We start from the raw sequence: 45,352 nt of genomic DNA, 5'->3' as shown, positions 1-45,352 counted from the left end.
ACCGAATGTTTTACGCATAAGATGTGCTTGGTCTTCTGTTGGATACAAACGGAATTTATATGCTTTATTCTGCTTTGTCATATCATTTCACCTCACTTTTCACTTTGATTTTCAATATATGTTTTTATTACGTCTATTGGCGAACCACCAGTAGTTAGCAAGCAAAAGCTTCTTGACCAAAACATCTCTTTCCAAAGTTTCTTTTTCACTTGTGGAAAGTCTCTTTTAATAAGTCGAGAACTTGCACTTTTATAAGCATTGATGAATTTTGTCATTTCTGTATTAGGGTGTGCTTTGAACAAAATATGAACATGGTCTACATCATGATTCCATTCAACTAATGTGATGTTATAGTTTTCAGATAGTCGAACAAACATATCTTTTGCATAGTCTGACATATCATCATCAAACACATTTCTTCTGTATTTCACGACCAACACAAGGTGATAATACAACAAGAATACTGAATGGTTATTACTATCTAATTTCATTTATATACCAGCCTTTATAATTTATAAGACTGATTATATCAGAGGCAAAATAAAAAGGAAAACCTTTTGGCTACGCCAAACCGAAATTCATCTCCCACCTACCGTTGGGCTACGCCCTTCACACGCTTGAGGAAGGAGAATCCTTTCGGAAAATTCGTTAAAATTTAAAATAGAAAGAAGCTGAAAGTTTATGTATCAACAAAATTATGATGAATACTCATATGATTATACAAATAATCCTAGACAACAATCATTTGTAAATTTAGTAGGTCAGTTTCATATTCTTCCTCAGTCTGTTATTTTACCTAATGGTCAACAACTTCAAGCAGGAACGCGTGTTTTTATTTTTAGAGTAGCTTTTAATCAAATGGGGAACGAAGTGGTTACAATTGTATTCCCTAATGTAGTTGGTGGAAATGTTAGTCTTGGATTAGCGCCAGTTGCAGCTTCTCAACTTTCACCTGGTGGTGGGGTCATGTTCCCCCAAGTTGCCCCTATGCAACCTGGATTTGGTGGTAGATAAAAAAATTTAACAAATAATTTATTTCAGTATATAAAATTAATTAAGTATAGAAAAAACTACACTTAATATAGAAATGGGCCAGATTTTAAAAAAAAAGATCCTTTTTCAGTATCAATAACGAATTTCACGTCAACTAGCACCTCTTACGAGGCGCTAGTTGTTATTTTTGTTGTATATATATTAGAAGCATACGTTGGCCGCAAACTAAAAAGGAATAAGTTGATCAAAACGGCCATCTTATGCTTCTTGTTACAGTTTTAAACATAGAGTATACAAATTATTACACTTACTTTTCTTCACCGCTTGCTTGCATGGAATTAAACGCCCAATGTAATTTCAACGCATCTCCCCTGAAATACATTTTGGTCTTCACCGCTATCTACGAATGTGAACATTACATAAAATGTATCATCATCACCTGGAGTAAATCCATTTCCTTCTCGATCTACAATACCTTTCTTTACAAGGTCAGGAATACTTCCATTTTGCGTAGCTACCTTTAATTCAGATAATGTAGAATAGTACGTTTTTACTTTACTCGTTGTACTCTTTATACTTTTAATAATTATTGGATGCAGTTGCTTCTGCTAAAATACTAAGGGAAAAGACACTCTTATTTGGGTGTCTTTTCTTTATTTCTCAATATAAGAGCTATAAAAATATGCTATGATTTTAATAGAAATTCCCTTGTGTGCAATGAGATAGTAATACCCAACAAAAACCCACCTATTTCCGTAGGTGGGCCTTATCTTTATTACACAATCCAAATTATACTCTGATTTTTCCATCAACTTTATGTAATTATACATATCTACAAAAATTACACCAAATAAATATTATATATAGTAAAATAATAAACGTGGATACATTCTATAAAGCAGATTCTTTTGAAAGGCGTAACATACCAATCATTATGGAAGGTGTCGCGTCACTCTAATACTGATCTCAAATCTCTTGTACTTTGTAAACTAACAATCTGGTGTATATAGACGATTCTGTTTTATAGGGTGTGTTTACACGTATAACAAAGGGATAATACGGATAAGTTTATACTAAATGAACGTGGTTCAAGTCGGAGGAAGGCACCTTAGGGTGTCTTTTTTTGTACATAATAAAAGCCTCACCATCCTATGGAAACGGTAATTCCTTTAAAACAAATATTAATTGTAAATATATTAATTTTACATTACATTAAAAGTTAGAGAAAGCTCTTATACTAATACAGTGCTAAATAGTAGGTGAAAAAATGGAATTTAACGATTTGGGTATTACCATTAAAGAACTTAGAATAAAAAAAAACATATCACAATCCGAATTGTGTCATGGAATTTGTTCACAAAGTCAAATTAGCAAGATCGAAAAAGGTGTGATTTATCCATCTAGCATATTGTTATATCAATTATCAGAAAGACTTGGCATTGATCCGAATCATATATTTGCACTAACTCAAAACAAAAGATTAAAATATACAGAAAATGTAAAATACGTAATAAAAGATTGCTTAAAGCAAAAACAATATAAAGAACTTTATGAAATAGTAAAAAAAGAGAAAAACTTAAATAATTTTCAAACAAAAGAAGAGAAACAATTTCTAATATGGCATGAAGCAATCGCTATTTTTGAGGTAAATAGATCAACAAAAACTGCTTTAACTCTTTTAAATCATGCATTAAAACTAACTTTAACCAATTCTGATTTTTTATCAGAAAGAGAAATACATATTATGCAGACAATGGCTATATTTCATGGAGAAAACAAAGAATATGAAAAAAGTATTACGATATTAAAAAGATGTTTAACTAATTTTAATAAGTTAGATCTTCCTAGAGATAAAGAAATTAAATTAAAAATCATTTTCAATTTGGCAAAATGTTTAGACTTCACATATCAACATGAAGAGGCAATAAAATACATTGATAGGGGCATCAAATTAGCAATTAATCTAAATACTTTATACTTATTAGGTGAACTATTCTATTTAAAAGGTCAGTGTTTATTAAAGATTAAACAACACAATGTAGAAGATGTTGTTTATAACTGGAAAAAAGCATTATTTATATTTGAACTAACAGAAAAAGAATATTATATAAAAATGGTACAAGATGAACTTATTGAAATACAAAATAAAAAACACTCATAATTTCGTAAAAACTACTTAAAAAACCCACAGGAAAAGTTTCCGTAGGTTTTACATTTATAAACATCTTATTTTTTTTATAAACTTAATTTTTAAACATTATTACTTAATGTGAATTTTCGAATAAAAGTTTACTTAACGTATTTTTTATTTTGAAATTTGCATCCCTATTAATACTTTATACTTCTTTTCACTTGAACCATCTTAATTTTAAGATGGTTCAAGTGAGAGGATGGCACCTTAGGGTGTCTTTTCTTTATGGATAAAAAAGTATCATCATTCGTATACTATACGTCTCAAACATATAGTATGCAAATTACTACGCTTACTTTTCTTCACCGCTTGCTTGCATGGAATTAAACGTCCAATTTAATTTCAATGCATCTCCCTGGAATACATTTTGGTCTTCACCGCTATCTACGAATGTAAACATTACATAAAATGTATCATCATCACCAGGAGCAAGTCCATTTCCTTCTCGGTCTACCACACCTTTTTGTACAAGATCCGGAATACTTCCATTTTGCGTAGCTACCTTTAATTCAGATAATGTAGTAGACCAAATTGGAACCTCATTTTTATCCAAATTCCACAAGAAATCAACACGGATATGATCACCAAAATCAGCATTTCCATTATCCCCTTTCGCATCGATTACACTGTAATCTGTCAGGAGTTTCACATCTCCTATTGCTAAGGTTCCTTTGTTAACTAATTGAAAACCGCGCTCCATTTCATCGCCTGGTTTCAAATTGTCGACATTAATAACAACTTCAGGATTCACACTCAAATCTAAAGTACCCGCTGCAAACGTATTTTGTGATACTTCCTTATCACTAAAATATGCATATGTTCCCCCGCCAATTAAGGATAAGCCAAGCGCTGCAGTTATAACACCCATACCAAGTTTTTTCTTCATACTCATTTCACAAGTCCCCCTATTTTTAAAGGTCAAATTACAAAACTTATTTCCATCCCACAAACAATACTAATTAAGCAACCACCTTGTCACATAATGAAAGCGAACTCACTTTAAACTAGCTATTTCATGCACCCAAACAATTATTACTTTTAAAATGACCGGTAATGTTACCGTAAATCATTACCGGTCATTTGTTACCCAATCCCATTTCATTTACTATTCATTGTCTGATTACTTTATTTACTCTAGAAGTTTTCCTACTTATTTTTTTGGTTCTAAACCAATAGAGCGTAAAATTTTCTCTAACGTCACTGGCCCTACATTTTCTTTCGGTTTCTGATTTTCTTTAGCATCTGGACCCTTTTTCAAGAAGTTTTTCTCAATAAAACGAATATCAGTTTCGTTTACAACACCATCTTGATTCACGTCACCATCTTTAACAGACACTTTTCCTTTTTCATATGACAGAGCTGCTATTCTAGCATCTTGAATATCTACCATTTTATCGCCGTTTACATCACCTGCAAGGTTATCATCCATGTCAGCTCTAAAGTTTTGTCCCACTAATTCTCCGTCTTGCATTTTCCCTATTTTTGATGTTAATTTACTATTTAAATGACCTGGCATTTCTACGAAAATATCATATTCTTTATCGCTTACTGGGACACTATGAATTTCAAATTGCCCGTTATCACCAATCGTTCCTGTATATTTCTTTCCATCCTTGCCAACTGCGTACACTTTTGCTCCTAGTTTTGTATAGTCTTTCTTACCTAAATACCCCTCTTCATTCAAGAAAGCTTCCGGACCAATATATCCTGTAACCGTTGAATGTTTCGAAACAATAGCAAAAGATTTATCTTTAAACGCAGGAATCTCAATGCCTTCTGATGCACCAGCTTTTGTATAAGAGAACTTATCTACTCCAAATGCAGTTAAATCATTAAAGTATTCATCGTTCGTCATCTCGAATGTAACATCTAAAAATGGTGTATCACCATCTAATCCTTTAAATTCTTTTCCTTCCAATGACGCGCCAACTTTCACCTTGTTTTCCCAAGCTCCTTCTTCATTTACCTTTGGATCTTCTAATTTAAGATTCAGTCCATGTTGTTTTACATATTCCGTAAGTGCTGGATTTGGTTTCACATCTGTAAATTTAAATAGCTGCTTGTAATAAGGAATTTCAAATGTACCTGACATAAGCTGTTTTACATTATTGAGATTCAAAGTTAACGTAATTTTTTCTCCTAATTTGATTTTCTCTTTGTCATAACTTGGAACAGCGTATTCTGTCCCTTCCTTTACAAAGACGTAATCTTTATATCCAGTTGCCATATTCCCTGCAGTTGCAAGATCATATCCAAATAATTTTAGATTTAACGGCTCGTTTATTTCCTCTGGAAGTACTCCAAATTTAAAATCACCATTTGCTTGAATTGTATTCAGCCAACCTGATGGAAAGGCTGAGTTTTGATAATATACAATTTGATTCGCTTTTTGATCATACTGCAAGCCTTTTGCCTTTAATGCATCTACTGTAGAATCATAAATATTACCATGCACCCATAAAGCCCGCTGGCCGTCTTCTTCTTTAAACATAGAATCATTGACTTCGTGTATACCAGGTTGTACATCCTTAAATTTCATTTCAGGTATTATATTATCAATGATAATGCTATCGCCTTTTGTATAAGATTTTCCTTGTTTATCATATCCAACAAAGTTCAATTCGTAATCTCCATCAGGCAACATAACAGGTTTATCCGCAATTGGATGAGCTGGATCTCCTGTAAATGGAAGTACATACCCTCCCATACCAGAAAACATCATATATTCAACATTCGGTGTTAGACTACTTGCATTAAGTGTACCAACGACTCCTAATGCCTTCCCAGTCTTTCGGTCCTTCACAACTGCATCAATGGTTTCAAGAGGACTATTCAATTTAAATGTCAACGGCGAACTTGGTCTTTCCATAAACGGATGGAATTTAGAAGCATCTGTTGCCATTGCATCCCTCAGTAAATCTACAGACGCAATCCCTTTTTCTGTGAATTTAACTGCAAATGGTACTTGATATACTTCTTTTTCATTGTTTTTATTTGTAATATGAATATATCCCTCATATCTACCAAATTCAGCGTTTCCTGGAATGATAATTTCAGGGCTAATTTCCTCTGATGTACCAGGAGCTACTTTAATAGACTCTGGTACGTTTAGCTTCACACCATTCTTCGCTGCATCTTGCACACCTACACTTGTAGGTGAAAACTCTACTTCTAATTTAAACTCTTTCCCATCTGTTTTACTGCTGTTCTTAATTAAGACTTTTCGACTATCTTTAATAGGCCCAGTTTCTAGTTGATTTTTATATCCAAATGCAATAGAACCTGTTTTTTCTTCAATTTCTACTTCTTCATCATCTACAACGTTTGATGTTTTATCGATAACCTCGATAGATGTATCTGCATGAACTGCACGATATGCATCAATTCGTCCTGAGCCCACCTCAAATACAGAACGCTCCTCTTTTAAGTCAACTGCGGTATTCATAAGTGCTTCTTTTACTTCAAACGGACTATAGTTTGGATGTTCTTGTAAAATGAGTGCCGCTACCCCTGCAGTATGAGGAGTTGCCATAGAAGTACCTGACATACGTCCATACGCAACCGGATAATTTTCTCCATCCTTTGGATCATTAATATATTCAGGAACAGTTGAGAAAATAGACACACCTGGTGCTACAATATCTGGCTTAATATCATCTGTTTTAGTTGCAGGACCACGGGAGCTGAAATCAGCTAAGCGATCTCCCTCTGTTTTTATATTACTTAGTTCCCCAAATACTAACGACACATCTCCTTGTACAGCTTTTGCTTGTAATTTCTCACCATCTACTTTTGTTAAGCGGAACGATGGAATAGATGAAGTATTTTCCCCAAGGTAACTTGTAATTTCACCATCTACATTGTTATATACGATTACCGCCTTTGCGCCTGCTTCCTTAGCATTTCTAATTTTTTCATCAAATGTAATCTCACCGCGTTGGATAAGAGCTAACTTCCCTTTTACATCTTTCCCTGTAAAATCACCTGATTTCCCAAGCCCTGCATATACAACTGATACGGATTGACCTTTCAAATCTTCAATCTTATCAGTAAAGCTTTTTCCAAGTAGCATCATCTTATCCACATGTAAATCACCTGCATCTGCAGAAAACGTTGGGATTGTCATTGCAGCGTCACTGGCTCCCACTGTAATTGGAAGTGCCGCTGCACTAGGTGATCCAATGGTACCTTCTTCCGGACCACTATTACCAGCTGCTACTACTGTAACAACACCAGCTAACATCGCATTATTCACTGCGACAGAAGTAGGATATAAAGGATCATTAATAGACGCTCCTAGTGATAAATTGATAACATCCATATCGTCTTTCACTGCTTTATCAATCGCAGCAAGAATACCGCTTGTTTGTCCACTTCCATATGGACCTAATACGCGATAGGAATATAAATCTACATCTGGAGCAACACCCTTCACTGCATAATCCACACTATTCTGTTTATCTGCAGCAATTGTCCCAGCTACATGCGTACCATGGGATGTATAATATGCACTCCCCTCATAAATCTCAGGATATCCTCCAGAATTTTGCCAATCCTTATACGTTGTCTCCATTGGATCAGCATCATTATTAACAAAGTCCCATCCTTTTATTGAGTTCGGATCTATTTTGCTTGGATCCTCACCTTGCTTTGCACGATATCCTTTATATACATCTTTCAAATCCGGGTGGTTGTAATCAATACCGGTGTCTAGTACACCTACCTTAATTCCTTTACCTGTTATTTTTTCATCATGCAGCTTGTCCACACCAATTTGCGGTACACTATCTGCCATTTTTGGTTCAACTGCAGTCTTAGCTGTTTCTTTCGGCAAATCTATTTTAACCTCATGATCTTCCCATACACGCTTAACGATACCGGTACGAACTAAGTCTTCAATCATGTTCCCAGGTAACGAAATCGCTACACCATTAAAAGCATTCTTATATTCTCTTGTTATTTTTGCAGATTTTAAATTTGTCGCTTTCTCTTTATTCTTTTGAAGCTGTTCAAGCTCTGCTTTAAACCCTTTATGTGATGCTTCTACCTTTTGTTCCGCATTTGAAAGAGCTACCTTTTTCCCTTTAGCCGCTTGTTTTAATACCTCGATTTTGCTAGGCGCTTGCTTAAACTCTATAATTACATTCACATTATTAGGACTTGCTGTATTGATACCTGGCGAAATAACAAAACCTGGTTTTGTATCTAACGTTTTTAAGGCATTACGTTGTTCCTTTGTAAGACCTTTCAAGATAGCATTTGCATCATCAATTCCAGTTAAAGTAGATGTATTTACCTCTTCAGCTAAGACGTTATATGGAATTCCTTGAGACAATAGCATTCCAGCTGTTAACGTTCCAATAAGAATCTTTCCAAATTTCCCTCGTTTCATATTGCATCTCCCCATTATTAATATTATTTTTTGAAACAAATTGATTCTTAACTTCCCATGTAGCATTGGAAACTCTATTAATCTTAATCTTGTGTATCATGAAAGATTTCCAACACTACTACCATCCCCATACCTCATGTAACTAATCACTTACTTTTCTCTTTCTATAAGAGCCCCCCATCATTTATTTCCAACAAAGGATTTTCACAAAATGAATTATTAACAAGGTTAAAATGTAATTCTATTTTGATTATTTCACATTTTGATTATTCTGAAAATTGAACAAAAGGAGTATCTTTTCTCTAAGGATTCTATGCCTACATAGTACAAAAGAACTATCTTGTCCTTTATTCCTTGTGATACAGAATAAAGCAACATGATAGTTCTTTGAAAAATCTCTTATTTAATCCAACGGAACCAATTGATTTCGAACTGCATAAATCACTGCTTGCGATCGACTTTTCACATTTAGTTTTTTAAAAATTTTATTGATGTGAATTTTAACGGTTTTATCACTAATATATAGAACTTCAGCAATTTCTTTATTACTAAGTCCTTTTACTAGTTCAAAGAGAATTTCCTTTTCACGTTCCGTCAGTTCATTTTCATTTGATTCTACTTTCATTTTTTGCTGATGATATGTAATTAATTTTTTAGTCATACGTGGATGAATAACGGAATCGCCTCGATATAACATTCGAATTGCTGCCACTACCTGCTCCGATGATGAATCCTTTAATAAATAACCATCAGCACCGGCCTGGAGTGCATCCATTAAATACTCATCATGCTCATACATTGTAAACACAAGTACTCGGCAATTCGGATATTTTTTTTTCACTAACTCTGTAGCTTCAATCCCATTTTTCCCTGGAAGGTTAATATCCATCAAAATACAATCTGGTCCGCATTCTTCTACTTTTCCCAATACTCCATCCCCAGAGCTAGCTTCTCCAACCACTTTCATATCAGATTCATCCTCTAGTATGCTCCGAATTGCATCCCGTAAAAAAGCATGATCATCTACTACTAATATTTTAATCATTTTACGCACCCCTTGTTTGTGAATCTGGAATTAACAGTGTAATTTCTGTCCCTTTCCCTACGGAACTATCAATCTGTAAAGTAGCCCCTAATTGTTCAGCTTGCTCATTCATATGTAATATACCATAATGTGGCTCATTCTTTGTTTTCACCATAGACTCAAACAGTGAAAAACCAACTCCATTATCCTTAACTCTTAAAAGCACGTGCTCACTTTGATAACTGAGTAAAACATCAGCCTTTTTTGCTTGTGCATGTTTTACAATGTTTTGCAAACTCTCTTGCAATGTGTCAAAAATAACTCTTTCTTTGGAAAAGCTCAGCGCACGTGCATGACCTCTTTCATGATATGTAATATCTAGTTCATATTCTTGTTTTAAAGATTTTATTTTACTTGCTATCGCCTGCTTAAGGCCTAATTGTTGTGTCGGATATGGTTTTAAAGCATAAATAGAATAGCGAACTTCTCCTAGGCTTCCTCTTAAATCTTTTATGCTTTTCTCCACTACTTGCTGCATATCTATTGGTTTATCACGGTATTTTTTCTGCGCGGATTCTAGTTGGAATATCACCCCGGCTAATGTTTGCGCAATACCATCGTGAATTTCTCGGGCGATTCTATTTCTTTCTTCTAGAATCATTCTTTTTTCTTGTTCAGAAATCAATATCCTTGTTTTAACTACATTAGCTAATTGGTTAGAAAATGTAGCCAACGACTGTACATCTTCTGGGAAGAAACCCGCATTTCTACTCTTCCCTGCAACAAACATCCCGACTAGTTCATCATTTACAATAAGAGGAAAATATACAAGTGAGCGTATGACACTATCAAATATTTCATCTCCAGGAGCCGTACCAATTTTCCAATCATTAAATACAATATTCTTAGAAAGTTCCTCAAACGCTCGAAAATTTTCTAAATGATCAGAAATATCAGATTGGACTTTTCCATCTTTTAACAGAATATTCCAGTTCCCATCATCTTTTGTCCATATTACATATGCTTGTATACCAAAAAAACCTTTAAGTGCTTGTTTAATATGCTTCAAGTTTCCTCCGGTTAATCCTCGACTAATTTCGGTCGTAATAAGAAATAGCTCATATAATCGTTCCTTCTCCATCCTTATCCGTACAGAAAAAGAACTAATAATGGAAGTTGCTACAAGTGGAAAAAAGAAAAACAGTACTGTAATCTCGTTTACTTCCACACTATATGTACTAATTAATACGTGCATTAGTGCCGCATAAGAGAAACCAAAAGTTTCGCAAAGAAATACCGTTACAGTTTTTTTATACCACTGATAGATTGAATATGGCTGCGGAAGGAGTATCATTAACAAGTCGTAAAAGCGATTGTTGAAAAAACAAAAAATCACGCAAAATAATAACAAAGATATTAAATTCTCATACAGAACTGACATACCTATCTTATTAACTATTAAGGACATACATTTGTCTGAAAACCATTCGGCCAAGAACAAACTAAGTGCATGCTGAGTACTATTAAATAGCATTCTTTGTATCGGTGAACGACGATGCAGGTGAATAATTAGCGTGACGAGTACAATAGCAACAATAGTTATATGGATTCCAAACTGCCAACTCATAGCGTAAATTATCGGAAAGGTAAGCGAGCTAGTTCCTCTCCAAAATCTTACAGGAAAATACTCAGCAATCCCCATAAATAGTAACAACACTATTAGTATTGTTGGATGAGAAGGGATTTTAATTTCAAGTAAAGATATAGTTATAGTAACCAAACCAAGAAAAGAAATAAAATAAAGATAAGAACTAGCAATCTTTTCTCTCATAAAGATAGAATTTACATCTTTCAAAACAACCCCTTCTTTCCTTATAAAAACTTCATTTTCTCTATTATCCAACAAAAAACCGGCACTGGCAAAATGGAAGGACATCCACTAGCCAATCACCGGCTGTGTACTGCACCTATAAAGGCAAGACACAATACTAGTATATAACAGGTTGTAAAGTTTACCCATTAGTCAAATGGTGTAATTGTACATACTTTTAGACTTAGTTCTACTAGTACAAAAGATGTATACAGAATTTTAATTTTGATTTACTAAAACAATTCTAAAAAATAGAAAGGCAACCTTAAAGGGTTAGCGTTATTGCAAATCAAGATAATAAAACCGCATCTCCAATTATTAGATAACTATCTAATCCATTGGAAATGCGGTTTACTTAGGTCATTAATGTTTCAACTATTCTCTTTATTTGAAAATTACATCTACCATACTAATTTAATATTATATTCCTGAAGCCAACTATTAACTTGAAGTAAATAATCTATTATACCTCTTGCATCATTACCTGAAATTACTTCGTCGTTTCCTTCTGCAATAGCACGAACTCTTTCTACATTAATTAATGGCAAAATAGGTGATTCAGGATTGTTCAACACATGTAACATCCAATCACTAATACCTTGTAGATAAGAGGCATCCTTAGTGCTTGGATATGCACTTTTTTTGCGATAACGTACATCTTCTGGAAGTACATTTTCAAAAGCTCTACGTAAAATACCTTTTTCAATATTGTCTATGCTTTTCATTTCGAATGGGACATTCCATAGGTATTCTACAAGTCGGTAATCGCAAAATGGAACTCGTACTTCAAAGCCATTCATCATGCTTGTGCGATCTTTTCGTTCTAGCATAAATGGCAAGAAACGTGTAATAAACATGTAAGACATTTGACGTTGCTTCATTTGCAGATCACTTTCACCTTCTAAAAAGGGAACCTCAGCAACTGCATCTTCAAATTTTTGTTTTTGATATTTTTCAGGACTAATCTTCGCTTTAAAATCCTCTGATAGAATTTCTGTACTATACCATAAATTAACACTCCAAGGGAATATCTCTGCATCTAGAAACTTCTCTTGATGGAACCATGGATATCCTGAGAATACTTCATCTGCGGATTCGCCTGAAAGTGCAACTGTTGCGTCTTTCTTCATTTCCTTAAATAACAAATAAAGAGACGTTTCTAGTTCTCCAACTCCAGGTAGATCACGCGCTCGCATTGGAGTTAATAAATACTCTATTAAACTATCTGATCCTAACTCTATAGAATGATGCTTTGTTCCTACATATTCAGCCACACGTTTCACCCAAGGTTCATCACGATCAAAACGAAGGAAGTCTTGCTCAAAGTCTTTTTCATCATTGATGAAATTCAGGGAATATGTATGAAGACGTTCCCCTTTATTCCCAAATTCTTTTCCTGCTAAACCTGTTAAACCACTGGAATCTAAACCTCCGGAAAGCATAGATACCACTGGTTTATCAGCAATTAACTGACGTTTTACCGTATCTTGTAAAATGGAACGGATTGTCTCAACTGTTGTATCAATATCATCTACATGTTCTTTACTTTCAAGTTTCCAATACTGTGTCGTAGTCGAGCCATTAGGGGTAAACGTCATGTAATGCCCAGCACGCACTTCATGTATATCCTTGAAAATAGCATGACCAGGAGTACGTGTTGGTCCAAGACAAAATATTTCAGAAAGTCCTTCTTTATCTACCTCTGCATCTACAAGCGGATGCGAAAGTAAAACTTTTAACTCTGAACCAAAGAGAATTGCGCTTCCCCTTTGAGCGAAAAATAAAGGCTTCACACCTAGATGATCACGACCAAGCATCAATTTCCCAAATCTTTCATCCCAAATACCAAAAGCAAAAATCCCATTTAAGTGTTGAACACAATCTTCTTGCCACTCTAAGTAAGCATGTAATAATACCTCTGTATCTGACTTGGTCTGAAATTCATGACCTTTCTCCTCAAGTTCTTTACGTAATTCTTGATAGTTATAAATTTCTCCATTGAACGTAAGGCCAATCGTATCATTTCCATCTTTATACAGCATAGGTTGAAGGCCACCTTCAGGATCAATGACGATGAGACGTCGATGACCTAATGCCGCTCGTTTTGAAAACCAATGCCCCTCTGCATCAGGCCCTCGGTGAATGATAGCATCTGTCATTTTTTTTAACGTTTCTTGTTCATGAGACAGGTCTTTAGACCAGTCTATCCACCCTGCAATTCCACACATAGTGTCTACCTTCTCTCAAATAGTATAGAAACCGACTAAAATCAAATATCAGTCGGTTTTCCGTAAAAAAATCCGACTAAAATCATCTTTTAGTCATGTTTATATAATAAAATGAATTGAATAAAAAATCAAATAATTCAATCAAGAAAGAAGTCACTGTCCCCTTTCATTTGAATTCTCATCGTCCGATTATAAAAATTATTACCTCAAACTTTCACCTTTATCCCTAGGTTATAAAGGTGCATTCTATTATAGTTATATACTAGAAATAAAAATGGTGTATGTTATTCTATAAGAAACAAATAGAGGAATTTCTATTAGGAGTTACAAAATTACAAATGAACTGATACAGTATGTAAAGACCGAAAACTTCGCTAAATATATCAAGGATAGGGTGTAGACAATGATCAAATTAGACAAAGAGAATAAAAAGATGAAAATCATTCAATCTGCCACAATACTGTTCTCTACGCGTGGTGTCCGTAACACGACGGTTGATGAAATTGCAAAGACAGCTAAAGTTGGTAAAGGTACTATTTATTATTACTATACAGATAAAACTGAAATATTATGCGACTGCTATATGCGTCATATTCAGCTCAAACGCTCACAATTATTTAATTTATATAAAGAAGAAAAAGATGTTTTACTTCGAATACAAAAAATTCTTCATTATATCAGCCTAGAATATCATCAAGATCCGTTTGTTTCTACACTCTTTCAAGAATATAAAGAGTACCATTCACCTGAAATTACAACTTGTTTTAAACAATCTGAAGAAGAAGCAATTAACATGATAAGTGATTTACTCGAAAAAGGTTATCAGCAAGGAGCTTTGCATAAGGTACCATTACCGCTTACAGCTTTTATGTTAGTACGAATGATTTTTAACTACGAACAGGATTATATAAAAAATGATAAAAGTGATACAGAATTTCTGCAGTTGCTAAAACATATGCTTCTTAAAAACTAGTTTTAACCACATACAAAAAATAAGTGCGGTGCAATTATATGAAGAAGAACGTGAATAATGGCGGTTTGTTATGAGTTCTTTCCACTCTAGACAAACATGCGAAATATCCAACGCTTATGTAGGAATGAATGAAAAAATAGTCCAGTAAAAAGAGCGTGTTTTCATCTATCTAAACACGCTCTTATAAATATTTAACCCCCATATAAATTGCTTATTCCATTCTAATTTTCTTTTAACTCATACATATCTTTTTATATTCGCTTATCATGCCAGAAGTTTATTGGAAAATGATTATTCTCGTCATAAGCTTCAAATTCATACCCTTTTTCTTTTAACCCTTTTATAATTACTGGAACTGCCGCGACAGATTGTGGATGAATATCGTGCATTAAAACAATTTCTTTTGAAGACGTTGCACCTGCTAAGACATTTTGAACAATTTTTGCGGCCGCTACATCCACAGGTAATTTATTGTATTTCCAATCTAAAGAATCAATTGTCCAATCCCATACTTTTAAATCATGTCCGACCATTTCATTTCGAAGTGATTCATTTAAACCAGGCATTGATCCATATGGTGGACGTGTTAATTTCGGTGTGTTTCCAATAACGTTTCTAATTAAAGATTGATCTTCTTTCATTTCCTTAACATATTCCTGATTGCTGTATAGCTTTTTAAAATCATGTGTCATACTATGCATGCCCACATAATGGTTTTCTACATGCTCTCGTTTCACTAAATCTGGGAACCTTTTCACATTATCGCCAATTAAAAAGAATGTTGCTTTCACATCATTTTTCTTTAGTACATCTAATAGATTAGCTGTATATTTTCCTGGTCCATCATCAAAAGTTAAATATGCAACTTTTCTTTCTTTACCATCAAAACGATTAGGTATCGATTTTTTAAATTCATTTTTAGGTAGACTGCTCACTTGTTGAACACTGTTTCCCTCTTCCGCATTTACCAGCTTAGGATTTGTAATAGATTGAAACATGTAATACCCTATTGCTACTAATGTAATAGCCAACAATACACTTATAATTCTTTTTTTCTTAAGCTTAATTTTCATATTATAATCTTCTTTCTATCAAATCATTCCACTTTAAGTCGTTTAGTTTTATTATTCTATTAGCTTATTAAGTTTTTTAACTTAACCAATCTCAATTTTGGACTAATCATTTTAATAATCTATATAGGTGAAAATTAGTGCCCTGCACTAGCGTTCATGGCATTTCCTATAATAGTTAAAACTACCGGAAATAATACTGGTCCTAAGGTAAGGAAAATGTTTAAAAGTATAATAAAATTATATAGTGGGCTATAATTTTTACTATTACTGTTTTCCAATACTAGGATGAATAAAGTTATTACAGTAATTAAATGTAGTAATAAAATTATCAACCAATAATACATCATTATAGTAAGATTCCACTTTCCTAATAGTTGGTATGTTACCCCTATGATTATCCCTAATATAGTAACATTAAAGGAAATAAACAAAGTTCTTTTTAGTATTTTAGGAAATGTTTTGTGATCCACAGTTTTATTATATAAACCGATTAAAATGCCCAAAGATAAATATGCCAGTAATAGCCCTACCCAATTCCAGATCCAATCTTGATCCCCCATTAAATTAAACAAAAGCGAAAGGATCCCTCCTACTGCAAAAATCGAGGAGATCATAATACTATTTAAAGCTGATTTCATACTATTTTCACTTCCTTAAAAATTTTACAATACAGCATTGAAGTCTACTCTTAAGTTGTCCTTTACTTATTAAAATCCTTTTCATTAAAAATCTTGTATGGAAATCCCATCACATAATCCGGTCATCATACCTATTAGCATATACGGAGAATGGGTAGGCCCAGCAAAAATTACATATACATGATCCCATAATTTTCAAACTAAACGAAACTCCACCAAATCCTACTCCACATGGTAGATATACAAATAGAGGATGCGATCCATCAACTTTTATTTGTATATCAATTATTCAGACGAGTAGCAACTACTGCATTACCTTAAAAAACATACTTTGATTTTTCATCGTTAATAAAATAGCACATTTGATTCTTATTAACTTATGTTCCTCATTCTTCTACTGCTTTACTATAACCAGCTGTATATTCAAAAATAGTAGCCCCTTTGTTTCTAAGTAAATCTTTTTCCCACTTTTTCGCAGCTGCTGCCATATGTACATATGATATTTTAAAATTAATCATAATTTATTATAATTAAGTATATATTAACAATATATTAAGTATAAGTAAATAAAATTAATAATAATTTAATTTTATTTACTTATTTAAAGGGGATTACATATATGAACGATATTAATGTTGGTCACAAAATTATGGCATTTAGAAAAGGTGCCGGATTAACCAGTAAGCGTTTAGCAGAGTTAGCTGATATAACACCTTCCATGTTAAGTCAGATTGAAAAAGGAATCACAAATCCATCATTACAAACACTAAAATTAATTTCTGTAGCATTAAATATTCCATTGTTTAATTTTTTCTTAGAGGATACCAATACAGAAGAATTAGTTGTAAGAGCTAATCAAAGGAAAAAAATAACTTTTCCTGAAAGCGGCAATGTTTCGTATGAGCTATTATCTCCTAATTTAGATGGAGCACTAGAATTGGCTTTAATGAATCTGTTACCTCAAACTGCTTCATCTATTGAACCTGTGGCACATAAAGGGGAAGAAATAGCTTTTATTATGGAAGGGCAAGTAAAACTATATCTAAATGATGAGGTTTTACTTCTCAATACAGGTGATAGCGTTAAAATCCCACCTTATGCAAAGCATAAGTGGGAAAACACTTCTTTAAACAAAGTCACTGTTATATTTGGAGTAACTCCACCATCTTTTTAATTTCAAATACTAGCGAAGAAAAGTTAGAGAAAATAATTCTCTAACTTTTCTTGTATACATAACTTTATTTTAAGAAAGTAAAAAACTTGTCTCTCAATTATATGAGATTAAAACTAGTGAAATAGATCTTTTTAATTACATACTTAATTTATTTTTTAATGTCCAATATTTTTCTCCATTAGCTTCAAAAGAGAATTCTACCCATCCATTCGGATCTTCACGATAAATAAAGATGGTTGTTCCAGGAGTTACTGTACCAACTTCATTCTCCTCGACAGCTACATCTGGTCTACTTTTAATTTTCAAATTAAATGGATAAGGTACCTGATAGTAAGTAGCTGATGATACAACATTTGAGCTTGAACCGTCTGCATACATTTTATATGGAATTTCATTAGATAACGCGTCGACATCTAATGTTTCAGGATTCTTTGGTAATTTTTTTGCATATGTATAGTCTTCTACATGAAACGGTTTAATACGTTCCATAATACCCGCAATTTTCTTAGCCCAGCCTTTATCTGATGCATATTTCACATTCATGCCAGTTAATGTTGGGCCGTTATAATACATACCACTTTCTTCTAAATATCTTTCTCGTACATAATTAGCGTTATAAGCAATGCTATCGCCGTAGCTTGGTAAATATTTCGCATATTTAAACGGATCTCCATCATATGCACGTAGACCGAATAGATTATGTTTTTGATATGCAATTTCTGATTTTCCGTATCCAGATTCTAAAATCGCATGCGCTGCTAAATAATGAGCACTCACGCCATATTGATTTTGCGCATTGATAAAATCTTGCCCATGTCCAACTAAAGGACTATCCGAATGATATTTCGCAATAAAGCTATCAATCTCTTGAGCTGTAATTTTCGAAGCCACTGTTAAATTTAAATCTTCATATGAGGTAGCAGTAATAATCTCTTTTTCATCGTTTAAATTTTGTTGTAACATATCTGTTTTTGCAGTAAGTTGAGCAGCTTCAGCACGTGTTATAAATCTATTTGGTTGCCAACCGTTCTCGGTACCATTAGAGATTTTTAAATCTATTAAAATATTGGCATATTTTTCGCCCCAATGCCCTTTTAAATCTTCAAATCTAACCTGATCATTATGATTTGTTGTGCTTTGTAGTTTATATGCATTTACTAGCATCGTAGCCATAGCAGCGCGAGTTACTTTTCCGGATGGATTGAAGATTCCATTACCTTCACCTTTAACAATCCCAGCTTTTTCAGCAGCAGCAATATAAGGAGTAGCCCAGTGGTTTTGTGAATCTGTAAAAGCTGGTTTTGCATTAGGATCAATTTGTATACCTAAAACTTTTGTCATAATTTTTGTAGCCGAAGCTCTGTCTAATGAGTCATTTGAACCAAAAGTTCCATCTGGATAACCATTTAATACCTGTTTATCAACTAAATAATTAACGGATTTATCAGCCCATGTAGGAACATCAGGGAATTTATGAGTATCTGCTAAAATATTAGAAGAATAGGATAATATAGCTCCTGCAAGGATACCTGTTGCAATTAATTTGTGCTTCATTAAAATAAACACCTCTACCATTGTATTTATCAAATTGAGATTTTCTATTTTTATATTTACATGTTTGTCATAATAATGAAATCGTATTAACACGCATTCAATTTGATGTAACGAGTATAGTTACTTATATATACAAGTGTCAATGAATGTCTTTTACAAAAATGTAGAATATTTACATATATTTGAATTTCCCTGATCTTATAATCGACTTATGCATATGGTAGATTTAATAGTTAAATTTCTTTTCAATAGTGTAAGTTTCTTGAATTTAATGCTTTATTTTTTACTCTATTAGAAATAGGGGCATTTTATTAGATTATTTAGGCACCCTCTTCCGAATCCCACACTTCAATAAATTCAAAACCTTTTAATTCACTTTGTTCAATAAGAGCCTTCAACTCGTCTGAAATAAAGACAACTGTCGGATGAATTTTTCCATTTATGTAAACTTTAAAAATCATTTCATTTTGAACTATATTAAAATTAAATGCGAACTTTTCACAACCTACTATAAGGCCTGTAATTAGTTTTTTAAAGATTGCTTTATCTCCATCAATTGCATCTAGTACATTCAACACGTGGACCAAGTAATATACCTCACTAGTTGAATTGCGTAAGAGTGGTAAAAATTCTACATTATCCCCTATTAAAGGTTCAAGTACTTGCTTGGCTTTTTCACTAATCATTGGTGTACCAGTTCCTCCCCAAAATTTAGGGAAATCACTATGATTATCTCCTTCAATACACTCTATATATATTTTTCCCCATGAATTTGTTAAATAAGTTATCGAATTTATTTTTCCATCAATATATTTTTTGTGGTCTTCTTCAAAATTTAATAACTGGAAAGACTCATAGTTATCTAATACACTCTTTAATCCCCATATTTTCATGCTTATTCTCCTTAACTATTCTTTTATCTTCTAAAGTAAAATAGAATATTACGTAACAAAAAATCGGTTACTACTAGTTACTTTGTGATTCTAAAATATATCTTGAATATGAATTACCATCACTTTCTATACTTATTCCTAATAAAAAGCTTATACAAGTACATAAGCTTTTTATTTTTTACTCTATTAGATATGGATTCACATTACTAATCTAATTAAATTAGATTTCTTTACGCACCCTCTTCTGAATCCCACACTTCAGTAAATTGAAAACCTTTTAATTCACTCTCTAAAATTGCATTTTTGAATTGATCTGATACTAAAAGATAGTTAGGATGTACCTTCCCATTTACATTCAATTTAAAAATCGGTTCGTGCTGGACAACATAAGGAATAAATACAAATTTTTTACATCCTATTATTAAACCTGAACTTAACTTATCATAGATTGTTTTATTAGTATCAAGTGCTTCCAACACCCTTAAAACATGCATAGCATAGTATTTTTTGTTTGTTTGTTTGTTTGTTTGTTTGTTTGTTTGTTTGTTTATGAATTAATGGTAAAAATTCAATATTATCTCCTACTATAGGCTCTAAAACATTCTTGGCTTTTTCACTAATTATTTGTACACCAGACTTTCCCCAAAAAATAGGAGAATCGCTTGATTTCCCTTCATCTGTTACCTCAATAAACTTAGGCGTCCATGAATCTGACAAACTCACCATAGAATTAAAACTAGTTTTAAAATATTTTTTATCCTCTTCATAGTTCAATAATTGAAAGGTTTCATAATCATCAGTCGAGCTTTTTAATTGCCAAATCTTCATATATATTCTCCTTTATTATTACCATTTATTTAGTTGTTTCTTGGGTTCATTTAATCGTAAATTACCTTCTGATAAATCTCTTCCTATTCCATGTAACACTGTTTTGTTTCAAATTCCTTATTTAATTCTTGTAAAAAAATAAAAAACAAACTAACCTTTAAAATGTTAGTTCGTTTTTTATAAATTATTAAATTAATATCAGGCATTTAAAAATGAATTTCAAATTATGTTTAACATTAATTATTTTTATCCATTGGTATTGTATTTAGTGCTAAACCAATAGATCCTAATTTTTCAATTTTTTTTTTTGCTTTACCATATGGAGCCCCTTTTACTAATGTAAAAGGAAGATTTTTCGATCCTTTTAATAGTTCCCCTGTTGAAATATCAAGTGCGAGTACACTTTTTATCTTTACTAAATCTTTTAATCCTCCATTAGGAATTTCTATTAACACTATATTACACGTATCAGGGATTTCTTCTTTTATTTTCTGTATTTTTTGATTCAAACAACCCGTATTTACCCACTCAATAAAATCTAATGTAACTACAGTGGCATGATTTGGATTCATATCACCAGAATCAACAGCCCTTACTTCTCGTACATCTGCACCTTGCGACATTAAAAAAACATTGCCACTACCATCATCACCAATAGCAACATAACCATTTGCATATTCTGCTACTTCCCAAGTCTCATTTCGTTCTATAATATCATCAGTACCATAAATTATTAATCCTCCACCTATAGAAAAACCATTTGTATACTTCAATAAATCTTTATGTACATTTGATAATTTAACTTTCATTACATCTTCTATTTCTTGAATTTCAATATCATTAGCTGGCTTATTTTTTATTAGACCAGAAACATTAGATAAATTTATCATTTTTTCACAAAACCTCCCAAACTATCAAAATATTTATAAGCATCTACCAATACTTTTCTTGCAGTTTTCTGATCAACTCCTGCCTCAATCATTTCTCTATACCTTACATTAAATTCATAATTTATATCAGTATCCTATCCTTCAAGCCTTCTTCGCTTTCTTTGCATAGCAGAAATTTTCGCATGAGGTAAACCAGAACTTGATGGTAAAAGTATTGTTTGTGCTTTCTTTTCGTTATAATCAAATCCATCATTAATATTATGTGATTTTATTAAATTTCTTTACAAAAGTTCTTCTGAATCCCATATTTCAATAAATTTAAAACCCTTTAAATCACTTTGTTCAATAAGAATCTTCAACTCATCTAAAATAAAAACAGCCGTGGGATGAATTTTTCCATTTATATAAACCTTAAAAATCATCTCATTTTGAACAGTATTACTATCAAATGCGAATTTTTCGCATCCTATTATTAAACCTGTAATCAGTTTTTTTAAAATTGCTTTATCACTATCAATTGCATCAAGTACATTCAACACGTGGATCAAGTAATATACCTCACTAGTTGAATTGCGTAAGAGTGGTAAAAATTCAACATTATCACCTATTAAAGGTTTAAGTACTTGCTTGGCTTTTTCACTAATCATTGGAGCACCAGTTCCTCCCCAAAATTTAGGGAAATCACTATGAATATCTCCTTCAATACACTATATATATTTCCCCATGAATTTGCTAAATGAGTTACTGAATTTATTTTTCCATCAATATATTTTTTGTGATCTTCTTCAAAATTTAATAACTGGAAAGACTCATAGTTATCTAATACACTCTTTAATCCCCATATTTTCATGCTTATTCCCCTTAACTATTCTTTTATCTTCTAAAGTAAAATAGAATATTACGTAACAAAAAATTGTTTACTACTAGTTACTTTGTGATTCTAAAATATATCTTGAATATGAATTACCATCATTTTCTATACTTATTCATAATAAAAAGCTTATACAAGTGCATAAGCTTTTTTTTACTCTATTAGATATGGGTTCACATTACTAATCTAATTAAATTAGATTTCTTTACGCACCCTCTTCTGAATCCCATACCTCAACAAATTCGAAACCTTTTAAATTGTTTTCTAAAACTTTATTTCTAAATTCATCAGATACTAAGACAGTAGAAGAATGTAATCTTTGATTTAAGAATGTTTTAAATATTATCTGCCCCTCAACTTTATTGGCTAAAAATGCGTATTTTTCGAACCCTATTATTAACCCTGTACTTAGTTTTTCCAAAACTGCTTTATTGTAGTTAATTGCATCAACTGTATTTAGAACGTTTATTAGGTAATAAACTTCACTTGTAACATCATGAATTAATGGAAGGAACTCAACATTATTACAGATTAGAGGCTCTAATATTTCTTTTGCTTTTCTGCTAATCATTGGTGTACCAAGTTCTCCCCAGAACATAGGACAGTCACTTTTTTTATCACCTTCTACACATTCAATAAAAATTTCCCCCCACGAATCAGACAGTTTTATTGCCAAATCAATTTTCCCATCAAAATATTTTTTACGGTCTTCTTTTAAATTTAGTAGCTGAAAAGATTGATAGTTATCAAATAAGCTTTTTAATTGCCAAATTTTCATACCTTTTTACTCCTTCAGAATTTAATTATTAAGTATCTATGATTGGTTAAATTAATTTAGTTTTAAACTACCATCCAATAACCTCTCTCTTATACTATGCAAGGCAGCAACTGCATCTTCTTGATTACCCCCAAAGCGTTTCACTTCACTTAATACTCTGTATACTTCCCTTATATACTCTGGACTATGATTACCTATATGTAGCGCTTCAGTAGTCACATAATCGTTCACTTTATAGGGTAAAAATACTCCATTAGCCGCTGAATCATGGTGTATTTCAAACTCTTCTAATAGCTCTTGCACTTGTTTCGCCCTTTTATCCTTCCAAGGTGCAATATGATGTGTTGCATTAGGATATGGCGGTGTTTCAACTCCTGCATCTTTAAGTTCTGCACGCAGTTTTTGAGATGCTGAATAGGAATCGGGATATTCATTTTTCATCTCAACTCTATCAAAAACTTTATCTGCATAGTCCTGAATTACTTCTTGTACATCTTTAACTTTACTTCTTCCACCAGTTTTTGAAAACATAAATGTTTCACGAGCTTTGCGTAAAACTTCAAATGTTTTTATTTGATTGCTTCCAAATCCACTTGCACCTGCAAATGCCAACCGATCCGTCAGTGGCAATTTATTTGCGAAAGAAGACATTCCTGTAGAGAATTTTGCACCTTTTGCTAATGTAGTAACTTTACTTATCCCCTTATCACCAATAAGTCCAAGTCCAATTTGTGTAAAAGCATAACTTCCCCACTTAGCACGACTTTCAGCGTCTCCATTTATTACATCATTAATAAACGAATCTGATAATGTGTTCCACATAGCAGGTAAGGTTTCATTTAAATGAGTAAAAGCGTACCCCATGTTCTCCCATGTTTCCCATTTACCAAGTGCCACAACACCATCTATTGTATCTTCAACTGCTTGACCCGTACCTGCTAAAATACCATCTATAATTTGTTCAGAAGTAGATTTTTCAGGAGGTTTCTTGCACACCGCTCCCTCTTCTATTGATCCTTCCTTTAAAAGATTATCAACTTGACGGTTTCTTTCATCAGCAATTTCTTGGATCGAAACGGTCCAATCCATATTTAATCCTTGTGTACTAAACGTACCACTTACAGGACTAAAGCCTTTTCCACTTTGGACTTCAGCAAGGCCGGCAGTAAGACTAGCCACAAGTTGAAGAGCTGTGTTGTAGTTATTACTGGATGTATAGTTAAATTCATATAGATGCTCTAATTTTTCTTGCAGTTTTTTTCTCATCTCCACTAAAACAATAACCATGGCATCTATTCCAGGCAACACTGTAGCAATACTAATCGCTTCTATACTTGCGACCATTCGATTAATTTCTTGAATTTGCTCTCTTATTTCTTGTTCAATGACATCTGTGGAAGCAACTTGTGATTGAAAATCGCTTGGAAACGCATCATTTTGATGAATTAATTCCTCACATAAATAAATGATCCCTTGTGCTAAAGGACGAAAAGTTTGGACAAAAAATATTTTTGCACTACTATATGTTTGCCCTTGTAAAACTGTATCAGTTGCAAAGGTATCAATTGATTGGATTGCTTGCTCCATAGCTTGGATCGTAGCGACACATACAGCATTCATGCTTTGGGTCTGATTTTGTACTTCCCCTAAATACATATTTAAACTCACGCTTTGTCCTCCCTTTTTAATCGCTGTTGCCGATAGGTAAGGTCGGTTTCTAAATCAATAAGATTGCGTCTTTCTTTAAGTAATGTTTCTTTTTGATTTTCCAATTCCAATGTTAATTTCCGCTCAATATGTTGCGACTCTTGAAGCTTATTCATAAAAAAATGAGAAACATCTTTATCACCATGCCATGTTTCTAAAATCCTATTAAATAAACGACTATTTTGATTTCTCAATTCGTGAAAGTCCATTTCTGCTTGTCTCTGGATTTGAATCTCTTTTTGATTTCGATCCTGTTTTTCAAATACTATCCGTAATTCATGATTAAATTCATTTATTTGTTTTTCCACATCTTGACTCATCTTATTCCCCCTACCCTTCTCCCTTTACCGTAGGTTGCCATATTAGCGAAATGTCTTTTGTAGTTCGTTATCCATTCTTTCAAAATCCTTAGCTACTAAATGAATATTATCAATTGCTTGTTGAAAGGCCTCACAAAATTGTCTAGTTAAATCTAGCATTTGTTGATTCACTTCTTGCGCCTGAGCATTAACAGATAATGTAGTACGGCTCGCCTTTGTTATAGAACGATTTGTCGCACCTTGAATTGTATCCGATGCATTTTTCATTTGTGTAGCAATTTGTGTAGCTGTTTGAAAATTACTTTGAAAGTTTCCCATCATTTAAACCCCTTCTAGTTCCAAAATCATCAAGAAAATTATACCATGTAAGAATATTTCAATGTATCAAATATTTCTAGTAAGGAATTGATAGCTCTTAATGATAAGAATGAAGCTTTTCTTACCGAATTTTAATTAAGGATCTCTTCAACAGATGTAGTTGAAATAGAACTATTAGAACAAATACTGAAGTTACGAAGCAAGTTATGCCAGTAGCAGGTATGGGTGCAATGGGGAACAAATATTTTTATGGAGTTTGGTTTAGGATGGATTGGAGATAAAGGAGCAGGTCAAATTGGAAAAGTAACTTCCCTTGGAGGCTCTGTAAAGTTAACGAAATTTTCAGGTGATACACCTTATATTTCAAGCCACTTACCATTAAAAGATCGATTTGCTTTTGCTGGTGGAGATGGTTTGCGATCTAGATTTGACACACCAGACTTTAAACAAGCTGAAGAAAAACTCTCTACCTATCAATTTGCTAGTAGTGGAAGAATTAATAGTAGCAGAACTAATGGTGGCAATGTTCCGTATAGTTTTGATTCATCACTTATGGAGCACCTTTTTCACGGGGAACTAAAACAAAAATGGTGGGGACTAAAAGCTGTTGGATATCACCATGAAAGTATGATGGGTGGAGGAGAAATAGTTAGAATTACCCATGCACCAAATTCTGCGGGAGTATATAGAGCAAAAATAAAAGTAGACGGTGAAACAAAAAATGCGCTTTCTTCATTTTTCCCTAAGGATTGGGATAGAGTACAGGTATTTGATTCTATCAAAGAAGCATACGATAATAAGATTCAAGTCGATACAGTTAGATATGTAGGACAAACATCCCACGGATTTAAAGTAGAAATGATTATACAAAATAATGAGATAATAACAGCATATCCTGTTTATACTGGGAGGTAAAAAATGAAATATACATACGAATTTTATCGTGATGGACTTGGCGGATTAAGAATACGTTTGCCAAAAGAAATTTCTATAATTTCTCATTTCTTGGAAGATATTTTAGATGATGAAGCAGATGAGTATATACAAATTTTAGATAATGTAGTAGACCAAAAAGTTCCGCAATATGAAATAGAAGGGAACGTAGCAGCAGTCTACATTGAACCTAATTACACCAGTGCTATTAACTTATTTATGAGTGCTCCAAATAACCAATGTAAAATTGAGACCTCTGAATTTAGAAAACTACTTGTGTTGTGGCAAGATACAGTGGTAGCAGAAGGGAAAGATATAGAAGTATAAAAGAAAACTACCTTCTGTGATATTTAGATCATAGATGCTAAACTCAATAAAATCAAGGGTAGAAATATATTAAATATATTCCTACCTTTTTATTATGTGGCGAGACTCCACATCCATTAACTTAAAAATTTTTTAACACCCTACAATAGAAAACCAATAAAAAATACCAAGACTCCCCTCCTCTCCAGGGCAGTCTTGGTATTTTTTACGTTCACATACAAATTATTATTTGTATTGTTGCATGTGTTCTTTGTTAAATCCTATACGTCTACCTTACCATTGATAAGCAATGACTAATATCTCTCCTTTAATCGTACTGATTATCTATACCATGTTTTAAAGGAACTATCTTGACTAAAATGATAAAACAAGAAATTGAAATAAGCACCTTTTTTATTTTGTAAACTGTAAAGCTTCCATTTTATATGAACCAGAGTTAAGTTTAAAGGAACTAAATCGTGCGTTTTCTCTTTATTCAACCATTTAACTTACTAACACTTTTCATAAGATATTTACACACTGCATTTAGGTAAAGAAATACAGAAATGTGTTTTTTTCTTTGTACTATCTAAATTTATGCTCCCTCCATGTTTTTCTACTATATGCTTAGCAATAGTTAATCCAAGACCTGATCCCCCATTATTTTCTCGAGAATCATCTACTCGAACAAATGCATCAAAAATACTTTGTTTCATATCCTCAGGTATTCCAATTCCATTATCTATAATGTTTATATACACTTTGCTTTCATCCTCAATTAACGATACAAACACGGTCGTACCTGCCGTATTATACTGTAGAGCATTAGATATTATATTAGAGATAGCACGGTATAGTAACCTGTTGTTAATTGGAGCAATCACTTCTTTAGAGGGTATTTGATATTGAAGGATTAAGCGCTTCGCTTGGAATAAATCATAATATTCTACAAGCAATTCACGAATAAACTCAGATACATCAGTTGGATGTACTTCAAAAGGGTAATCAGAATGCTCTAATTTAGACAGTTCAAAAATATCTTCAGTTAATACCGCAATGATTCGAATCTTATTATATATTACATTCAAAGTTCTTTCTCTTTCACCTTTTTCTGTAATGATCCCTAGTTGTAATGCTTCAACATAACCTTGAACGGTTGTAATTGGTGTCCTTAAATCATGAGACAAATCTACAAGCATCTTCTGCTTGGTTTCTTCCAACCTCTTCTTCTCTTTCTCTATTTTATCGAGTTTTTCCGACATAACATTAAACAAATGCTGTATTTGCATTAACTCAAAATATGTTTCATAGTTTAACCTTTTATCATATTTCCCACTAGCAATTTCCTCAAATCCAGTTGCTAGTTTATCCAATGGTCTGGTTATTTTTCTAGCAATTTGCCTACTAAATATATATACATTCATAGAGAAAAATACAAAAAATAAAACGATTGTAGAAAGTAATATCTTATAAAAAACATATACGTATTCCTCATTTTTATCAGAAAACGTATATTCATACTTTATTGCTTTTTTAGGAACCTTAACAAGGCAATATAATGTTTCACCTTTTTTCGTTACAAATGTTGCTACAGATGAATAATAAGGAAACTTATCATTATCAAAAAATAAAGTAGCAAATTCTCTTTGTGAATATGATAAAAGCTTATCCTTCTTTTCCCCTTTGGTATAGATAACTTGTAAATTTTCATTAAGAATTTCTATCCAACCACCAAATGTTTCTATTGATTCTGAATTAATAGTTTCAAAGTTTTCACGCACTACTTCACTTGCTTTTAAATTATTTAGCTTTCCTAGTTGCTTCTCTGTTTGGTACATCAAAAATATAAATAAAATTATCACAGTGAAACCTATTGCTAGTGCAAATATAACGTAATTTTTAATTAAGATATATAAAACTTTATTTTTCATAAAGTTCTTCCTTCCTAGCAAATCTATACCCAAGCCCCCGGATCGTTTTTATATAAACTGGATTCTTAGGAGAATCCTCTAATTTCTCTCGTAGTCTACTAATATGAACCATAATCGTATTATCATCTGCACAGTAATAATCAGACCATACACTTTCAAAAATTTGTTTTTTAGTAAATATTCTCCCTGGTTCCTCCATAAAAAGTGTTAAGATTTTATATTCCGTAGCACTGAGAGTAATGGTTTCGCTTGATTTATAGAGTGTACAAGAATGATGATCTAATACTAAATCACCCATATGAATTTGCTTCTCCTTACCTTTTACAGCCTTATCATTAAATTCATAGGACCTTCTAAGGTGAGCTTGAACTCTAGCTATAATTTCTAAAGCACTAAATGGCTTTGTAATGAAGTCATCTGCTCCAATCCCTAAACCTATAATTTTATCTACTTCTTGAGATTTAGCTGACAATATAAGTATTGGGAATTGTAACGTCTCACGAATCTTTTTAATTAATTGATAACCATCCATTTTAGGCATCATAATATCAACAATAGCTAAATCAATATGATTTTCTTCTAGACACTTTAAGGCTACTTCCCCATTTGAAGCCTCTACAACAAAAAAATTTTCCATTTCTAAAAAAAGCTTTAAAAGATCAATAATATCTTTGTCATCATCAACAATTAATATATTTTTTTTCATACTCTCCCTCGCATCGGTCAGAATTTTCAAAAATCTATTTAAGGTTATTGTAAGGTAAATGAAAGTGACATGAAAGACTAACCGTTTAATATACAGATATGAATTAAAGAAGGAGGCATTATCACATGAAAAAACTTGTTGGAATTGCGTTAGCAGCTACCATTGGAATTGGAGGTTTAGGAACTTTTACTACTACTAAGACTCACGCTGCAGTAAACAATCAAGAATCAACAAAATCGGTTTATCAAGTATCTGACGTGCAAGGTGAATTTATGCATATTAAAGTGGGGAAACCTTGGTCAATGACGCCAAGCGGAAAACAATACAAATATGTCTTATTTAGTGAAAACAAAATTTATGTAAACCCTAAAACTGGTGTAGTAACAGCATATGAAGAAGGAGCAGCTGAAGGCAGAGTACTCGATAAAAATGGAAATGTTGTTGCTATTTGGTATATCACGGCTTTTAAATAATGAAGGATTAATTTTACAAGGTCGAAAAGAGCATCTTTAAGTTTATTATGAGAGTAGTAAAAGAATTTCAATACTTGTAATTACCCTAAAATAAAAAAGCTTATCTTTTAACACGGAATGATAAGCTTTTTTATTATTTTTTCATTTTTTGTTTTCGGAAGTATTTCTTTAAGTTGATAGTAATGCGGTGCTATTCCATCACTATCTACAACTTTATAGTATCCCAAAACGGAAACAACGGGTTGCATTTATATAATTAGGTTTTGGAGAATTGATCATTTTGTTTAGAGATACTTTACGATTTTAACTTGAATGACATATAGTGTTATTTTTAGCATTCTAAATAATCGGGTTCAATGTATTTTTCTGTTTCAGGAGAGCTTTTAATTTCTATAGGATATTTCTTAAAAGCTACAACAGTAATCCTATCTTCTTGAACTAAACTTCTGGATTCATTTATAGAAGAGAAACCTGTTCGCGTTAAAAAATTGTATAAAGAGGATTTTGTCATCCAAAAACTAGTAACGTTGTCTAATGATGCCCATTTTGATTTTAAACGTTCTTCTATTGATGAATTAGCAGAGTGTTCTAGCATTGTGTGTCCCTTATATTCATAATTCTTATAAAGTACTGATACATTAGGAGTAGAAGTGATATGAGTATCAATTATTACAAACCTTTTGCATACTTCATACACTTTTTCTAAAAAGGGGAATACATCTGAGCAGTCTAAATGATATAAAATACCAGAGCATAAAACAATATCAAAATGACCATATTTTTCAGCACTTAAATTTCTTACATCATCTTGATAAAAAGTTAAGTTTTCCAACCTTAATAAATCTTTAGCGAATATAGCTTTTTGTATGTTTGATTCTCTTCCTTCTATCCCTACAACAGTTGCTCCTTGCATTGCAAACTCAATAGCGTAATGCCCCTCTAAACAAGCTAAATCTAAGATTCGGAGATTTTTAAAATCACATTGTGTGATATCATGAATCATTGTCACAATTTTTTTTAACGCAGGATTTGGTTGTCGAATATCTCTTGTATATAGAGTATCCGTTAATTTAATATCATAAGCGGTCCATTCACCATATTTACGAATAATGTTTTCTTTTTCGAGAACAAAATCTTTCATGATACAATTCGCCACCTTTAACATAATATTATGTGTAATGTATACCTTAATAAGATCAATATATGTGTGTATAACTTGTATTTAGACGAAGGTAAACATTTTAATATGTTTTAATCCAAACAAGAGAAGATGATTCATGTGAAACAATTTACTAAATTCCTCTGACATTTTTAGTTATGTTCCTAGCCAATTTAGCGAACTATTATTTTATCCTAGTTATGTAATAATAAAAGCCTTCCTAATTATAGGAAGGCAACACTCTAAAATGAAAACATATATTTGATACTAATTAAATTACCTCAAACTGATAATATACACTTTTTCCATTTTCCCTAGTTACTTTAACTTCAGCAAACCCTTTACCAATGACATCCATCCTAACCATTCCATCGTCTTGTAATGTAACTTTTACAACTTTTTCTCCACCTTTTATTGTATGCTTTGCTGCAACTCCCTCCTCAACCCTAGATTGACCAACACGCCAACAGTCACTGCACTTTTTTTGGCTCTTAGATGTCATTTCATTTTTTACATGTACACTGTTAGTAGATGCATCAGCAATACCATTTGTACTCAAAAAAATTAAGGAAGTTACTAAACCTATTCCCAGTTTCTTTAACATTATTTCATCCCTCCTGTGTTAAGTTACACTTTTATCTTAAACTGAGATTCTTTCAGGTAACTTTCATTTACCTTACAATAACCTTAAATACCTTTCTTTAGATATCGAATTCTTTGGAAGAAAGAATTCACATAGTTTATATTGATTTTTTAAACATGGCCATGTTCAGGTAAAGGTTGAGCATGTTTTCCATGTGGATTGGCCCTACATTATTAGCTATATGTACCTTTCAGTTCATTTTCTGTTATTAGTTCATGTGTTAAATAGATCAAATACATAATGACTGGGAGAATTAGATAACTAGCAGTTTTACCTTTATCAGCAATTAGATGCCTTGCTTCGACTAGAATCACTTTTATTATTAACAGAATCTCACTAGCTCAAATGTAATAATTTATGAGTATAAGAATATTTTCTGAGCTTAAATATAATATAAAATTAGTAGGGAGCTTATTTCATGAAAAATGTTAACTATTAAAGAATTAGAAGTGATTATATGAATAAATTATTACTATCGTGCTTATTAGCTGCATTCTGTCTAAATATCGCAGGATGTTCTAATGATATGACTATACTAAAGGATAGTTCTAAACCTTCAACACCTACGAAGGCTAAATGCATTAATAAAGCGTGGTACAAAAAACATATGTCATGTAGTAGGTTATGATAAAGGTCATAAGGCGAAAATTTTATATAGTAATCATAATATAAATACGTTGTAATTAATTGTTCTATATCTACCTAAAAAGAATTTCAATGATGGTGGTCTTGTTTATATTGGTGAGATTGTACTAGGATAATAAAATAGATTTAACTGTATGGCGTCGGATGGTTGGTTGCTGTCCTTTCTCTTTTTAATGTAGAGGGAAAGGAGGTGACTCCTATGATGGAATATTTACTGTCTTTGCTACAGGATTTGTTGAAAGTATTTTTGACAATTCTTGTTACCGATTATGGAAACAAACTGGTGAGTAATATTAGCAAAAAACGTAAAAGAACCTCCCTACGCCGTCGGAAGCAAAAGGGAAGTTCTAGAAAAAGAAAATAACTTTATTTAGTAACTACCCGCCTTACGACAACAGTTACCAGAAGAGATGTATCGAGCATCTCTTCTTTTATTATATACCCAAGATATTACTGTAATACTACTGTAGTAATAATTATAACAAATGAACATAAAAAATCAATGAGTAATGGACAAAAGAAAAGGCACCCTAAGGTGCCTTCTTCCGACTTGAGCAATCCTATAGTAATGCGATGCCGATTAATAAAATAATTTATATAAATAATTGGCTATATCTTTATGTACCTTAACTGATATAATGTATAAGGAAATTATTGGTTAATGAATAGCATACATATATTAGGGAGGTACATAAGTCATGGAGTTAATAGTTTCTTCATTTGTATTAGTGGTAGTATTCTTTATTCTTTCGATAGTTTTAAGTGGTAAAGGTCAGCGAATAGCAAAAGAAGTTTTAAAAGAGCTTATTAATGGTCCTGAGGGGAAAATGTTGGTAGGTTTTTTTGGAACTTTAGCAGTTATAGGAGTAATTTTTGTCATTTGGCTTTTATTGAACTAAGCATTCCGGTTACTCAGGCTGATACAAGGTGCAAGAAAATTACTGGATAATTAAAGGTACATATATATTAGGAGGTACATAAGTAATGATAGATATAATATTCTCATTTTTCTTAGTGGTTACTTATTTCATTATTTATCTTTTTTCAAGTGGAGAAAAGAAACAACAAGCAAAAGAAAATCTAAAAGAAGTTATTACAGGTGCGGATGGTAAACTCCTATTAGTTACTGTTATGGGAATTCTAATCATGGTAATCTGGTTATATTTTTATGGTTTAGGTTTATGAATATAAACTAAAATCATATCCAAGTATACGAGATAATGGTTCACCTGGGAAGTATGCGTATTATGGTGGAGAATAGGACACTGGTGGTTTTTTTGGAGAAGCTAAATGTGTTATGAAACTGATGAATCGGATAATAGGTAGTATATAAAGGTCTTATCTTTTTATAGGAAGATAAGGCTTTTTTATGCATAAAGAAAAGACACCCAAAGGTGCCTTTCTCCGACTTATGAATCAAATTTATATTTTGTTCACTTTATTCAGTATGGTGATGATGCCTTTGTATAGCAATAGAACCAAATCACGCTAATACTTAACGTAAGTTTTGATTCCGTTGCTACACAGACCACTATATCCTCTCTAATGACTGTAGTTGCATTGTCAAATACTAAAAGTATAACATCCATTTATATTGTTTTAGGGATTTTATTTCCTCGTATTCCCTCATTTTCTTTTAAAATATCGCTTTCTTCATGCCAGCCTTGTCCATGAACTCAACAGCTTTGATCTTCCCTGCCTTCCATTCCTTGCTTGTTATCCTCTTTCATGTACCAAGCATTAGAATTGAAACCTTTGAGATTACTGTTTCCTTAACCGCAAAGAAAACGCTAAACTTCATATATACTTTTGAGGATGTTCTGTAATACTAATTGGTTTTTATGATAATTATTCATAAGTGGATAATTCACTACGGACCTCGTCTATTGTATCTCTAGCACTTCTTAACGATTTTAAACATTTGCCTAATTTCGCTAAGTCTGTTTGGCTCGCAGCATCTCCATAATTGTCTATAACAAATTGCAAGTTATCCATCGCCTTTAAAATAGATGAATGTAGACCCTTTAATTCTGTTGGGGGTTCTACATATCGTACACTTGAGATGAGATAAGACATTTTATAGAAAACATCGCCTACATCTGAAACCCATGATTTGTTTATAGTACCCTTAATTTCTGCATCAGCCTCTAAAATGCTAAATCGGTTAGCCACATCAGATAGGTCCTTTAAATAATCATTCATAACCCATGCATAATGCTGCTTGTCTAAATGTTTATAATCACTTGTTTCGGCTCTTTGCTTTACTTCTTTTTGATTTCCTATATTTTTTTCATCTGCGGTTAATTCCTCAACTGCTGCTGTAATGGCTTTTATACCTTTTTTGCTACCAACAAGAGCGTCGATAGTTAAAATACTACAGATAAAAATCACAAACATGGCAATCCACTTAGCCCATTTCGGCATAAAAAAACTCCTTACTTGATATATTTCTCCTAAATTATAATACAGGATTAACGCCCATTATAAACCACTATGTCTCTTTACCTAATACCTTACGTTCTGTTTTCCCAAAATCGACATCTTTAAGTAAATCTATATCATGCCGAAAACCCATTTCCAAAAACATATCATTAAATTTAAATATAACACTATAATGTTTTTATATCAATAATATTTTCCCCAAACCAAAAATCATTCATAGCCTCCCATTAAACCTAATTTATATATGATAAATAAAAAAGAGGATCGCCCCATAGTAGAGCAGATCCTCTCTTTCACTTCACATACACATAGGCTTCGTTTGCTGTTATATAATATGTTTTACCTTTACTATTGTGCACTCTATATTGTGGTGAATTATTTACAATTACCTTTGCATCAATAATAAATCCTAAACCCATATTTACAATACCAGCAACATCTCTATCCTGCCAAGATGGAGAACCATAGAAACGTAAATTATTTACTTTTGAAATAACTCTTTTACCAATTACTGTAGCATATTCATTACCTTGGTAACGAATATATGAAGAATCATAATAAATCCATTGGTTGTCACCAAGATATAACCAGTTTCCTAATTTACCCCATACTTTATAAGCCTCACCTTTTTGTAGCTTACGAATAACACTATTTTCTGTTGATGGTCCAGAGCGGAGATTTACATTGTATCCTTCAATATATGCAATACCATTCGACTCTACTGTACCAGATATTTCATTTGGTTTTTGTAATTTGGTATCCACTGTAATCGTGCTCCCACTATAAACCTTTAACACGTCTGCTCGGAACTTAGCCTCAGATACGCCATGACTACGAAGATAATCTATTGGATCTTCATGGTCTGTCCCACCTAATTTATACGTAATATCCCTATGTGTCCATAATCCTTTAGAGGGATGAATATTTCGTTCTCGCAAGATTTCCCCAATTAATTCTATATATTTTTCATATGAACGTTTAAATTTCAATGGATCACTTGTCTCACACAATTCCACATGAACAAATCTAGCATTTGCTGCTGGACCTGCCCCCCATGCCTGATGTTTTGTAGATGCAATTTGAATCTTCTCATCCCAATCCACTGCGTAGTGAACAAACGCTGAACGCCATGTACGAGACTCATACTTTTGAATATTAATTGCTGGCGCCTCTGGGGTAGCTGTAGAATGTGCTACAACACCTTCATAAGCTCCAACACCATAACGGTATGGTTGTTTTGGTAAATCAGGAATAAATAGAATTCTATCAGCAAATACATTTGTTTCAATTGATAATACTAAAATAATAGCAACAACTATGGATAAAATATGCTTGTATTTCTTTTTCATTTTCTATCGGCATCCCTTTTTATAATTTTTGTATGGTCAAATAATCCACTAGCTGACAATCCGATAATCATTCCTTGAAATAGATTCATTTTAATATCTTGAGACAAAAATAAAACACCTAGCGTAATGCCAAGTGTTAAATTAAATAACGGAATATATTTTGTTTGCAGTCCAGTTGTTTTTGCAATTTGTGAAATCCCTACAACAACCCCAATCATTGCTGTAATTTCAATCATTACATACCTCCTCCTTTCAAAAAGAAGGTAAGAGCAGCTCCAATTAGTCCACCAATAATAAGGCGTAGGATCCAAGTTGTATTAGCACTGATTTTGTCTAATTGCTTATTAATATTAATAATGTCCTTTTCATTACCTGTCGTCCGCATTTCTAAACTTCTAATCTCTAATCGTATTTCCTTAATATCTTGCCTTATTTCCTGAACATCACCCTTCACCTCTTGTAAACTATCCATTTTACCACCTCTTTCCTACTTCTTATTTAATTCAACATAAACAAATTACGCACTAAACTACTCCTTTTATTCTTGAATCGATACATAAAAACAACTTAGTATAGAACACTACTGACATTTTCTATTTCCAATCATACTCCAATCCAAAAATTAAATAGCCACTCATACGAGTGACTCTAATTCTTTAACCTTATCTCACATCAAAATGTTCTTCTTTTACCCATGCATTATTTCCAATCGCCAAATAACCATCTTTTCGTGCCAAAATTCTATATGGAACAGACCCGTCTACAAAGCCTGTATAATTTCCGTTAGGACCATCATACGTGTTAATACCGCCACCTGGTGGATATTTTGAATAAGCACTGAACCATTGCACATCGAAATGTTCCAGAGCAGCCCATGCCTCGTTTCCGAGACAAATCATAGGATTTTCATACCACGCTGCATCTATAATAAGATACGATGTTTTATCATAAATCACCCTCGTAAAATATCCTCCTTGCGGTTGGCTATATAGATTAATCCCTCCATTATTCGGATATTTATTTACAGCAATTCCCAGACCTACTGGCTGTATTGGTTTATTATTATTGTTGTTAAATGCTTTATTTACCTTCTCAATGAATTGATCCAATCTTCCCTCGTCAAGCATACGGTGTGGACAATGTTTCCCACTCCACGATTTATGTGTACGTACATTACTAATTGGAATGTTGAATTGTTTCATTAACTGAGCTATAACAATTGCTGCATTATCTTCCGCCTTATAATATCTATCCCCACCGCTTAAAGAATAGCAAATTTCCACTCCGATGGATTTACGATTACCATTTCCGTTACCATCACCAGCATGCCAAGCATTACGATCAAACGGAATACCTTGTACTGCTTCTTTGTCATCTACTGCAACATGGAACGAAACTGCATTATTATTTCCAATCATATAAGAAATTTCATTTTCAGCTGATGCATCATTGTACGTATTATGTACTGTGATGAATTCTGGCTTCATTGCATTGGGACATTTTATAGCATATTTACTTGAATCCACTAATTTTTTTCTAATCTCCATTACTGAACATCTCCTTTTTATTCTCTCGTTTTTATTACTTAAAATTCTCACTGCATTATTTAGTACATCTAGTAACCTAATCTCCATACGGCCAGCATTTTCTCTAATAAATTCCTTGTCTTCACCTGCTAAAAAAGAAAAAGAGCAACTGTTTATCAGTTGCTCTTCCTTTAATTCCTCTCTACACTCCTACACCATCGTTTTAAACGAATTCATAGAAAAGTATCACACTGCTTCTTCCATTTAATTTGATATTTATAGATTTCAAAATACTATCTCACATTAAAGTGTTCTTCTTTTACCCATGCATTATTTCCAATATCAATATAACCATTTAGTCGTCCAAAAACTCTATATGGAACAGATCCATCTACAAAACCTGTATAATTTCCGTTAGGACCATCATATGTGTTAATACCACCGCCTGGGGGATATTTTGAATAAGCACTAAACCATTGCACATCAAAATGTTCCAGAGCAGCCCATGCCTCGTTTCCTAGACAAATCATAGGATTTTCATACCACGCTGCATCTATAATAAGGTACGGTGTTTTATCATAAATTACCCTCGTAAAATATCCTCCTTGCGGTTGGCTATATAGATTAATCCCTCCATTATTCGGATATTTATTTACAGCAATCCCCAGACCTACTGGTTGAATTGGTTTATCAGTATTGTTACCACCACCATCTTTACCCAAGTGATCTAACGGATTCACAGCATTACTTTTACTCGCATTCCAACGTCCTTTATGCAATTCAAAATGTAAGTGTTGGCCACTAGAATCCCCCGTGTTTCCCATAACTCCAATAGTTTGTCCTTGTGAAACATAATCACCTTCGTTTACTGTTCGAGAACCACTACGCATATGAGCGTATACAGTTTCCCATGTAACTCCATCAATTGTATGCACAATCATAATACATTCACCATAACTAGATGAAAAATAAGAACGACTAACTTGACCGCTAGCCGCTGCATAAATAGGGTGATAACCTGCTTCAGCAAGGTCTATCCCATGGTGATCTGGTCTGCTGCCTCTAAAACCACTTGTTACTCTCGTTGTATCTGTAGGATAAATAAATTTTGTCATATTAGTCTCCCTTTCTATTTTTACACCATTTAAAAAAGGTACTTAAATGAGCACCTTCGTTCACTGTCTATATTTATTATTTTTTGGATATATTTTAGTTGTTCAAATTTTAAGATGAACAGAACGAAAAGCTATCCTTCATTATTTAACATTAAAATGTTCTTCTTTTACCCATGTATTATTTCCAATATCTATATAACCATTTAATCGTCCAAAAACTCTATATGGAACAGATCCATCTACAAAACCTGTATAATTTCCGTTAGGACCATCATATGTGTTAATACCACCGCCTGGTGGATATTTTGAATAAGCACTAAACCATTGCACATCGAAATGTTCCAGTGCAGCCCATGCCTCGTTTCCTAGACAAATCATAGGATTTTCATACCACGCTGCATCTATAATAAGGTAAGGTGTTTTATCATAAATTACCCTCGTAAAATATCCTCCTTGTGGTTGGCTATATAGATTAATCCCCCCGTTATTCGGATATTTATTTACAGCAATACCCAAGCCCACCGGTTGTATTGGTTTATTGTTATTACCAGCTTCATCAAAATCTACATATTGCTTAACAATTTCAGAGTAGAAGAAATTCCCTCCATTTTTATATCGGTAGCCACCATTGTATGCAATGGCAATAGGCTGACTATACTTGACCATAGCACCAGTTGTATTACCAAGTGATGGCGCAACAACCGTTTTAGAATACTGATCTGCCACCGGTAATGAATGTTGTTTATTGTTAGAAGCTAACCAGCGAAGGTAAGCTCGTCCAAAATTATATGATTGAACAATGGCACTTAAATCTGTAATGCCATTTTTCTTTGCATCATCAAAAGCTCCTTTTAGATGCTTTACTCCATAATAAATTGAATCTTTAGGATTTTTAATTGTATTCATCGCCCAACCTTGTGATTCACTGGACTGCATAATATCAGGTGTTGTTTCAGAGTTTCCTCCACTCTCCACCATAATAATCCCAAGTACATAGGGAACTAATTCAGACACACCTTGTGCTGAACATTCACTTTCTACCATTGATTGCCAACGTAACACTTGTTGTGGCAGATTCTTTGTTTTAACTGAAGCAGCTAATATACTCATTACTAAATCTCTCCTTATTTTCCTATTATTTTTTCTATAAAACTCTTAATCTACTAAGTACCTCTAACACTTAAATGAAAAATTTTTTTAAAATTACTTCATGTTGCTCACCTTCTTTCACAACAAAAAGAGCAACCATAAAAATAGTTGCCCTTTCGTCGAAATCTTATATTACTACTATAAATCACTTTTTCAATACTTTCTGTACACTGCATGTATCCTACAAAAAGGTAACATTAAAACCCATCTACAAACTTGACAATCTTTTTTATTTCAGCATGTTTTCGACGAATATAGCCTGTACTATAATGTAATTCAAACGCTATTTGTTCTAAAGTCATTCCATCAACATACTTCATTTTGAGAATTTGATGATCTAATCCTGTAAACTTATTAATTAAAATCTTTAAATCAAATACTTCATTGATCTTATGTCCTAATTCATATTCAATCACTTCAATCCGATCTTCTACTTTAGCCCCTTCTGATTCAGCAGTTATTCGTACATTTTGCAAGTCCCCACTAGTCCAGCGCTTTAACTCTGCTTTTGATTTGTCTAAGTTATATTCTAAATATGCAATTTCTTCTTCTAGTTTCTGATAATCTTTGAGCCAGTCAAACATATAATAATCCCCCTACTTTTCTTTATTTAAATCCTGCTTTTATTTTTATCACGAAAGATAAGCTAACCTTTATTATCAATTTAATAAAATTTATAAATATTAATTATGATTTATATTTTTTTAATAAAGTTTTTAATCTCTCACGCTCTTCTTCAATAGTTAACTCATTATTTTTTATAGGCTGCTCTTCTGGAATATCTTCTTTTTCATGTAACCATTCTGGTACCATTTCATTTCGATTGGTATTCCCTGACCCAAATTGTTTTTTATTCTTACCAAGATCAAACTGTGCATCTAGCATAGCTACATCCTTGAGTGTTTTTACCTTTTTGGCTTCCCAATTTTTAAGAATCCCACGTACATATCTCCACTTTGGTACATTTTCATCAATTGATCTATTTACTGCTTCCCCAATTAGTTCACTACCTAATGATTCACAAAATGCACCAAGCTCTATAATTGCTATTTCACTTAATGAAATTCTATTCTTCATCAAAAATTGATGACTTATTTTAAAATCTTCATTTGTTAATTTTTTTGAGAGTAAACTTTGTTTATTATCATGAATATGATTTATATTTTGTATATCAGTATTTAGTTCTTTCGTACTTTGTATATTAGTATTTAGTAGCTTGTGATTATCCACCGGTAGGTTACCAGCAACAGGTTTTCCAGCAGGTGGGTTTTCCACTGGTGGATAATCATCCCCTGGGATTTCGTAAATAATTGTCTCCCATCTAACAATTTTGTTTTTTTCATCTCTAACAGGAAATCTTTTAATATATCCGTACTCTTTTAATTCCTGCATTCCAGCTCTTAAGCTATTAATACCGTCTTTTGCATGTTGCGATAATTCTTCTCTATAAAACACCCAATCATCTGGAAGTGTAAGTATGTAAGCTAATATTCCTTTCGCCTTCCAAGAAAGCCTCTTATCCTTTAGACCGGTATTATTAATAACGGAATAATTATTATCTTTTTTTACTCGAAAAATCCCCATATTATCTACCTCTCATATTTTCAAACCTTTTTTACTTACTTATTGCAACCTTTAACTTCCTCATGAAAAAATCTACTTTCCAGACTTATTAAACCAAAGCGAGACCAAAAAGAACTTAAAGTTCGATTTATTACTAAAAAAAATATCATCTACACTCTTATCAAAAAACTGTGCAACCTTCCTAGCTTTCTCCATTGATGGCGTTCTTTCTTTTTGATCAATCATTCGAATATAGCGTTCAGTTACTCCGCAATAGCTAGCCATTTCTTTATATAAGTTTTTTTTCGGATCGTACATTTTATTTCCCATTATCACACCTCCATAAGAACAATTAGTTCTAAATAAAGATTAAAGAACTAATTGTTCTTTGTCAATGCATAAAAGAACTTTTTGTGCTAAAATGAATTCGAAGAGAACAATTAGTTCAATTAGAGAGGTGAACGATGTGATAGGACTTAGAATAAAATCCTTACGAAAAAAAGAGAATTTAACTCAAAAACAACTGGCAGAAAAAATCGGCGTATCCCAAAGAATGATAGGTTACTACGAATCAGAAGAGAGGTTCCCTCCACATGATGTTTTAACTAAATTAGCTGATTGCTTTTCAGTTTCAGCTGACTATTTACTTGGTCGATCTGTTACAGGCGAACCAAACGAACAAGTAACGCCAAAAGATGAGAAAGATATAGCAAAAAGAATGGAAGAAATAAAGAAAGATCTACAAGGGGAAGATGGTTTAATGTTCTCTGGTGAACCTATGAGTCAAGAAGCGGTAGAGTCATTATTAGATGCGATGGAGTACATTGTAAAACAAACAAAAGTAATCAATAAAAAATACGTGCCTAAGAAATATCGTAATCCAGACGATAACTGATGCAAGCTTAGGAGGGAAAACATTGAAATTCGTCATTAGAGATCTAGTCCAACAACTTTGCACCAAATACAACACGAAAAACCCCTATGAGCTTGCAGATTACTTAAAAATACATGTACTAACATGGGATTTACATGAAGAAATAAATGGTTTTTATAAATATGAAAAAAGAAATCGTTTTATTGTTATTAATACTAATTTATCTCCATCTATGCAGAGAACTGTTTGTGCCCATGAATTAGGACACGCGGTTCTACATACTCATGCAAATACACCTTTTCTGCGTAAGAATACATTCTTTTCCGTTGATAAATTAGAGATAGAAGCAAATACGTTTGCTGCGCTTTTGTTAATTGACCAAAAGACCATTCAGCGTGGTGATACAAAAGCATGTATAGCATACAAAAATAATATTCCTGTTGAACTTTTGGAATTTTACAAGCCTTGCTAAAGGAATTAAGATGTTTTAATTGTTGGTTCAAACGCTGACGAGAAAAAGAGAGTGCTCCATCTTTAAAGCAAAAGAAATGAAATAGTATCTATTGTTTAAAAAATCTATACAGTTAAAGCATATAAAAAAAATGCACCTCTAATTGTTAATTATGTGTCTAACAATTGGGGTGCACTTCAATAACAGTAGGTCTTTTTCAAAAAATCAATAAGCCCTAATATTGTCTATCCTTCACTGTACGAAAATCAATACACTACTTAAATATTACTTTCCTTGTACAGAAATTCCTAATACATAGTAATCTGGATGTAGAGTAACTACAGACTCCCCAGGTTTTACCCACTGTAGAGGACTTACATTTAATTCTACGCTATGATTATCTTTTTCAAAACGATTGATATAATCCTTATCATTTTTTACAAAACTATCAATTTCTTTTTTTAATTCTGGATTTGGATTTACTAATCTATCAATCTCTTTATCAAGAGTGAAATTCGGATTTATCATATGCATCCAGTTTTTCGCTAGCTCAACAGTTGATTTGTCAACGACAAACATGAAATAGAAGTTATCTTCATCCTTCCCAACAAACGAAAATGAACCATGAGAGTCAATCATTCTTGGTAAATTAGGAGTATATAGATCAATTTCTGATGCTACATATCTATATCTGAAATTCGCATTATACTTCTTATTTACTTCAGTAACAAGATTTTGACCTTGTTTAGAAATAGATCGCTCTCTTACAGATGAAATTTCAATTGAATATCTATCAAAGAAAAAATCATCTGTCACTAACGCATTGGGAATACCTATTGGCGTTACCCCTGGTTTTGTCTCTGGCTTTGGCTCTGGTTTTGTTTCTTTTTCAACTGCATTAATAGAGTTATATAAGAACTGACTATACGCTTCACGTGTTACAAACATTTTTGGAGAATACATATTACCTCCAGTACCAATTGTAACCCCATTTTCCTCTAATGCACTAATTGCACCGTAAGACCAAGAATTTTTATCAACATCTGCAAATTTTGTTGTTTTCGTTGCCTTAAATTTAAAAGCATTTGTAAGTGCTTGTGCCATTTGTTCACGAGTTAAAATATCATCTGGACCATACTTTCCATCACCAAATCCATTTACAAATCCTGCTTTAGCAAGTGCTAAGATTTCTTTTTCAAACAAATGTCCTTTAATATCAGTAAACGGATTTTTGAAGCTAGCATCTGCATCTGCTGGTTTTAGGTACATATAAATCATTCGAGCAACTTGCCCACGAGTTACATTGTCACCAAAGCCAAAGATATTATTTCCGTACCCTTGCACTACTTTACGATTTGTTAAATCATAAATTGCTTTTGTAGACCAGTGATTTGCTGGAACATCTTTAAATGTTGTATCTGCCTGTACATTTGATAAAGATGTTAAAGTTGTTGCTGCAAGTACTACACCTGTTAAAATCATTTTTTTCATTTTCATGCTATTTCCCCTTCTTCTCCTAATTATTTTTACGAATCAAAATATACTTTATTTTCCAACGTAATCATAATAACACATATACATTATATTTATATATATTTATTTATTGTTTTTAATGATAAAAATACTAATCCCTACAGAACACTATAGACTAAAAAAACTCTTCTTGCCTATAGAAGAGTTTTTACTACATTTTTACTGTTAAATAGCATTTTCCTTTATTTTAACGAACTTCCCGAAAGAATTCTCCTTCCTCAAGCGTGTGAAGGGCGTAGCCCAACGATAGGTGGGAGATGAATTTCGGTTTGGCGTAGCCAAAAGGTTTTCCTTTTTATTTTGCCTCTGATATAATCAGTCTTATAAATTATAAGGGCTGGTATATAAATGAAATTAGATAGTAATAACCATTCAGTATTCTTGTTATATTATCACCTTGTGTTGGTCGTGAAATACAGAAGAAATGTGTTTGATGATGATATGTCAGACTATGCAAAAGAGATGTTTGTTCGACTATCTGAAAACTATAACATCACGTTAGTTGAATGGAATCATGATGTAGACCACGTTCATATTTTGTTCAAGGCACACCCTAATACAGAAATGACAAAATTCATCAATGCTTATAAAAGTGCAAGTTCTCGACTTATTAAAAGAGACTTTCCACAAGTGAAAAAGAAACTTTGGAAAGAGATGTTTTGGTCAAGAAGTTTTTGCTTGCTAACTATTGGTGGTTCGCCAATAGACGTAGTAAAAACATATATTGAAAATCAAAGTGAAAAGTGAGGTGAAATGATATGACAAAGCAGAATAAAGCATATAAATTCCGTTTGTATCCAACAAAAGACCAAGCACATCTTATGCATAAAACCTTCGGT

48 protein-coding genes and 4 pseudogenes are annotated in these 45,352 nt (G+C 32.7%); 15 read left to right on the top strand and 37 right to left on the bottom strand.

Annotation, left to right across the window (positions count from 1 at the left end):
* Both EBQ15_RS29425 and tnpA (EBQ15_RS29420) read right to left on the bottom strand, forming a co-directional pair.
* On the bottom strand, positions 1-81 hold an 81-nt coding region (locus EBQ15_RS29425; RefSeq protein WP_164514041.1), incomplete at its 3' end, for a helix-turn-helix domain-containing protein.
* 11 nt (positions 82-92) lie between these two features.
* Entirely contained in the window at positions 93-491 is a 399-nt protein-coding gene (gene tnpA, locus EBQ15_RS29420) for an IS200/IS605 family transposase (RefSeq protein WP_000762749.1), read from the bottom strand.
* Positions 492-681: 190 nt separating this feature from the next.
* Here tnpA (EBQ15_RS29420) and EBQ15_RS29415 point away from each other — a divergent pair, with 190 nt between their 5' ends.
* Positions 682-1,014 carry a hypothetical protein gene (locus tag EBQ15_RS29415; RefSeq protein WP_000284732.1) on the top strand — a complete coding sequence of 111 codons (333 nt, stop codon included), beginning with the start codon at positions 682-684 and terminating at the stop codon, positions 1,012-1,014.
* Between the two features lie 286 nt (positions 1,015-1,300).
* On the opposite strand, the pseudogene EBQ15_RS29410 reads toward EBQ15_RS29415, so the two are convergent.
* Positions 1,301-1,532, bottom strand: a pseudogene (locus EBQ15_RS29410) (TasA family protein); the annotation flags it as partial.
* A gap of 10 nt (positions 1,533-1,542) precedes the next feature.
* Between EBQ15_RS29410 and EBQ15_RS31745 the strand changes: the two are divergent.
* A pseudogene (locus EBQ15_RS31745) lies at positions 1,543-1,605 on the top strand (YjcZ family sporulation protein); the annotation flags it as partial.
* A 655-nt stretch (positions 1,606-2,260) separates the two neighbouring features.
* Positions 2,261-3,154 (top strand): helix-turn-helix domain-containing protein, encoded by an 894-nt coding sequence (locus EBQ15_RS29400; RefSeq protein WP_000395477.1) that lies wholly within the window; start codon positions 2,261-2,263, stop codon positions 3,152-3,154.
* Between the two features lie 322 nt (positions 3,155-3,476).
* On the opposite strand, the gene EBQ15_RS29395 is transcribed toward EBQ15_RS29400, so the two are convergent.
* The 5 genes from EBQ15_RS29395 to asnB all read right to left on the bottom strand — a co-directional run bounded on the left by EBQ15_RS29395 (position 3,477) and on the right by asnB (position 13,698).
* Positions 3,477-4,076 (bottom strand): TasA family protein, encoded by a 600-nt coding sequence (locus tag EBQ15_RS29395; RefSeq protein ID WP_000061951.1) that lies wholly within the window; start codon positions 4,074-4,076, stop codon positions 3,477-3,479.
* 258 nt (positions 4,077-4,334) lie between these two features.
* The gene (locus tag EBQ15_RS29390) at positions 4,335-8,576 is read right to left on the bottom strand and encodes a S8 family serine peptidase (RefSeq protein WP_000820214.1); all 4,242 of its coding nucleotides are present in this window, start codon (positions 8,574-8,576) and stop codon (positions 4,335-4,337) included.
* Positions 8,577-8,979: 403 nt separating this feature from the next.
* Entirely contained in the window at positions 8,980-9,621 is a 642-nt protein-coding gene (locus tag EBQ15_RS29385) for a response regulator (RefSeq protein WP_000590673.1), read from the bottom strand.
* 1 nt (position 9,622) lies between these two features.
* Entirely contained in the window at positions 9,623-11,455 is a 1,833-nt protein-coding gene (locus EBQ15_RS29380) for a GAF domain-containing sensor histidine kinase (RefSeq protein WP_033684014.1), read from the bottom strand.
* A gap of 416 nt (positions 11,456-11,871) precedes the next feature.
* Positions 11,872-13,698 carry an asparagine synthase (glutamine-hydrolyzing) gene (gene asnB / locus EBQ15_RS29375; protein ID WP_000333849.1) on the bottom strand — a complete coding sequence of 609 codons (1,827 nt, stop codon included), beginning with the start codon at positions 13,696-13,698 and terminating at the stop codon, positions 11,872-11,874.
* 403 nt (positions 13,699-14,101) lie between these two features.
* On the opposite strand from asnB, the gene EBQ15_RS29370 reads away from it, so the two are divergent.
* Positions 14,102-14,671, top strand: a complete 570-nt coding sequence (locus tag EBQ15_RS29370) for a TetR/AcrR family transcriptional regulator (RefSeq protein WP_000593049.1) — start codon at positions 14,102-14,104, stop codon at positions 14,669-14,671.
* Between the two features lie 251 nt (positions 14,672-14,922).
* Here the strand turns inward: EBQ15_RS29370 and EBQ15_RS29365 are convergent, their stop codons facing one another.
* From EBQ15_RS29365 to EBQ15_RS29350, 3 genes are all read right to left on the bottom strand, one after another.
* Complete coding sequence (locus EBQ15_RS29365; protein WP_000694593.1) at positions 14,923-15,744, bottom strand: peptidoglycan-N-acetylglucosamine deacetylase; 822 nt, start codon at positions 15,742-15,744, stop codon at positions 14,923-14,925.
* Positions 15,745-15,878: 134 nt separating this feature from the next.
* Positions 15,879-16,382: a DUF3902 family protein gene (locus EBQ15_RS29360; protein ID WP_000833538.1), complete on the bottom strand. Its 504-nt coding sequence runs from the start codon at positions 16,380-16,382 to the stop codon at positions 15,879-15,881.
* A gap of 386 nt (positions 16,383-16,768) precedes the next feature.
* A complete protein-coding gene (locus EBQ15_RS29350) occupies positions 16,769-16,900 on the bottom strand; it encodes a hypothetical protein (RefSeq protein ID WP_002001735.1) in 132 nt (43 codons plus the stop codon).
* 101 nt (positions 16,901-17,001) lie between these two features.
* Between EBQ15_RS29350 and EBQ15_RS29345 the strand changes: the two genes are divergently transcribed.
* Entirely contained in the window at positions 17,002-17,556 is a 555-nt protein-coding gene (locus EBQ15_RS29345) for a helix-turn-helix domain-containing protein (protein WP_000997921.1), read from the top strand.
* Between the two features lie 135 nt (positions 17,557-17,691).
* Here the strand turns inward: EBQ15_RS29345 and EBQ15_RS29340 are convergent, their stop codons facing one another.
* The 11 genes and pseudogenes from EBQ15_RS29340 to EBQ15_RS29295 all read right to left on the bottom strand — a co-directional run bounded on the left by EBQ15_RS29340 (position 17,692) and on the right by EBQ15_RS29295 (position 25,718).
* Positions 17,692-19,110, bottom strand: a complete 1,419-nt coding sequence (locus EBQ15_RS29340) for an S-layer homology domain-containing protein (RefSeq protein ID WP_033693019.1) — start codon at positions 19,108-19,110, stop codon at positions 17,692-17,694.
* Between the two features lie 320 nt (positions 19,111-19,430).
* On the bottom strand, positions 19,431-20,003 hold the full coding sequence (locus tag EBQ15_RS29335; RefSeq protein ID WP_000708114.1) for an imm11 family protein: 573 nt from the start codon (positions 20,001-20,003) through the stop codon (positions 19,431-19,433).
* 230 nt (positions 20,004-20,233) lie between these two features.
* Complete coding sequence (locus EBQ15_RS32155; protein WP_232292413.1) at positions 20,234-20,482, bottom strand: imm11 family protein; 249 nt, start codon at positions 20,480-20,482, stop codon at positions 20,234-20,236.
* Positions 20,466-20,831 (bottom strand): hypothetical protein, encoded by a 366-nt coding sequence (locus EBQ15_RS32150; protein WP_002000516.1) that lies wholly within the window; start codon positions 20,829-20,831, stop codon positions 20,466-20,468. The genes EBQ15_RS32155 and EBQ15_RS32150 overlap by 17 nt, the downstream gene beginning before the upstream one ends.
* 236 nt (positions 20,832-21,067) lie before the next feature.
* Positions 21,068-21,721: an SMI1/KNR4 family protein gene (locus tag EBQ15_RS29325; protein WP_000609238.1), complete on the bottom strand. Its 654-nt coding sequence runs from the start codon at positions 21,719-21,721 to the stop codon at positions 21,068-21,070.
* A pseudogene (locus EBQ15_RS31730) lies at positions 21,718-21,936 on the bottom strand (hypothetical protein). The gene EBQ15_RS29325 and the pseudogene EBQ15_RS31730 overlap by 4 nt, the downstream one beginning before the upstream one ends.
* A 66-nt stretch (positions 21,937-22,002) precedes the next feature.
* A pseudogene (locus tag EBQ15_RS29315) lies at positions 22,003-22,571 on the bottom strand (imm11 family protein).
* Between the two features lie 226 nt (positions 22,572-22,797).
* Complete coding sequence (locus tag EBQ15_RS29310) at positions 22,798-23,370, bottom strand: imm11 family protein (RefSeq protein WP_000708201.1); 573 nt, start codon at positions 23,368-23,370, stop codon at positions 22,798-22,800.
* Between the two features lie 51 nt (positions 23,371-23,421).
* Positions 23,422-25,038, bottom strand: a complete 1,617-nt coding sequence (locus EBQ15_RS29305; RefSeq protein WP_000056081.1) for an AHH domain-containing protein — start codon at positions 25,036-25,038, stop codon at positions 23,422-23,424.
* Positions 25,035-25,397: a DUF3958 family protein gene (locus EBQ15_RS29300; protein WP_000076389.1), complete on the bottom strand. Its 363-nt coding sequence runs from the start codon at positions 25,395-25,397 to the stop codon at positions 25,035-25,037. Before EBQ15_RS29300 ends, EBQ15_RS29305 begins: the two co-directional genes overlap by 4 nt.
* A 42-nt stretch (positions 25,398-25,439) precedes the next feature.
* The gene (locus tag EBQ15_RS29295) at positions 25,440-25,718 is read right to left on the bottom strand and encodes a TIGR04197 family type VII secretion effector (protein WP_033683139.1); all 279 of its coding nucleotides are present in this window, start codon (positions 25,716-25,718) and stop codon (positions 25,440-25,442) included.
* 246 nt (positions 25,719-25,964) lie between these two features.
* On the opposite strand from EBQ15_RS29295, the gene EBQ15_RS29290 reads away from it, so the two are divergent.
* Both EBQ15_RS29290 and EBQ15_RS29285 read left to right on the top strand, forming a co-directional pair.
* Positions 25,965-26,630: an EndoU domain-containing protein gene (locus tag EBQ15_RS29290; RefSeq protein ID WP_000394248.1), complete on the top strand. Its 666-nt coding sequence runs from the start codon at positions 25,965-25,967 to the stop codon at positions 26,628-26,630.
* Between the two features lie 3 nt (positions 26,631-26,633).
* Positions 26,634-26,975, top strand: coding sequence for a hypothetical protein (locus tag EBQ15_RS29285; protein WP_000878116.1), 342 nt, complete (start codon positions 26,634-26,636; stop codon positions 26,973-26,975).
* Between the two features lie 512 nt (positions 26,976-27,487).
* On the opposite strand, the gene EBQ15_RS29280 is transcribed toward EBQ15_RS29285, so the two are convergent.
* Both EBQ15_RS29280 and EBQ15_RS29275 read right to left on the bottom strand, forming a co-directional pair.
* Positions 27,488-28,885, bottom strand: coding sequence for a sensor histidine kinase (locus EBQ15_RS29280; protein ID WP_000792430.1), 1,398 nt, complete (start codon positions 28,883-28,885; stop codon positions 27,488-27,490).
* Positions 28,875-29,591 (bottom strand): response regulator transcription factor, encoded by a 717-nt coding sequence (locus tag EBQ15_RS29275; RefSeq protein ID WP_000739378.1) that lies wholly within the window; start codon positions 29,589-29,591, stop codon positions 28,875-28,877. Before EBQ15_RS29275 ends, EBQ15_RS29280 begins: the two co-directional genes overlap by 11 nt.
* Positions 29,592-29,716: 125 nt before the next feature.
* Here EBQ15_RS29275 and EBQ15_RS29270 point away from each other — a divergent pair, with 125 nt between their 5' ends.
* Positions 29,717-30,064, top strand: a complete 348-nt coding sequence (locus tag EBQ15_RS29270; protein ID WP_000737460.1) for a hypothetical protein — start codon at positions 29,717-29,719, stop codon at positions 30,062-30,064.
* 331 nt (positions 30,065-30,395) lie between these two features.
* On the opposite strand, the gene EBQ15_RS29265 is transcribed toward EBQ15_RS29270, so the two are convergent.
* Together EBQ15_RS29265 and EBQ15_RS29260 are read right to left on the bottom strand one after the other, a co-directional pair.
* Positions 30,396-31,205, bottom strand: a complete 810-nt coding sequence (locus EBQ15_RS29265) for a class I SAM-dependent methyltransferase (protein WP_000651393.1) — start codon at positions 31,203-31,205, stop codon at positions 30,396-30,398.
* A 289-nt stretch (positions 31,206-31,494) separates the two neighbouring features.
* Entirely contained in the window at positions 31,495-31,827 is a 333-nt protein-coding gene (locus EBQ15_RS29260) for a hypothetical protein (protein WP_000914231.1), read from the bottom strand.
* A gap of 883 nt (positions 31,828-32,710) precedes the next feature.
* Between EBQ15_RS29260 and EBQ15_RS31340 the strand changes: the two genes are divergently transcribed.
* The 3 genes from EBQ15_RS31340 to EBQ15_RS29250 all read left to right on the top strand — a co-directional run bounded on the left by EBQ15_RS31340 (position 32,711) and on the right by EBQ15_RS29250 (position 33,696).
* Positions 32,711-32,875 carry a hypothetical protein gene (locus tag EBQ15_RS31340; protein ID WP_164514047.1) on the top strand — a complete coding sequence of 55 codons (165 nt, stop codon included), beginning with the start codon at positions 32,711-32,713 and terminating at the stop codon, positions 32,873-32,875.
* Between the two features lie 334 nt (positions 32,876-33,209).
* Positions 33,210-33,410: a hypothetical protein gene (locus tag EBQ15_RS29255; protein ID WP_000420484.1), complete on the top strand. Its 201-nt coding sequence runs from the start codon at positions 33,210-33,212 to the stop codon at positions 33,408-33,410.
* A gap of 85 nt (positions 33,411-33,495) precedes the next feature.
* On the top strand, positions 33,496-33,696 hold the full coding sequence (locus tag EBQ15_RS29250; protein WP_000565399.1) for a hypothetical protein: 201 nt from the start codon (positions 33,496-33,498) through the stop codon (positions 33,694-33,696).
* Positions 33,697-34,359: 663 nt separating this feature from the next.
* Here the strand turns inward: EBQ15_RS29250 and EBQ15_RS29245 are convergent.
* The 10 genes from EBQ15_RS29245 to EBQ15_RS29200 all read right to left on the bottom strand — a co-directional run bounded on the left by EBQ15_RS29245 (position 34,360) and on the right by EBQ15_RS29200 (position 41,985).
* Positions 34,360-34,935, bottom strand: coding sequence for a hypothetical protein (locus EBQ15_RS29245; RefSeq protein ID WP_001127276.1), 576 nt, complete (start codon positions 34,933-34,935; stop codon positions 34,360-34,362).
* Positions 34,936-35,246: 311 nt separating this feature from the next.
* Complete coding sequence (locus EBQ15_RS29240; RefSeq protein WP_000731445.1) at positions 35,247-36,302, bottom strand: N-acetylmuramoyl-L-alanine amidase; 1,056 nt, start codon at positions 36,300-36,302, stop codon at positions 35,247-35,249.
* Positions 36,299-36,538, bottom strand: coding sequence for a hypothetical protein (locus EBQ15_RS29235; protein WP_000570185.1), 240 nt, complete (start codon positions 36,536-36,538; stop codon positions 36,299-36,301). The genes EBQ15_RS29240 and EBQ15_RS29235 overlap by 4 nt, the downstream gene beginning before the upstream one ends.
* A complete protein-coding gene (locus tag EBQ15_RS29230; RefSeq protein WP_000377827.1) occupies positions 36,538-36,774 on the bottom strand; it encodes a hemolysin XhlA family protein in 237 nt (78 codons plus the stop codon). Before EBQ15_RS29230 ends, EBQ15_RS29235 begins: the two co-directional genes overlap by 1 nt.
* A gap of 190 nt (positions 36,775-36,964) precedes the next feature.
* Positions 36,965-37,849, bottom strand: coding sequence for a peptidoglycan recognition protein family protein (locus EBQ15_RS29225; RefSeq protein WP_000405796.1), 885 nt, complete (start codon positions 37,847-37,849; stop codon positions 36,965-36,967).
* A 272-nt stretch (positions 37,850-38,121) separates the two neighbouring features.
* On the bottom strand, positions 38,122-38,943 hold the full coding sequence (locus tag EBQ15_RS29220) for a M23 family metallopeptidase (protein WP_000159988.1): 822 nt from the start codon (positions 38,941-38,943) through the stop codon (positions 38,122-38,124).
* Positions 38,944-39,084: 141 nt separating this feature from the next.
* Entirely contained in the window at positions 39,085-40,053 is a 969-nt protein-coding gene (locus EBQ15_RS29215; RefSeq protein ID WP_000025080.1) for a lysozyme family protein, read from the bottom strand.
* Positions 40,054-40,289: 236 nt separating this feature from the next.
* On the bottom strand, positions 40,290-40,676 hold the full coding sequence (locus EBQ15_RS29210) for a hypothetical protein (protein WP_000460735.1): 387 nt from the start codon (positions 40,674-40,676) through the stop codon (positions 40,290-40,292).
* A 103-nt stretch (positions 40,677-40,779) separates the two neighbouring features.
* A complete protein-coding gene (locus tag EBQ15_RS29205) occupies positions 40,780-41,676 on the bottom strand; it encodes a DnaD domain protein (RefSeq protein ID WP_000510878.1) in 897 nt (298 codons plus the stop codon).
* Positions 41,677-41,748: 72 nt separating this feature from the next.
* Positions 41,749-41,985, bottom strand: a complete 237-nt coding sequence (locus tag EBQ15_RS29200) for a helix-turn-helix transcriptional regulator (protein WP_000527102.1) — start codon at positions 41,983-41,985, stop codon at positions 41,749-41,751.
* Between the two features lie 136 nt (positions 41,986-42,121).
* Here EBQ15_RS29200 and EBQ15_RS29195 point away from each other — a divergent pair, with 136 nt between their 5' ends.
* Together EBQ15_RS29195 and EBQ15_RS29190 are read left to right on the top strand one after the other, a co-directional pair.
* Positions 42,122-42,550 carry a helix-turn-helix domain-containing protein gene (locus tag EBQ15_RS29195; protein ID WP_000579788.1) on the top strand — a complete coding sequence of 143 codons (429 nt, stop codon included), beginning with the start codon at positions 42,122-42,124 and terminating at the stop codon, positions 42,548-42,550.
* Between the two features lie 22 nt (positions 42,551-42,572).
* A complete protein-coding gene (locus tag EBQ15_RS29190) occupies positions 42,573-43,001 on the top strand; it encodes an ImmA/IrrE family metallo-endopeptidase (protein WP_000673778.1) in 429 nt (142 codons plus the stop codon).
* A 264-nt stretch (positions 43,002-43,265) separates the two neighbouring features.
* Here the strand turns inward: EBQ15_RS29190 and EBQ15_RS29185 are convergent, their stop codons facing one another.
* Positions 43,266-44,477: an S-layer homology domain-containing protein gene (locus EBQ15_RS29185; RefSeq protein ID WP_016090274.1), complete on the bottom strand. Its 1,212-nt coding sequence runs from the start codon at positions 44,475-44,477 to the stop codon at positions 43,266-43,268.
* 384 nt (positions 44,478-44,861) lie between these two features.
* Between EBQ15_RS29185 and tnpA (EBQ15_RS29180) the strand changes: the two genes are divergently transcribed.
* Both tnpA (EBQ15_RS29180) and EBQ15_RS29175 read left to right on the top strand, forming a co-directional pair.
* Positions 44,862-45,260 carry an IS200/IS605-like element ISBth16 family transposase gene (gene tnpA / locus EBQ15_RS29180; RefSeq protein WP_000762755.1) on the top strand — a complete coding sequence of 133 codons (399 nt, stop codon included), beginning with the start codon at positions 44,862-44,864 and terminating at the stop codon, positions 45,258-45,260.
* An 11-nt stretch (positions 45,261-45,271) separates the two neighbouring features.
* Positions 45,272-45,352: helix-turn-helix domain-containing protein (locus EBQ15_RS29175; RefSeq protein ID WP_164514458.1), on the top strand; the 81-nt coding region annotated here is incomplete at its 3' end.

The organism is Bacillus sp. 2D03, from assembly GCF_003946765.1.
GTDB classification, from domain to species: domain Bacteria; phylum Bacillota; class Bacilli; order Bacillales; family Bacillaceae_G; genus Bacillus_A; species Bacillus_A cereus.
This window is presented reverse-complemented; position numbering and strand designations above follow the sequence as displayed.

Coding starts and splice junctions, on each gene's coding strand:
- asnB (WP_000333849.1), bottom strand. CDS start 13,698: ATGTGTGGAATTGCAGGGTGGATAGACTGGTCTAAAGACCTGTCTCAT.
- EBQ15_RS29290 (WP_000394248.1), top strand. CDS start 25,965: ATGGAGTTTGGTTTAGGATGGATTGGAGATAAAGGAGCAGGTCAAATT.
- EBQ15_RS29335 (WP_000708114.1), bottom strand. CDS start 20,003: ATGAAAATATGGGGATTAAAGAGTGTATTAGATAACTATGAGTCTTTC.
- EBQ15_RS29205 (WP_000510878.1), bottom strand. CDS start 41,676: ATGGGGATTTTTCGAGTAAAAAAAGATAATAATTATTCCGTTATTAAT.
- EBQ15_RS29250 (WP_000565399.1), top strand. CDS start 33,496: ATGATAGATATAATATTCTCATTTTTCTTAGTGGTTACTTATTTCATT.
- tnpA (WP_000762749.1), bottom strand. CDS start 491: ATGAAATTAGATAGTAATAACCATTCAGTATTCTTGTTGTATTATCAC.
- EBQ15_RS29210 (WP_000460735.1), bottom strand. CDS start 40,676: ATGTTTGACTGGCTCAAAGATTATCAGAAACTAGAAGAAGAAATTGCA.
- EBQ15_RS29270 (WP_000737460.1), top strand. CDS start 29,717: ATGAAAAAACTTGTTGGAATTGCGTTAGCAGCTACCATTGGAATTGGA.
- EBQ15_RS29260 (WP_000914231.1), bottom strand. CDS start 31,827: ATGTTAAAGAAACTGGGAATAGGTTTAGTAACTTCCTTAATTTTTTTG.
- EBQ15_RS29245 (WP_001127276.1), bottom strand. CDS start 34,935: ATGCCGAAATGGGCTAAGTGGATTGCCATGTTTGTGATTTTTATCTGT.
- EBQ15_RS29345 (WP_000997921.1), top strand. CDS start 17,002: ATGAACGATATTAATGTTGGTCACAAAATTATGGCATTTAGAAAAGGT.
- EBQ15_RS29310 (WP_000708201.1), bottom strand. CDS start 23,370: ATGAAAATTTGGCAATTAAAAAGCTTATTTGATAACTATCAATCTTTT.
- EBQ15_RS29235 (WP_000570185.1), bottom strand. CDS start 36,538: ATGATTGAAATTACAGCAATGATTGGGGTTGTTGTAGGGATTTCACAA.
- EBQ15_RS29350 (WP_002001735.1), bottom strand. CDS start 16,900: ATGATTAATTTTAAAATATCATATGTACATATGGCAGCAGCTGCGAAA.
- EBQ15_RS29285 (WP_000878116.1), top strand. CDS start 26,634: ATGAAATATACATACGAATTTTATCGTGATGGACTTGGCGGATTAAGA.
- EBQ15_RS29225 (WP_000405796.1), bottom strand. CDS start 37,849: ATGGAGATTAGAAAAAAATTAGTGGATTCAAGTAAATATGCTATAAAA.
- EBQ15_RS31340 (WP_164514047.1), top strand. CDS start 32,711: ATGATGGAATATTTACTGTCTTTGCTACAGGATTTGTTGAAAGTATTT.
- EBQ15_RS29230 (WP_000377827.1), bottom strand. CDS start 36,774: ATGGATAGTTTACAAGAGGTGAAGGGTGATGTTCAGGAAATAAGGCAA.
- EBQ15_RS29295 (WP_033683139.1), bottom strand. CDS start 25,718: ATGATGGGAAACTTTCAAAGTAATTTTCAAACAGCTACACAAATTGCT.
- EBQ15_RS29365 (WP_000694593.1), bottom strand. CDS start 15,744: ATGAAAATTAAGCTTAAGAAAAAAAGAATTATAAGTGTATTGTTGGCT.
- EBQ15_RS29325 (WP_000609238.1), bottom strand. CDS start 21,721: ATGATAAATTTATCTAATGTTTCTGGTCTAATAAAAAATAAGCCAGCT.
- EBQ15_RS29390 (WP_000820214.1), bottom strand. CDS start 8,576: ATGAAACGAGGGAAATTTGGAAAGATTCTTATTGGAACGTTAACAGCT.
- EBQ15_RS32150 (WP_002000516.1), bottom strand. CDS start 20,831: ATGAAGATTTGGCAATTAAAAAGCTCGACTGATGATTATGAAACCTTT.
- EBQ15_RS29400 (WP_000395477.1), top strand. CDS start 2,261: ATGGAATTTAACGATTTGGGTATTACCATTAAAGAACTTAGAATAAAA.
- EBQ15_RS29280 (WP_000792430.1), bottom strand. CDS start 28,885: ATGAAAAATAAAGTTTTATATATCTTAATTAAAAATTACGTTATATTT.
- EBQ15_RS29275 (WP_000739378.1), bottom strand. CDS start 29,591: ATGAAAAAAAATATATTAATTGTTGATGATGACAAAGATATTATTGAT.
- tnpA (WP_000762755.1), top strand. CDS start 44,862: ATGAAATTAGATAGTAATAACCATTCAGTATTCTTGTTATATTATCAC.
- EBQ15_RS29385 (WP_000590673.1), bottom strand. CDS start 9,621: ATGATTAAAATATTAGTAGTAGATGATCATGCTTTTTTACGGGATGCA.
- EBQ15_RS29240 (WP_000731445.1), bottom strand. CDS start 36,302: ATGAAAAAGAAATACAAGCATATTTTATCCATAGTTGTTGCTATTATT.
- EBQ15_RS29340 (WP_033693019.1), bottom strand. CDS start 19,110: ATGAAGCACAAATTAATTGCAACAGGTATCCTTGCAGGAGCTATATTA.
- EBQ15_RS29185 (WP_016090274.1), bottom strand. CDS start 44,477: ATGAAAATGAAAAAAATGATTTTAACAGGTGTAGTACTTGCAGCAACA.
- EBQ15_RS29395 (WP_000061951.1), bottom strand. CDS start 4,076: ATGAGTATGAAGAAAAAACTTGGTATGGGTGTTATAACTGCAGCGCTT.
- EBQ15_RS29370 (WP_000593049.1), top strand. CDS start 14,102: ATGATCAAATTAGACAAAGAGAATAAAAAGATGAAAATCATTCAATCT.
- EBQ15_RS29200 (WP_000527102.1), bottom strand. CDS start 41,985: ATGGGAAATAAAATGTACGATCCGAAAAAAAACTTATATAAAGAAATG.
- EBQ15_RS29300 (WP_000076389.1), bottom strand. CDS start 25,397: ATGAGTCAAGATGTGGAAAAACAAATAAATGAATTTAATCATGAATTA.
- EBQ15_RS29360 (WP_000833538.1), bottom strand. CDS start 16,382: ATGAAATCAGCTTTAAATAGTATTATGATCTCCTCGATTTTTGCAGTA.
- EBQ15_RS29220 (WP_000159988.1), bottom strand. CDS start 38,943: ATGACAAAATTTATTTATCCTACAGATACAACGAGAGTAACAAGTGGT.
- EBQ15_RS29215 (WP_000025080.1), bottom strand. CDS start 40,053: ATGAGTATATTAGCTGCTTCAGTTAAAACAAAGAATCTGCCACAACAA.
- EBQ15_RS29265 (WP_000651393.1), bottom strand. CDS start 31,205: ATGAAAGATTTTGTTCTCGAAAAAGAAAACATTATTCGTAAATATGGT.
- EBQ15_RS29255 (WP_000420484.1), top strand. CDS start 33,210: ATGGAGTTAATAGTTTCTTCATTTGTATTAGTGGTAGTATTCTTTATT.
- EBQ15_RS29415 (WP_000284732.1), top strand. CDS start 682: ATGTATCAACAAAATTATGATGAATACTCATATGATTATACAAATAAT.